Genomic DNA, 57,671 nt, shown 5'->3' on the forward strand with positions numbered 1-57,671 from the left:
GGAAAAAGTGTAAAAGAGCGCTAAGTATCAGCCTAACTGGCCTCGGCAGGATAAGTTTTATTGGCCATCAACTGTGGGAGCAGGTACAATGCCAGCTTTCCACCACCTGGATGCCTGAGTAAGTTTAAAAAATAAACTGCATAAATTTTTGGCAAAAGTAATTGGTAGTAATATGCTAACTCACGGGTATCAACAATTGAATACAGAACCCTCAATTAGTGCTAGTTACTACTTTCCTTTCGGGTTCGATGAACCATTGCGGTAACACTACAAGTAATGCTGTAAATAGCTGGTCGTATTTATTTTAATAATTTTTGCCACTCCGGATGGCGCCGGATATAAGCTGAAACCGCTGGGCACGAAGCAACAACTTTTAAGTTATGATCCTGGGCGTATTGCAAACCGGTTTTAATGAGTTCGTTCGCTACCCCTTGGTTACGCAAGTCTTCATCCACGTAGGTATGCGAAAAATCAATAACATCGTCCTGGGGCAGCGAATACGCCAGCTCGCCGCCGCTACCTTTGATATCTACCGTAAATTCCTGCTCGTCGGGGTTATGTTTTACCGAAATATTTTCCATGATGTTGCCTGATTGTAATAATGCCTTGTAAGTACCCGATTTCAAGTAAAAAGTTTTAGGTTTTTTTTAAAAATCCGGCTTTATTCCTCTGCCGGAAACCCAAATAAAGGTAAGTATTTCGGCGAATGTTGTTAGCGGATGATTACGGTTACGGGGTTAATTACTCCTGATTTTTTAACCTGCAAAGAACAATGATTTATTGATTAACCAGGAGTACTAAGAAAGGCAGCATGAGCAACAACGAAAGCCAGAACCACCGCATAATCTGGTTTTTGTGCTTGCGTGGTACCAGATTGCTTAACAACAGCATCGCCCCAATTACCACCGCCAGGTACAGTAAAATAAAATATACCACGCTCACCCAGCGGGGCACAATGGTAGGGTCTTTGGTATCCTGTGTAAACGGTTGATCAAACAAAAGGTACCGCAAACCCCCGTACAAGACCAACTCGAAGGCCGCAAAGTAAATAAGCTGCAAGAGGTTTTCCAGAAAAAATGAAAATAGCTTTTTCAAATAAATCGGGTTTGTCGCGAAGGTAAAGTATTTTAAGAATACAAATCACTGGCTTTTAGCACAAACTTTTATATTAAATCAAGTAAATATAATATATTGGTGAAGTAGTTCCGGTTATCGGTTATTTTTGGGCGGATAACCGGAACTTTCCTCTAAAATATAATGCCTAACTACCGGAACAGTTCCGTTTATCCGGTAGTTGGGTTTAATTTGAAATATATTATGGAATATCGGTAAATCTCACGTCTTAAATAAAAAGCTAAAGACGATGAAAAATTTCATTTATCTGTTCTTAATTCTCCTAAGTATATCTTCCTATAGTTGCTATGAACAGGAAGCAATAAAAGGAAAGGCCATTGAATTTGATAAAATTGATTTTACAAAAAATAATTACAAAGATAGCCTAGAGGACAACCTTTTAAACAATTTATATAAAAAATTCTCCGCTGATCACTCCTACTATTTTGTTTCAAAGCCTTATGCTGACCAACTCTATGATACTTTAGGGGTAACCACTATTTATAAAAAAAATGGGGAAAAGTTATGGGAAATAGGACGGTATTTTTCTAAATGGTCTACCTTTCTTAATAATAAAGGAGATGCCTTAACCTTTGTGAATGATTTTGCAGGAGATAGTCATTTTACAGAAGAAGAAACAGTAATACTATTTTATAAAAATGGTGCTTTGGTAAAAGACTATAAATTAAAAGATGTTTTTAAAGAGCCAACTGCTTATGGAACATGGGTGTATACTGTTGAAGGTGAGCCACAGGAAATAAATGGCGAAGAAATTGTTGATCCTGATTCAGTCCAAAGTATTATGGGGAAAAAGAATTTATTTACCCAAAATGAAATATTAAATATAATTACCTCAGAACGGCAAATAATTTCAATGAATTTAAATAATGGACAAATTAATAGAAGGATCAATGATGCCTATAATTATGTAAAGAATTATAAAATTAAATATGACTCACTTCAAATTATTGGCAGAAATGTAGCCTTTAATCAATTTGGCTTGCCTAAATTGACCAATGGCCAAGATTTCGAAATGGCTTTAGCTGAGTTTCTTGGTTTAACACTACTCTCAGGTGATGAAGTTATTACGGATCGACGAAAACTAGTTGGCTTTGAACTTCACTTATTAATCAATAAGGATGGTAAAGCTGAGATTATTTCTGTTGATGAAGAAAATGAAAAGATCAAATCCCAGATAAAGAAATTTGTTGAAAGAAATACTTTTTCTACTAATTATCATGATCCAGACATTGATAAAATGAAATTTTTCTCTATTATCCTAATGGAAAGAAATAAAACTAAACCCAACAACAGCTAAAAAGCATTAAAATGCATTTTAGCCCAACCGTTAGGCGTAATAAATATAAGTTTAGATTTTTATGAGGTTGATCTTTCTTAAGGGCTAAAGCATGCATTTCAAAAATATAAATTGGAAGGAATTTTTAATTGTACTACTAATATCTATTTTTTTGCCAGCTTCGATAATTGCTGGCCTTATATATAAAGCACAACACGCATCCATTAGAAATGGAAATGAGCTAGAAACCGCACTTATTGGTTTAATTGCTTCATTCTTTTTGACTCCTATAATTTTATTTATTTTTTATTTTTCCACTAAAGATTATAAGGATGAAAATGCTGATAATTCTGGGCCTAAAGGTTTTCTTTTTGCTGGTTTGTTTTGGGTTATTATAGATATAATAGTTTTAGGTACTTTTCAAGACATTTTATCTTCTCACAATTAATACTTCTATTATATAAAAGAATTAAGATAAATTAATTCGCCCAACCACACCTAAAAAACACTACGCGCTTTTTAGGTATTGTGTCAAAAGTCAAGTGTTTTTAAGAAATTTTAGGAAGCATACCACCCATCGGGTGTTGCTATCCTGTGCAGCAAGGGCTTAAGGTTCTTGCTGTTTTTTGTTTGGGCTGTGGAGTATAAAATTCATCTTTTTTATACAAGCTATACATGAGCAAAAGCAGTTTCCGCTGCACCGCTCCTAAAGCTACTATAGATTTGACCTTTTTTGGTTTGAGACGTTGGTAAAATACTTTTAAGGTTGGATTCACCCGTACTGCTGTCATAGAAGGCATGTGCAAGATGCTCCGGATGTGCTTGTTGCCTTTCTTGCTTATTTTGGTGCTGCCCCTAAAGTTGCCCGATTCTTTTAGCACCACATCATACCCGGCATAACAAGTTAGTTGTTTGGCCGAAGTAATTTCATTAAACCCACATGTCTCCCCTACCACTGTGGCAGCCGAAAGGAAAGATACGCCTGGAATGCTTTCCAGATAGTGCATCTTCTGAGCCAGTCTTTTATTTGAAGCTACCAGCTCCCGCCTTTCCTGCTCCACTTCCTCGAGTTGCTCCTCGAGTAGTTTTAACCGCCTGGCATAGCGTTTTATTTCTTTTTTATTGCTATAAGCCGCCGTTTCTACGGCATGCAGTCGGTTTTTCTCCACATTCTTTTCCTTGAGTAAAAAGGAGCGCTCCCGGCTTAAGGCTTTGAGCTGGCGCAAGGTCTTATTCGGAGGAGACCAGCTGGTAAGTTTGCGTTCATAACCCAGCATGGCCAGCATCCGGCTGTCTAAGGCATCAGTCTTAGAACGCTGATCCAGGCTCTGCGCATACCGTTTTACCCGACCCGACTGCATCACACTGATGGTATACCTTTTCTGATGCAGGTACATGGCCAACGCCTCATGGTAAACGCCAGTTGCTTCCATGACCACGACCAATTTCTCCTTTTGGATGCCTAGTTTGCATAACCACTCAGCTATTTTCTGGAATCCGGAAGAATCATTTGCTACATCAGCTATAGTGGTAAATTATTTTTCCAGATCTGGCTTTAAGGTACCTAAACAAAGGGAAAGAGAATCTTTAGCTACATCTAGGCCTAAGGCTTGTCTTAATACGTGTGCTTCCATAGGTTCATTGTTATTTAACCAGATCACTCTCTTCTTCGCCTTCGCTCGTTTTTAATTCGGTCTCTACAAATGGACCTAGGTACTGTTCAAGCTCTAAGAAAGTTAAATAGAAGGGTGGAAATTCTAAACAGCGACATCAGCAACTTGTGTCAAGCCAAGTACACCCTATCCCTTCTATCTGGTTTTTTATATCATTAATTTATCTATATTTAACCTACGTACAAAAGAAATCGCTAACATACGAGCTCAGTATGTTGGCGGTAAGAAGAATCAAGGAATTGTGAAATATAGCACAGACTCCCTTATAGCAGCTCCTAAAAAAGCTTTCTGAATAAAGAAGAGATTTTGAAGAGTGAGAAATGTATATATAAGTAGAACCTAAAACGAAATCTGTTAAACAGAAAAGCCTTCTAAGTATTTATCTTAAAAGGCTTTTCTGTTTATAAAAGTGCTCCCGAAGGGATTCGAACCCCTATCATTGGTACCGGAAACCAACATTCTATCCATTGAACTACGGAAGCAGGTGAATTGGTGGCACGAAATTAAAAAATATTCGCTAGGAACAAAAATGATTTTGCAATTAGCCGATTATTTACGAAAAAAACTTAACTGATTATACAGTGGCCATTAGCTTTACCACAATACCGTCGGAATCGGTAATTTGTACTGTGTTTTCAGCAACATGTTCAACCGCATAGCCGGCTTCCTGCAAGCGCGTAGTTAATTGGTTTAGCGTGGGTCTATCCGGTACCTGAATTTGAAAAGAAGCTAAGCCGGTTGCCTGCGGGTTTCGGGGCCGGGTTTCTCGGCTACGCCAGGTATTTAGGCCAATGTGATGATGATAGCCACCAGCTGCCACAAATAAAGCGCCCGGGTAAGATTCCTGCATCACGGTAAAACCCAGTAAATGGTGGTAAAAGCCGCGAGCTAGGTTTAACCGGCTAACTTGTAAATGAATGTGCCCAATCCGCGTGCCAGTTGGTAAGCCGGTCCAGGATTGATCGGGTACCGGCAACTCCCGCAATAAACTTTCCACATCTACCGGCTCCGTGGTCATTTGAACTTGTCCGTTTAAGATGGGCCAGGTAGTCCGGGGACGATCCGCGTAAATTTCAATACCATTCTGGTCCGGGTCAGCCAAGTAAATGGCCTCGCTCAACCGATGGTCGCCAAGACCTTGTAAGGGCCAATTGCTTTTCTGAAAGTGCTGCCACCAGCGGGCCAGCTCCAGCCGGCTGGGTAAGAGGTAAGCTACGTGAAACAAACCCGGCTGCTGCGCACTTTGTCGGGGTGCGGCTAAGTCTTGTTCCAGCACTAATAAAGCCGGCTCCTGACCAGTAGCGGAAAAACACACTGTATCAGCTTCTTGCCGGATTAGCTGCAACCCGATTACCTGTTCATAAAATAAGGTAAGTGCTGGTAGGCGATGGGTACGTAAAGTGACCTGGGCAATAGAAGTGCTATCCGGAAGTTCAAAAGAATCCATACGCGGCTACAGTTTACAAATAAATAAACCTTTAAAAGTACAAACCTTATAGTTACTCCCGAACGGGATAATTACCTAAAGCACTCAGGTATTTTACCAATGAGCGTTTGGCAATAGGTAAAATGGAATGTTCGAACGGAAAACGGGCCCGCGCCACCACGGCAAAAGTAGCCGGATTCGGAAAGTCGCGGTTCTCCCGGGCCAACTGTAATTTCAGGTTTTCGTGGGTAAGCGCCATGCCTCGCCGTACGGTATCCAGGTGCTGGGTGTGGATACCCCGGTATTGCTCGTAAGTATTTTTAAAAATGGTAATTTTGTAAAAGTAAATTTTGGTTTCCTGATTCCAGTATTCTTCCAAAAATAAATAGCCTTCGTTGAAATAAATGGGCGTAATACCCACCGGCGTTATTTCCAGGTGGCGTTCCACCGTGTTGTATATTTCTTTACCGGTATCTACGGCTTGGCTAAACAAAGGCGCGGCAAACTGAATAATTTCTTCCAGTTCTTTCATGGTAGCATCGTCTTCCACAATCTTCTGGTACACCAGTTCCAGCTTTTCAAAATCGGCCCGACTGATCCGCTCCGGGAATTGCTCGTAAACCAATTTTTTGTGTTCTTTAATTTGCAGTAAATTTTGGTAATGCATGATTAAATCAGAGAAGATAGGGTAGAGCCGTTGCGCGCCAAACTCGGTTTTTACCCCCTGCAAATAATCGAGTAATAAGTATTTCTTGTATTCAAAATCAATTAAGCCATCACTTAACCAGTTTACAGGCAGCTTTTTCATAATCTAGTATTCCAAAATTTAAAAATTATCTATTTCAGGTGAGCCGATCGGGCAGTACGAATGAAGGTACACTTGACCGGCCAGAAGGAGTTATTTAGGTAAGTAAAAAGTACGAAAAAAAAAGCACAATGTATAGGATATACGGTGCGGTAACTTCCATAAAAAAATCCTGCTCTTACATCGGAGCAGGATTTTTTATAACAAAGGGTATTTTTTTAAATTTTTAAAAAGAATCGATTTTAGATTTTACCATAACGGCGTGGTCCCGGTGGCCCTGCAAAATGGGTAACGTTTTAGTGGCAAAGTTCCGGATATCCGGGTCTTGAATTTCGCGGGTGGCTTGCTCGTACAAACTGATGGCTTCGTCGTGAGCAGTTATTTGCACTTCTATAAAATCTTTATCAAAGGCAACACCACTTTGGCCGGAAAGGCGCATCCGAATAGCCCGGTTATCTTCAGTAAGCGAGTCGGGTAATGTTATTTTCTTTTGATTGGCCAAAATTCGAAGTTCGTTGCTGGAGGTTGTGTGGTCCATTACCAAGTGCTGCGCGAACTCCCGGACTTCGGAAAGCGTACCTTTTCCAGAAGCTATCTGCCCGGTCTGAATTTCAAAAAGATCGCTATTGGCCGCTGCCACCATAAAATCCGTTTCGGTTAACCGACCGGCATTACCCGAATCTTCCTTCTCGCAGCTACTAACTGTGGTACTTATAATAAGTAGCAAGAGCAGCCACCATTTTACCTGAATATTTTTCATTGAAATTTGTAATTAAAAAATGTTTGTTTTTTGTTAAGAAAATTTTGCTGTACTACACGGGTAAATATGGTTTTACGCAGTGCAAGTAAAAACGGATTGCTTTACCGGATTGTTGAATGGCCAACTTGATTTTACGTATTTGCAGCAGGTAATTACGTATAAAATACAGAAATGCATTATCAGGCCGTAAATGGAATTTTAAAATAACAGGAGCTGCGTGCAAAAAAGTTAAACGGATGATATATAAACAAGTGGTTTACCGACAGCTAATACTGCGAGTTGCCAGCTATAAAAACATTAGTTGATAATTATGGAAAAATAGCTCAGGAGTTACTCCATCTGGGTTGATTTAGAAAAAGAAGAGTGAAGCAGAAAAGGCTAGGAGTTAAAAAGGGAATGGGTGAGCTTAGCTTTTACCAATTAGCGAAAGATACTTAATGGCGCGGATTCGCTTTACAGTCAAGCAAAAAAGGTGAGGTAGGCGGTCGCGTAGAAGCTTTGATCTACTAAAACTTCGGTAAAAGTTACCAGTATGCACCTTGTTCCTGAACGGTGCCGTTGTTGGTGTCTGCACGAACAACTTTAAGTATCTTTTTGCAAATGGCCTACAAAATAGAAAGTCTGGAATTCAACGTAATGCATCGGTGAGTTCCAGACTTTCCTTATTTTAAAAAAGCCAAAAGTTCTTGTTTACACCGCAAAAACCGGTTTGCGCGTTTTCCATTTGCCGCGGGTAAAATCCGGGATAGGAATGGAGGCGGAGTTCTGGGCAATGGATTGTTCCGACAAAGGACTGATAGCCGACCAGGCGGCAGCATCGTACACATCAATGGGGGGAGCGGTTTTGTTTTTAACGGCTTCTACAAAATCCCGCATCACAAAATAATCCATGCCGCCGTGGCCCGCGCCTTCGGCTACTTTCTCGAACTGCTGCCAGACTTTATGATCGTATTTTTTTAAATACGGATCGGCTGGTTCCCATTCATCATTGGTTTTACTTACTTTTTCAATGTAAATTTGGTTACCATCATCCATCCAGAGGCCATTAGTACCCTGCACCCGGAAACCTAAAGAATAAGGGCGCGGCGAGTTGGTATCGTGGGTGATTAAGATGGTTTCGCCGTTGGCGCACTTAATCATGGTTTGCACCACGTCGCCGAGCTTAAACTTTACTTGGGCGTTGGGGTGGTTTTCGCCGCCGTTATCTACAATGTACTTGTGCAAACCTAAGCCTTTGGAGGCCATGGAGGTTAAATACAAAAACTGATTGCCCCGGTTAATATTAATCATTTCGGCCACGGGTCCTAAACCATGGGTGGGGTAGATGTCGCCGTTCCGGTCGATGGAATGCTGGGTGCGCCATTTGGCTTCGCTAAAAGCTTTCGGCCCGAATTCTACGCCCACGCCGGGCGGTTGTTTGCCGTCGTTAAATTTTATGCCCCGCAAATCGTGTTGGTAGCCGCATTGTAAATGCGTGATTTCGCCGAAAAGATTTTGCCGCACCATGTTTAACACGGCCATTACGTCGCGGCGGTAACACACATTTTCGAGGATCATGCAATGCGACCCGGTTTTTTCAAAAGTATCTACCAAGGCCCAGGATTCTTCCAGTTTTACCGTGGCCGATACTTCTACGCCGGCGTATTTGCGGGCATTCATGGCGGCTAAGGCCATGGGCACGTGCCATTCCCAGGGAGTAGCGATAATAACGCCGTCTACATCGTCGCGCTTGACTAAATTTTCAAAATCGTGATCGTTTTTATTGTAAACTTTCGCTTCTTTGTGGCCGGCTTCGCGAAGCATTTTCTGGGTTGCCGCAATAGCGGCCGGATCGGTATCGCAAATAGCGGTAATGGTTACTTCCGGAAAAGCTAAAGCATTGTGCACGTGGTTGCGGCCCCGCAAACCTACCCCAATAAAGCCCAACCGAACTTTAGGAGCGGCTTTTTGCGCCAATAAGGTTCCGGGTAATAAACTGGTTGCGGCCGTGGCGGCCAAAAGATGGGAACTCTTCCGGATAAAATCCCGGCGGTTAACAAAGTAAGCCATAGGCTGTATGATTAATTAGTATTTTTAAATTTTTTTAAATTTTGGGAGCGTTGCGTGCTAAGAAGCGCCTTTATTCAGGCTAAACTGACCACCGGCGTATCGGCCGGCTCCACGCGGGTTCCTGCATCTACCGTAATAATATACCCTTTGCCGCCTTGTTTTTCAATGGTGGCTACTACCTGTTCCGGATTTTCCGGGGCGTAGGCAAACATACAACCGCCGCCACCCGAACCGTTTATTTTGGCGCCTAAAGCCCCGGCCTCCAAAGCGGCCGCAATCATGGCGTTTATTTTGGGCGTCGAAACTTTCTTGGCCTCGCGCAAATTAGTTTGGTGCTGGTTTAACAGTTGGCCCAGTTTAGAATGATCGGTAGTGGGCTGTTCCAGCAAATTTTTAGCTTCCAGTAAAATATCGCGGTCGGATAAATTACTTTTAAAAAGTATTAATTCGTCAGGAGTTAAAATATCGCGGTAATCGTTGGCGTGGTCCAGGGGGAACCGGTGTAAATGGAAATCCGGATCATGGGTCTTTATCTTACGGAGAGCTTCCAGCATGCCGTATTTTACTCTTTTTAAAATGGTGAGCGTATCTTTGGGTTCCTGCGAATCGCCCAACACAAAAGTGCCCAAGGTGGGCCGGAAGGTTGCAATGCGAATAACGGGTTGCGACTCCAGGTAAATAATATCACCCACGGCCGTAGAATAATGATCCATCATGCCGCCGGGTTCGCCAAATTCCAGGACTTCGGCCTGGTACGCTAATTCCCCGATAGTTGCCTGCGATTTAGATATGGGATTATCGGTTACCTGCAACAAAAAATTAATCCAGGCTACGAGCAAGGCCGAAGAACTGGATGTGCCCGAGTTGATGGGAATATTGCCCCGCACGGTAACTTCCAGGCCCCGGGAAAAGCGCAGGCCCTCGCGTTGCAAAATATTAACCGCACTCCGGAAATAGTCGCGGGGTTTTTCGTAGGTTAGCGCGGGGGCTAAGGTAAAGGTTTCGGTACTGTTTATATCGGGCAAATGCAAAATTACTTGTTTATCCTCCCGAATGGTGCCGGTAAGGCCAATCCGCCGGGAAATAGCCGCCGCAATAACCGGTAAACCCAGGTAATCCTGGTGCTCGCCGAATAAACAAATTCGCCCAGGGCTGGAAACACGAATGGAATTGTCCGGAGGGGGCATAGGTTAATTTTTCGTTTTTATAATTAGACCAATAAGCCTTCGAATTTTAAAAATCCGGGCTCTTATTTCTGTTATAGCTGATGAATATAAATACTTCCGGCTAGTTATTCAAGACGCCTGAAAGGAATAAACCGGAATTATGCCGATAAACAGACTTCAATTAAAGCACAACCGATTGCGCAAATTAGGCGCTTTTAAATAGATTTTATTTATTAGCTTAATGGCCGGTAAGGCTTTATTTTTAAAAATAGTTTATTTCCTGCTGCCATGGCTTCCAATGTGCCCACGATGAAAGAGATTGCCAAACGTTTGGGCGTTTCGGTTACTACTGTGTCGCGCGCTTTGCAGAATCATCCGCGCATTGGTTTACGAACCCGGGAGCAAGTGCACGCGTTGGTGCAGCAAATGGGGTACGTGCCGAATTCCACGGCTATTTATTTAAAAAAGAAATGCACGTTTAACATTGGCGTGGTGCTGCCGTTTTTAACGGAACAGTTTTTTTCGCTAGCAATTTCGGGGATTGAAGATACTACCACGCCTTTGGGTTACAGTGTTTTGGTGGTGCAATCGCGGAATAATTTTGAGCGGGAACGGGCCGCCATTACTTCGCTGATTAAACACGGCGTGGACGGCATAATTGTATCGGTGGCTTCGGAAACCCAAACCTACCTGCACCTGGACGAAGCTCAAAAACACGGTGTGCCGGTGGTGCTGTTTGACCGGGTGATTAAGCGGGCCCCGAACAGTTGCGTGTATTCCGACATTATGGTGGGCGCCTACGAAGCCATCGAATTTTTGATTGCAAATGGCTGGTCGCGGATTGCTTTGTTAAATGGCCCTAATACTTTGCAAGCCACCGAAGAACGCTTAAACGGCTACGTGAAAGCCTTGCAGGAACACCGCATTCCGGTTAATATTCATTATATAAAAAGTGTAAACCTGTTGCGGGAAGATACTATCCGGAAAACCAACGAACTTTTAAATTTACCCGAACCACCGCAAGCCATTCTGGCTTTTCACGATTACGTGGCGTTGGATGCCATGCAGGTGTGCAAAGAACGCGGCCTGCACATAAATAAAGATATTTGTTTTGTCAGCTTCTCGAATCTTTCTTTCTGCGCTTACCTCGATCATCCGCCCATTGCTTCTATTGAGCAGTTTCCGTACGAAATGGGCCAGAAAGCGGCCCAGATTTTAATGGCGGCTATTGCCGATCCGGATACCGCTACCCGGCAAGAAGTAGTTATTAAGTCCAAACTGATTCAACGTTTGGAATAATTTCATAGATGAGTTAAAATTTAAAAAAGTTAGATTGGATGGGCTGCTTAAGGCCAGTTGAGTTAATTTTAGTGTTTTAATAATGGTTCATCTTTGGAGCCTTTTCAAGTCTCCGTGCTCGGGCGCTATCGTGTTTGAACTGGCTGAGTTTGCCTCATGGCCAAACGGGGAGTTCACCCCTCCCCTGCGGGACCTCCCCTAAAAACAGGGGAGGAGATGCCGCTGTTGCTTCATTCTTTTCTTTCTCGCTCCGCGGCGGTATGTGCCTGCTGCACACCAAAATTTTAGTAGCCCATCCACAGCCAAACTGATGTTAGTTGTTCTTAGCTACCGTTACTACCATTTTTATACTGGTTAAACATGAATGTTTTAAGTAAATTTTTAAAATTTACTTAGAAAAACAGAGCCAAGAATATAAACATTAGTGCTTTCGGTACTAGGTGATAATGTAAATATATTTTCTAAAATCGCGCGTCTAAACTATTTGAGTCAAGAAAGCCGAAGCTAAATGTAGATGACATCAGTTTGGCTCAGGAGGGCCTTCTAAGCTTGTGGTGTCGAGGAACGAGGCATTGTGAGGCACGAACAAAACAAGCTTAGACCAGCCCGGAAGAGCCAAACGGGGCCCGCCGGCCAGGAGGCAAGCATAAAGGTGGCTAGCTAGATAGCACCAGTAAATGGAGACGGGAACCGGCTCCAAAAAACAACCTTAAGTGGTAGCAATGCTCTTGTTACTCACTATCTAGTTTTACTTCATCAGAATCTTTAAAGCATTATCGCGGTAAACTTTGCGAAGCGTATCATTGTCGAGGTTAAATCCATTCAGGGGCCAATGGTAGCTAAACTGATGAAATTCGTAGAAGTGTTCGTCCGAAGTTTCTAAAATCCGGAAGGTGGTTTCGTACATTTTGGGGCTGGTGCCCATATCGGTGCCATAAACCAGGCGGTCCTGGTATTTTTTAAAAAAAGTTTGCATGTACCGCGGTATAGGCGCTACTTCTCCGTAACGGGCGGCGATGTCGGCGTACAGGTTCGGGTATTTATCGAACAAATTGCCCAGAATGCTTAAATCATATTCGGTGTTGGCAAAGTGGCAGGCTACAAAAGTAGTTTTGGGGTTATCGCGGGCGGCATTTTCCAATGTTTTCACTAATTCGGCGTGGCCAATTAAACCGGGTTTGGTTTTATCAATTTTCCATTGGTAAGCGTTCATTAAACCGTCGTTGGTGGAGTCCATGGGTTCGTACATCCAGTAAGGTTCGGCCACGTGGATGCTGATAGGCATTTTTAACTCGGCGCATTTTTGCAATAAAGGTTTCATGCGCGGATCATCCATATGCAGACCATACCCGGGCGTGGGCAATGAGTAAAATTCACCTAAGCCTTTATCGCCTAACTCGCCTACCCCCCGGGCACCCGCTTTAAAACAACGCTCCAACTCTTTCACGGCTTTCTTACTCCAGCCCGTTTTGTCTTTGCCCGTAAAATCAAAGCCACACCAAACCTCGAACCGGTTCCCGTATTTCCGGTAGGCTTTCTGGATCGAATCAAACCGGGCGCCGGTGGAATACGATAAAATAACGGTTTTCTCCACGCCTACCTGGTCCATAGTTTTTACCCATTCGGCTATTTCGGTGTCGGATTTGGCGTACGGGTGCGAATGCAGATCGATTACAGGATACTTGGCTTTCGGAACCCGGGTAATCGGAATTTTATAGATGGACTGCGGCCGGTAATCTTTTAACAGTAATTTGTCCAGGTCCTGGGCCACAGAAGTGCGCCCGATTACAACCAGAAAAGCCAGGAGCAGGGTGGTATTTTTAATCATAAAACAAGTTTTGACAAGCTGATGAGGTGAACGGATAGGCTTTCGGTACAAAATTTTTTGGTGCGGAGATAAGCGGTTACGACCGGTTTTTTAAAAATTTAAGGTTAACCGTAGCTAAATTTAAAAATGACGGAAGCAATGCGTTTTGATTACCGGATCCGTATAGAAAGAAGACCCGGCTTTTACTTGAACGGGCTGCCTTAAACTTTAAAAAATATACCGCGCCGGTACAAAAACAGCAACATCCGCCATTCGAGGTAAAATATTACCAACGAGGTTATGATACCGATTAAGGAAGCAGGCACTTGCGCCATCTGCAGCAATCCGCCGGTAATAGCCCCGATGTACTCGTTAAACCAGCGATGACCGACAATCTCGAAAAACAAGTAAATAAACAGCGAGTTCATGCCTACTACCAGAAAGAAAAACAAATACTTGCGGTGATTTTTAATATCAATCCACCAGTATAAAAAAGCCAGGGCGAGTAAACACCAGCCGCCGGAAACCAACACAAACGAACTGGTGGCAATGCGTTTAATAATGGGCGTGATGGTAAAATCCAGCAGGTAACCGGTTACAAAGGCGGCAGCTCCGGCCACAAAAAGCCATTTTACTTTTTCGAGGCCGGGTTTATTAGAAAGTAACAGCCGGCCGGCCATGGCTCCCCATAAGGTATGGGCCGTGGTAGGAAGGCAGTTAATAGCTACCCAACCGCCGGAGTTAATCACGTTCATTAATAACAAATCGACGTAGTTGCCAAAATTATGCTGGTCGGTGAAAGGTTGGTCGAAGCCGGGAATAGCGGTAAAGCGGTATAAAACTTCGGTTAAAAGTAATAATCCGAGGCTAAAAACAAATTGCGATTGCAGGCTCCATCTAAAAACCAGGAAAGTAACCAAGGTGGTAAAAGACAACTGGGTCAGCACATCCCAAAGCTCAAACGAAAGGCCTTTTGGCCTAACCGCGTAATCCAACACGCCCCAGAAAAACAACCAGCCCGAGCGCTTTAATACTTTTAAAAAAGACTGGCTCCAGGGCATGTTTTTTTGTTGCTGCCGGATCAGGGAATAGGCCAGGGCGGTACCGGCAATAAACATAAAGCCGGGTTGGATTAAATCCCAGAAACGCAAGCCGTGCCACGGATGGTGAAAAAACTGCTGCATGAAAGCATGAAAAACACCCGACCCTTCTTCCTGGTACAATTGTTCGTACAAGCCCGAAGCTTCCAGCATGAGCAAAACCATGATGAGCCCGCGCATAAAATCGAGCGAAAGCAGGCGGGGAGAACTGGTTTGCGTTAATGGGGTTTGCTCAATATCCGCTGAGGTATCCGGGGTCATTACTTTCATATTTTAAATTTTAAGTTATTTTTTTAAAATCAGCCTTAAACTTTTCCGGCTATTCTGCACCGGCTGCTGGTGTGCATTTCTCAAAATTATTCATCTAGCCATTGGCGGTGATTTTAAATTTTTGGTAGCCAGTACCTCCATTAATGGCCCGGTGAGGCGGCGGCTTACGCCTTGGTAATCGGTAATTTTCACCTGCACTACATCAGGAGAAAGGGCTAACATTCTTTCGGTTTGGGAGAGGTAAGCTGCGCCGTAGGTAAATTCGTGCTTGTAGCGTTTCCCGTTTTTCAGCTGCACCTCCGCGAAGGCGTCGTTGGGTTGGGCCGGGTAATACGTGCCGGAAGCCTGCCCCGCAAATACGGTTAAGCTGCCGTGGTTATTACTCGTTAGATACAAGGGCGGGCCATTTTGCTGTTTTATTTGCACCAGGGCTTTTGCATCGCCTTCGGCTATAAATCCACTTTCCCGGGCGGGTATTACTGTAAATTGGCCTTTCCCATTCCCGCATAACAACCACCCTAAGCCGGCATCGTAGCGCCCGGTAACTACCTCGGGGGCATAGGAATTGCCTACGGCGAGCACATCCAGGAACCCATCCTGGTTAAAATCATTAGTTACCATGCCGTTGAGGGGCGCTATCTGCACTGCCGCCGGCAAAGTCCGGATAGTAAACCGGCCATTACCCCGATTTTCCAGGTAGCTGCTTTCCATGCGTTCGGCGCACAAAACCTGGGCATCGGCTAGTTCCTGGGGTAAAAAAGATTTATCGAAGGTAGCTTCGGCGTAAGACCGGTAAGTCGGGAAGCGGCCCCGCATGGAGTTTATCTGGTCTATCAAATCGTCGCGGCCCGGCAAAATGTAGCGCTGGCCCTGGTTATAATAGCTCATTACGGGATCCAGAAGGCCATCCCGGTTGTAATCCTTGGCGTACAGGCACAAAGGCTCCTGGGCCGTGGCCCGGTAACGGGTATTCAGTCCTACGTTTCCCGCCAAGTAATCGGTATCCCCGTCCTGGTCAAAATCGCCGGGTACTAAGCTGTTCCACCATCCGGTCGTATGGGCCAAGCCGGTTTGCGGAGTAGCTTCTACTAACTTGCCGCGCTGGTTATGGTAAAAGCGAATGGGCATAAACTCCCCGGCCACCAGCAAATCTACCCAGCCATCGTTATCGTAATCGGTCCACAAAGCACTGGTTACCATTCCCGCCCGGACTAGTTCCGGACTGATCTGCTGGGTAACTTCCCGGAAAGAGCATTGGCCGGCCTTACTTTCGTTGCGTAATAAATAGCTCCGCGGCGTAGTAGGGTAGGCCCCCGGCGTGAGCCGCCCGCCCACGAATAAATCTAAATCCCCGTCCCGGTCGTAATCGGCGGCCACTACACTGGCGCCGCTCTCCCGCAACGGGGGCAAAGCCGAAGCCGCACGGGTAAACTGACCTTGGCCATTGTTCCGGTACAAGTAATCCGGGTATCCGGCCGCGCCGGTTGCCGGCTCCGAGCCGCCACTCGCCACGTACAAGTCCTGGTCCTGGTCGCCGTCGGCATCGAAGAAAAGAACACCCAGACCATCGGCCAAACTATCCGGTACCGGGGTGGGTTGCCGTTGGAACCGGCCATTGCTTTGCTGAAAAAACAAGGCGCCCGCCTGATTGCTGGCTCCGCTCACGTACACGTCGGCCAGGCCGTCGCTGTTTACATCGCCCACAGCTATCCCGGGGCCCTGGCGGGAATGGCCGTGCGGTAACAAAGGTTGTCGCTTAAAATCCACAAAGTTGCTTTCGCGGTGCTGGTAATGTAATCCTAGTTTATCGGGTAAGGGTTGGAATAAAGTTTTGGGGGCAGCAGGAATAACAGCGGGCGCCGTTGTGGCCGAAGCGTAATGGACTGGCAGCACCTGGTTAGCCGGCACACGCGGGATTAACTGATACTGGCCATCGGGCCACCAAACCTCTACCTGGTCTACCGTTTTTAAATTTCCCAGGCCGAAGTGAATCACAGGGTCCACGGAAGATTCGTAGCCCCGGGAAAGAAAATGTTCGTAAAATTGGCGCCGGGCTTTAGTGGTTATTTTTATTTTGGTGCCAATGCCGTTGCGATTCTGGGCAGGCCCGACCAGCTTGATTTTTAAAAAATTCTTCTTCTGACGCTCATTGCTTTTGTTTTCATAAACCTGTGCTTCGGCATTAATGGTATTTACCACCAATTCCAAATCCCCGTCGTTATCTAAATCAACGTACACCGCTCCGTTAGAAAAACCTTCGGCCTTCAAACCCCAGGCTTCGGACTGGTTCTGAAAAGTTAAGTTGCCTTTGTTTTCGTATAAATAATTGCGGAGCGGAACCCCCGGCAACGATTGAATAGCGGCTATTTTGTTTTTGATTTTACTTTGCTCGGAGCCGATGGGACCGTTGTATATATTCTGGTAATGCACGTAATCCAGATCGCCCATGTTTTTTAAAAAACCGTTGGTTACGAATAAATCCCGGTCGCCGTCGTTGTCGTAATCGGCGAGTAAGGCGCTCCAACTCCAATCGGTACTGCTGATACCCGCTAGATAACCTATTTCGCTGAACTTGCCGTTGCCTTGGTTTAACTGTAAGGTATTGCGGCTGTATTGCGCATTATAGCCTTTATTCAGAGAAAGTTGAAAACGGTCGTAACCCGAGGCCGGCATGATTAATTTCTGCCGGTGATTATCTTCGGGCCGCATGTCCAGCTCCACGATATCCATCAGCCCATCGTTGTTAATATCGGCAATGTCGTTGCCCATGCCCGCGTAGCTGGTGTGTTTCAGGCATTCCGCGGCCCGGTCGGTGAAGGTGCCATCCTGGTTGTTGATGTACAGAACATCGTTGCTGATAAAATCATTGGAGATATACACGTCGGGCCAGCCATCGTTATTAATATCGCTTACGGCTAAACCCAGGCTGTAACCTTCGGCCAGAATACCGGCTTCCCGCGAAACATCCGTGAAAGTATTATCGCCGTTGTTCCGGTACAAAACATCCGTGCTGGGACTTTCGCCTTTTAATTGGCGGGTCCGGATCAGGTTTACATTGTCGCGCAGCGAAGCCGGGTTAACGATTAAAAAAGCATCGAGGTCGCCGTCGCGGTCGTAATCAAAAAAAGAAGCGTGCATCACCTGGCGTGTATCCGCCAGCCCGTAGGCCTGGGCGCTTTCGGTAAAAGTATTATTACGATTGTTGATGTACAGTAAATTGCCGCGTTCCGGGCCAACTTCATTCCCGGAAACACACACGTAAATGTCCGGCCAGCCATCCTGGTTAATATCAACTACCGTGGCACCTGTTTGCCAGCGGGTGCTGGTGAGGCCCGCCGCAGTGGTAATATCTTCAAACTTTAAATTTCCCTTGTTCAAATACAAACGGCCCGACACCATGTTGCCACTAAAAAACAAGTCGGTTAAGCCATCGTTGTTAAAGTCGCCGGCGGCTACTCCGGCACCGGTGTAAATATTGGTATAGGTAAATACATTGTGCTGCTCGTTTTCCTGAATCGTATTTTTAAAAAAAATGCCTGTTTTGGCCGGCGAGAGTCGTTCAAAAAGAATGGTTTTGGGTCGGCAACCAAGCAATAGGCAACAAAAGCCCCAAAGAAATATGCTAGTGAGCTTGGGCATGCAGTAAAGACAAACGCTGTTTTTGGTGAAAATTAAAGACTTGTTGGTATTTGTGTGAAAAAATTCATTCAGAGTATTGGCTATAGCTAAAAATTATTTTTTATGTAGGGTAAAAAACAGTACCCGGAAAAACTTTTTTTAAAATTATGCTTTGTAGTTGATAGTCTATCTGGTTAAAAAGCAGAGAGGAACTGGTACGTGTACCAATTGGCCTCTCTGTATTGGTTGGTGGTTTTTTTAATTTTTGCTCCGGAACACGTATGCTGGTTTAAATCCGGAACACGTATGCTGGTTTAAATAATTTTTAAATTTAGAGGGTCCACGGGTGGTAAACTTTTCACTTTCAGTATCCCGGATTTTGTTTTAAAATACCGCCGGTGCGATCGATTTCGGTTTGGGGTAAAGGATACACGTTGTATTTATCCTGCCATTTACTGCCGAACACCTGGGCGCCAATGCCCCAGCGTACAATATCAAACCAGCGGTGCGGCTCAAAAGCCAGTTCTACTCTTTTTTCTTTCCGGAGCGCTTCGGTAAGATCAACGCCAGCAACTAAATCGGGTAAGCCGGCCCGGCGGCGGATATCGTTAATTTGTTGGGCCGCATCGGCGGTTCGGCCCTGGGCAATTAAGGCTTCGGCGTAAAGCAGTTTTAACTCGGCGAAACGGTAGAGCCGCTCGTTGTTAAAATTGGCCTGCTGGTTTGGGGAATTATCGGCTTGCACCATGTTGCGGGCGCCCCCGTATTTTTTCATGGTATAACCCGTGGAGGACCATTCCGGATTGTAAGGTACCGGCGTATAATCGGTGGTGTAATAGGTATCGCCGGCTTGATATACGTACACTTTTAAGCGGGCATCGTTGGGTTCGTAAGCGGCCACCAAATCCGGGCTGGGTGCCCACCAACCCGATTTTCCCCCGGGTGCTCCGTTCCCAGCATCCCAGTACAGGCTACGGGTAGTTCCCTGCGAAGCTTTAAAGGCCTCGGAGTGCGTATCGTCGAAAACCCAAACGTTATCATCGGAAAAAGGGCCGCCGTACTGCACTTCAAAAATGGATTCCGGATTGTTTTCGTTGTTAAAAGCAAACACATCGTCCAGGTCTTTCTGCGAATTGCCCGTGCTGATTAAACTAAACGGGCCGTTGGTAATAACATCCTCAAAAGCCGCAATGGCCGCGGGCCAATCTTTTTTCCAGACGTTTACTTTGCCCACGTAAGCCTGGGCGGCGTATTTGGTTACCCGGCCTTTATTAGCATCGTCCCAAGTTAAGGGCAACTTGTTATAAGCGTCGGTAAAATCCGCCAGTATTTGCGTGTATAATTGCTCCGGAGTAGCGTTGGGCAAGGCTAAATCATTTAAATCGCGTTTTACCTGGGTAGCCAAAGGGGGCGTTCCCCACAATTTTAAAGCTTCGAAATGAAAAAAAGCCCGGAGAAACTTGGCTTCGCCTTCGAACCGGCTTTTTTGTTCGGCGGTTAACTGATTCTCGTTGTTCAGGTTTTCCAACACCAGATTAGCCCGCAGAATACCTTCGTAAATCTGGGTATATATGGCCGCATAAGGTTTGTCGCTGGCCCGAATAATTAAATTATCGGCATCGCGCGAAATACCGTCCGCGTTATTAGGGTCAGCGATTACATCATCCGAAGATACCACCGAGATTTTCCAGAATTCGCCCGCCTCGCCGAGGGTTTCGGTACTGGTGCCCCAGAAATCCTGAATGGAAGAATACGAGGCAAAAATGGCTCCGTCGAAGTCCGCGGCCGTTTTGTAAAAGTCGCCGGAGGTAAGCTTATCCAGGGGCACTAAATCCAGGTTATTACAGGAATTAAGCGTTAGAAAAGCGGCTAATAGAGAAAAAGATATTTTTTTCATGAGTGATAGCTTTAGATAAAAACCGGAGTAAACCGCTTTGCTTAGAAAGTAACCTGCACGCCCAACTGGTAAATGCGGGGTTGCGGCGAGTTGCCGGGGTCCTGACCGTTGGCCAAAACAATGTCTCCTTTCTGGAAACTAAAGCCCCGGGTTACTTCCGGGTCGAAGCCCAGGTATTTGGTAAAGGTGTACAGGTTCTGAGCCGCGACGTAAATACGGGCTTTCGAAACAAATTCTTTGGTCCAACCTTGCAGTTTAGTGGTGGGTAAAGCGTAGCCGATTTGTAAATTTTTAATCCGCATAAAGCTGGCGTTCTCGATCCAGCGGTCGGAGTAGCGGCCATTACCGTTCGGGTCGTTGGCCACGGCGCGGGGCATGGTGTTGCTCGAACCCGCTTCGGTCCAGCGGTCCAGTACGCGGGTGGTGGAATTGTTGGCACCGGTCATGCTTTCCATGCCCACCCGCGCTTCGTTATACACTTCTATGCCGCCAACGCCTTGGAGTAATAAAGTTAAGTCGAATCCTTTGTAACTGGCCGAGCCGTTGATGCCGTAAAAATAGCGGGGATTCGGATTTCCAATTTTGGTACGGTCCAGGGCATCCACTCGGCCATCTTTATTTACATCCACAAACCGGATATCACCGGGAGCGCGGTCCGAGGAAAAAGCATCGGGCAAGGCGGCATCTACTTCGGCCTGGGTTTGGTAAATACCATCGGTTTTGTAACCGTATAAATAACCCAGCGGCTCGCCTACGGTAGTACGGTGGGTAGAGGCCCCGCTTACCCCGGTAATAATTTCGGTAATGTTACCTAAATCCAGCACTTCGTTGTGCACGGTAGTAATGTTGCCGCCCAAGCTGTAACTCACCTCGCCAATGCGGTTACGGTAGTTTACCGCCAGTTCTATGCCCCGGTTTAAAATTTCGCCTACGTTGGCATCGGCCGCCAGAAAATAACCGGAGGTAAACGGAATAGGCAGGCCAATGAGCACATCTTTGGTGATTTTGCGGTAGTAATCGGCGGTGATTTCGATGCGGCTGCGCAGTAAGCTAATGTCGGTACCAATATCTAACTGGTTACTGGTTTCCCAGCGCAGGTTTTCGTTGGTAAAGTTTACGGGAGCCAGGCCACGCATGGGCACTTGCCCCGTACCAATCGGGTAAAAAATAGTGGTTTTCAGGGTTGATAAAAAGGCAAAGTTAGCTCCGGTAAACTGGTTACCCGACTGGCCCCAGCTGCCCCGAATTTTTAAATCGTCGAACACGTTGCCTTTCGGAAAGAAACTTTCTTCGCTGATGCGCCAGCCCGCCGAAAAAGACGGGAAAGTTTGGGAGCGGTTGCCTTTGGCAAACCGGGAAGTATTATCGTTGCGCACGTTAGCCGTAAATAAGTATTTACCTTTATAAGAATAGTTTACCCGGCCCAAAAACCCGCGTAAAGCCCATTGGTCGGCTTCGTTGGCCGCGGCCACGGTAGAACCTGTAGAGGCAAACTGAATTTTAGAATTAAACAAGCTATTACCCTGTAAACGTACTTTATCGAACCGGAAGTTGGTTTCTTCTTCGCCTACCAGCACAGTTAAACTATGGTCGCCGAAAACTTTATTATAGGTAAGGGTATGGCTTAAATTGGTGGTTAACTCAATGGGGCGTTCCTGCACCAGCAGCGAGCTGCGAGGTGTAATGCCATCAAAAGCAATGGCTTCCTGAAAAAAGTCGCCGCTGCCCACGTTATAATCCACGCCGCCGGTTATCCGGTATTTTAAACCCGCTATAATTTCCCATTCGCCGTAAATGCTGGCTAATACCTTGCGGGTAATAATGCGGGTAGAGTTGGCGCGGGTATCGGCCCGTAAGAGGATATTCGAGGCGTCGCCGCCTTCGCCCAAGGTCGTGGTGTTTTCGGGGTTATAGCCTAAAGGGCCGTTGGGGTCGTAAATTTTAAAATACGGCGCATTATCGGCCGCGCCGATGCCGGCAAAAGAACCGCTTTCGGATTGCGTTAAGCGGTTAACCGAACTCAGTAACAGCGACTCGCCGAATTTTAATTTTTTACCCACACTCACGTCGGAGTTGGCTTTAATGGAATACCGGGTAAAACCCTGGGCCGGCTCAATACCATCCTGGTCGTAGTAACCCGCTCCCACAAAGTAATTGGCGGTGGGCGAGCCTCCCGAAACCGCGATGTTATGGTTAATAATGGTGGAAGTCCGGAATACCGCGTCCTGCCAATCCACAAAAGGCTGGCCCCGGAACTGGCTGAAATCGCGCCCTAGTTCTTGCTGCAAATCGATGTACTGTTCTACGTTGAGTACGTCCAGTCTTTTTTGGGTGGAGCCTTTGCCTACGTAGCCGTCGTAAGTAAAGCTGGCTTTGCCGTCTTTGCCCCGTTTAGTGGTTACAATGATAACCCCGTTCGCCGCCCGCGCTCCGTAAATAGCCGCTGCCGAAGCATCTTTTAACACGTCAATGGATTCAATATCGCTCGGGTTTATTCCGGCCAGTGGATTTGATTCGGTGTTGGAACCGGTATTTACCGTCATGTTTTCGGTTTGCACGATGGGTACGCCGTCGATTACCCACAAAGGCTGGTTTACGCCCGGCGAACCAATGCCGCGGATGCGGACGTTAATGGGCGCACCCGGATCGCCGCTGCGGTTGGCAATGCTTACCCCCGAAGCCCGGCCCGCCAAAATCTGGTCCGGACTGGAAACCGGCTTAGACGTAATGCCAATATCATCGCCCCGGATACCACCTACGGCCCCGGTTAAATCCCCTTTTTTCTGCGTACCAAAGCCCACTACTACCACTTCTTCCAAGGCTTTAATATCGGGTTTTAGCGCAATGGTTAAATTGGTTTGATTTGTTACCGGAATTTCCTGCGACGCATAACCCACGTAAGAAATTACTAAACGGGCGTTATTACCGGTAATGGGTAAAGTAAAGTTGCCGTTTACGTCGGTGGAGGTACCCGTGGAGGTACCTTTCAGCAAAACCGAAACGCCGGGCAAACCATCGCCTTTGTCCGAGTCGGTTACTTTACCGGAAACAGACCGCTCCTGGGCAAATAAAAGCGGAGAAGTTAGGGTAAAAAGAAAGCATAATACAATTTTCAGGGTAGAACTTCTCATAGTTAAAGGTTAATCGATTAGGCAATCTAATGGCAATACTTTAAGCTAATTTCCGGAACAGGTTCTTATCCGGCGGGTACTTCTAATCTTAAGTTACGAAGCAACGGGTAAAATCCCGTTAAAAAATAAATCGTGAAAAAGGTACTGAATGCTGTTGGTAACTATTCTTCTTCGCCAATCTAAAATTAAGCTTTATTGGGTGGAAGAAGCAGGCTATTTTAAGTTTAAGCTTTAAAAAGAAGCTGGTTCTTTACTTGTCTCTTCAATTAAAAGAAAATTGACCTATAAATCAAGGTTGAATTTAGCGTAATTCAGAATTTCGGGGTAAAAAGCTTTGCTACTGCTTGCGCAAACGTTTGCGCAAATTCACAATATTTTGGGTCCTGATTATAAAATTAATTCTCCGCTGATTTTTTAAATTTTTGATCCGGAATAGATTGAAAATAAAGGTCAAAAATTTTGATTTAATCAGGAGGAAAAGCCTACATTGGTTTAGTAAAAGGTTACAATCCTTTTGCGCTGCTGGCCCCGGGAGTTGGAAATACGAATACTGCCGCTTTTTTCTTACCTCTAATTAGATTAACATGAAACAGGTTAACCGCAGAAATTTTTTAAAATCGACGGTAGCAGCGGGTTTGGGATCGTCTATTTTAACGCCTGACCTTTTAGGCGGGAAACAGCCTTTGGAAAATAACACTCCGGCACTAGCGCCCCCGGCTCAGACCGCTGCCCCCAAAAAAGTTATTGTGGCCGGGGCGGGTATTGCCGGGCTTTGCTGCGCCTACGAGCTCATGAAGCGCGGCCACGAAGTTACGGTTCTGGAAGCCTCGCCCCGGCACGGGGGGCACGTGTTAACCGTGCGCGACGGACTATCGGATGGCTTATACGCCGACTTTGGCGCCGAAAACATTACTCAGCCGGGTTACGAATTATTCTGGAACTATGCCAAGCAATTTAATATTCCGGTGCTGCCTTATCCCAAGCGCGAAAAAATACTCCGGCGGATCAACGGCCAGTTTTACTCCGAAGAAATGCTGGCGGATCCGGTGGTACTTAAAAAATTTAATTTAAATGCCCGGGAAATAAAATTTCTAACGCAAAACGAATGGCCGGAACTGCCTTTATTGTACACCAAACCTTACCTGTCCAAATTTAAAGATGAATACCAGCCTTTTGGCGTCGGCTATGATCATCTGGACAATACCCCGATCAGCGAAATTTACCGGAAAGAAGGTGCTTCTAAAGCCGGACTGGAATTTATGGGCGGCCAGGAAACCTCGGCTTTGTTCGAATTATGGCGGCAAGCCATTTTGCAACTCCGGGGATTACCGTTGTTTCCAAAAAAAGTCTTTCGGCTGCAAAACGGGAATCAAAGCTTACCCAATGCTTTTGCCAAGCAACTAGGGGAACGGGTGAAGCTAAACTGTCCCATTTTAAAAATTAACCACCACGCGCAAGGAGTTACGGTTCGGTATCAGGAATTTAACCAGGAAAAAGAAATAAAAGCCGACTATTTAGCGAACTGCATTCCTTTGCCGGCTTTTAGTAAAATTCCGGTGGAGCCTGCTTTATTGCCCGAGAAACAATACGTAGTAGATCATATTGCCTACGATTCTTACGCGCGGTTCGTCTTTCAGGCCAGTTCTAAATTCTGGCAGAAAGATAATCTGAGCATCAACATGGAATTAAATCATCCGAATATTGATGCCATTTGGCAAGTAGCCGAAGAAGTAGACACCCACCGGGTGGCCCTGATGGGGATGGGTCCCGGCGGCACCACGCCGCAACAAGCTTTAGCGGCCTTCCGGGAAGTTTATCCGGGCAAACAAGATACCATTGAACAGGTGTTGGTAAAGGATTGGCCCCGAGAACAATTTGCTTTTACTTGCGAACGGCTGAATTTTCCGATGGGCTCGCTTAAAAAACTTTGGCCGCACGTATTAACCCCCAACGGCCGCATTCATTTTGCGGGAGCTTACGCCGACAATCTAAATTGGGGCATGGAGGCAGCCACCCGATCCGCTAACCGCGTTGCCCAAGAAATAGATCAAGCTTAAATGTTTTCACCGAATTTGACGATACCATAGGAGTACCTTTACTTTTCCTGAGGCCCAAGTTTTTTAACATGAAACTCCAACTTTTTTAAAAAACCAGCGCCAAGATAGCTAATTAGGACGTGAAGCAATCGAATAAAGTGGCCTTTAAAAATGGGAAAGGAAGCCCTTAATCTTCTTTAAACAGCTTCATGCTCCTGGTAGCATTTGCCAATTTATTCGCCGCGGCTGGCGTATGGCCGTTATAAAAGCGTTGTTTTATAGAAAAATTTAAAAATAATGCTGCCTTTAAAAAAATCCACACCTTTTTTTAAATTTTCTGTATCCTGCGGGCAGGTCTAAGCAGTGGTGACTACCGCCTAAGGATGCAGCTTAACGAAATGCGATTAGTTTTGTAATTTTAAAAATTTTCAAAATACTATTTTAAAAATGCTTGATTTTTATAGTAGCTTAAACAGGATTATACCGGCAAAAAGAAAAACGCACAGTTCCCAAAATAACTTTTCAGGAACTACCACCTATATGATTATTACCAGATTTTTTTCTTTAATTTAAAATATAAATGAAAGGCTGGCCTTTAACTAACACCTTTACTGTTTAAGTACTGTAAGGCTTCGTTTTCCGATATTAGCACAAAAGTATCTAATACTTTATCGGACGTACCCGTGTTGTAGCCTTTAATGTAATAACACTGGTTGGCTTTGTATACCGCAAAATTATGGGCACCGTAAGGGGCACTCAGGTTACGGGCAAACGGAAATGCCCGAGATAAATCGAATCTTTTGCCGCAATTAGTTTGAATGATGTTGTTGAATTGGTGTTCCATGGCACGAAAATAATTTAAACGGGTTAATTGAAAGTTAAATTAAGATTAAGTTGTGTTAAGATACTATTATTTTTTTGGATAAAAAAAATATTCAAACATTAATATAGTTTTTAAATCGATTATTCCATTATTTTTAAAATATTTCAATGGATCTAGCTTTAGTAATAAGTTTAGTTCGGGATACTTTTTTTTTAGCTTAAATTGGAGGCTCATTAAAATAACTGAAACAGAAACGGTGACCAAAAAAAAATCTTCGGTTAAACGATCTACCACCAGGCAACTCCCATCTGGTAGAAAATCTTTCTTCTTTATTTTGGGGATAGGAGTACTTTGTGTCTGTGGCGTTTACCTGGTGCATCAGTATCCGCCGAGTTTTCTGGTTAAATGGCGCGGCAAAAAAACAATAGACCAAATAAGCAAAGAAGAAAAAGGTTACTACTATGGTTTACCCGGGGAACCGGTAAGTTGGCCAACGGGAGAGGTGGTGCGGGGTATTGACGTATCTAGGTACCAAGCTCATGTAAAATGGCCCGCAGTAAAAAAACAAAAGATTGCTTTTGTTTTCGTGAAAGCTACCGAAGGTTTTTTGGGCCGCGACCGCTTATTTCAAAAGCATTGGCGCAGAACCGGACAAGCAGGATTAATGCGGGGAGCCTACCACTTTTACCGCCCTAATCAACCGGCCTGGTTGCAAGCCATTAACTTTTTAACGCAGGTAGAGATTGGTACCGGTGATTTACCCCCCGTTTTAGATGTAGAACAGGCCGGCCATGCTACCGAAGAAGAATTACGCGACCGCGTGCGTACCTGGCTCCGATGGGTAGAATGGCAATACGGCGTAAAACCGATTATTTATACTAATTATAGTTTCTATAAATATTATTTTGAAGGCTTTTTTGAAGAATATCCTTTCTGGATTGCGCATTATCAGGTGAATAAATTAAAACTCACGGATTACAGCCGCAAACAAGTAAAGTTCTGGCAACACACCGACCGCGGCGCCGTGCCCGGCATTGAAGGCCGGGTTGATTGCAATGTGTTCTACGGCAGTAAAGCAGCTTTAAAGCAACTATGCGTGAATTAAAATACTTTCTTTAATTCTCTGTTTTTTAAATATTTAATGTTTAAACCTATAAAAAATTAAAAAACGCTTGGTTAATAAAACCTTTCGGTTCGTTTTAACGATGTTGCTATTGCATGTTAGTAATATTCATTAGTAAATAGTAATTGATATAAAAAGAGTATAGCGTTCATTACCGTTGATCGTTAGAGCCTTTTCAAGCCTCCATGCACTGGCGCTGTCTAGTTGGCACGTGCTGAGATTGCTCCTGAGCCAAACTGATGTCAGTTGCTAGTAGCTACCTAGATTACCTTCTTCAGAGTAATAATAACCTAATACGAAACCAACTTTCATTAGAATTTACTCAAAAGAAAACAAGACTAGGAAGTTTAATTTTGCCGCTTCTAGTATTGGGGCATATAGTAAATGTAATTTCTAAATTTTCCCGTAAAATCTATCTATTGGAGTCAGAAAAGCCGAAGCTAAGAATAAACATCATCAGTTTGGCTGTGAAGGGCCTTCTAAGGTTCCGGTACTGCGCAGCAGTATTCTGCAGCGGAGTGAGGAAAGGAAGCTTAGACTAGCCCGAAAGAGCCAAACGGGCCCCGCCGGGCAGGAGGCAAACTTGAAGTTAACATGCTAGGTAGCACCTGAGCCTGGAGACTGGAACAAGCTCCACAGAACTATACTGGCTTTAACTACTCTGATCGCTTGTGTTAGCTGGCGCAACCAATCCCTTGGTAGAAGCCTGTTCTAATTCTGTCCAGCTTTTACGCAAGATTTCGGCAAAGCAAAATACATCTTCAAAGGAATTATACAAAGGCACCGGCGCCACCCGGATAACGTTGGGCTCGCGCCAATCCAAAATAACGCCGGCCGCGGTTAGTTTTTCGAATAAAGCGCGTCCGTTTTGGTGTACCAGCAAAGATAGCTGGCAACCTCGAGCGGTGGGTTCGGCAGGCGTAATAATTTGCAATTGGGTGGCGGATAATCCCATTTCCTGAATTAAAAATTCTAAATAGCCGGTTAATTGTTCGCTTTTGGCTCGTAAGGCGGGCATGCCGGCTTCGTCAAAAATATCCAGCGCCGCTTTATGCGCGGCCATGGTTAAAATAGCGCCGTTACTAAGCTGCCAACCCGCCGCGCCCGCCATGGGTTTAAAGCCTTTTTTCATCTGAAAACGTTCTTCTGGGTTATGGCCCCACCAGCCGGCAAAACGGGGAAGGTCGGGATTATGGGCGTGTTTTTCGTGCACAAAAGCGGCTCCCACGCCACCCGGTCCGGAATTTAAATATTTATACGTACACCAAACGGCAAAATCAACTTCCCACTCGTGCAAGCTAAGCAAAACATTACCCGCAGCGTGCGCTAAGTCAAAACCCACCAAGGCACCGGCAGCATGTCCGGCTTTCGTGATGGCGGCTAAGTCAAATACCTGGCCGGTATAATAATTCAGGCCACCCATTAAAATCAGCGCTACCGAATGGGCATTTTCTGCAATGGCGGCTTCGATATCTGCGGTGCGCAAATTACATTCGCCGGGTCGGGGTTTTAGCTCCAAAATAGCCTCTTCCGGATGAAAGCCGTGAAATTTTACCTGCGTTTCCAGGGCGTATTGGTCCGAAGGAAAAGCGCCAGCTTCGGTAATAATACGGTAGCGCTCCGGAGTTGGCTGGTAAAAAGAAACCAGCAACAGATGTAAATTAGTGGTTAGATTATTCATCACGATTACTTCTGCGGGCTGAGCGCCCACTATCCGCGCCTCTTTTTCCGAAAATAACTCGTGGTACCGAAACCAAGGATTTTTCCCCTGAAAATGACCTTCGACCCCTAAATTTTGCCAATCCAGTAATTCTTGTTCCAGGGCTGCCCGTACCGATTTCGGCTGTAACCCCAACGAATTGCCGCATAAATAAATGGCGTCTTTCCCGTTTACCTGCGGAATGTAAAACCGTTCCCGAAACGTTTGTAATGAATCGTTATGATCTTGGGAGCGGGCAAATTGCAAAGAATTTTCGTAAGTCATAAGCTGGCCAGTGATAAAGCTGGTTCCCGTAGAAACGGAAATAAACCCTCAATAGATTTACTGTTTTTGGCGAATGATTGGTTGGCACGTTGTAATTGGGTGCTGCATACCAGAATTACTAAAATTAAGTTTATTGTAGAATTAGTTTGGTTAAAGGTAATTGTCCAGAAGAATAAACGCAGGAAAGCCTATACAAACAAGTTTTTCTATTTTTAAACAATTACCAGCAGTTGTAGTTAAAGCTTTAATTATAGCAAACCATAAACAGCAATATAGTACTTCACCAACGGAAGAAGTTTAGAAAGTTAATTTTAAAAAAATTGGTTTTACATTGCTTGTAATTCTGTTAAATTGTACTGTTTAATTTATTATGGCTATTTAAAAGCATTTATAGGTTTTTTAATTGTAATTTTTAAATAATTTAAAACCCATTGCCTCATTGATAAGTTAAGCGCTATTAATAACCTTTTCTGCCAGAGTGGTAGTATACGCGATTTTATACTATCCGCAGATACTTTCGTTATCTAACAAAATGTTGTTAAACCACCTTATCTATAACACGAATGAATCAATTCATGTTTGCTACCGGCATAGAAAATAGCTATCCGAATATTATTTTACCAGATGGGAAGGTAAAGCGAGTAGATGAAATGGAGAAAGCTTTTCATTACGATTTTTGGGAAGAAGATTTCCGGTTGGTAAAAGAAACCGGCATTGATTACCTGCGTTACGGCCCGCCTTTGTTCTCGACGCACGTGGGCCCGGGCCAGTACCATTGGGATTTTACCGACACTACCTTCCGGAAAATGGAGGAAATGAAAATTACCCCATTAGTAGATTTATGCCACTTTGGGGTACCCGATTGGTTAGGTAATTTCCAGAATACCGACTTTCCGCATTATTTTGCCGAATATGCCCGGGCTTTTGCCGAACGATTTCCGCATTTACAATTTTATACGCCCATTAACGAAATCTTTATTGCCGCCACTTTTTCGGGCCAGTATGGCTGGTGGAACGAATGTTTAAGCAGCGACAAAGCCTTTGTAACGGCCCTGAAGAATTTGTGTAAAGCCAACGTAATGGCGATGCACCAAATTTTAAAAGTGCGGCCCGATGCGGTATTTATTCAAAGTGAATCGTCGGAATATTTTCACGCCGAAGACCCGAGTTGCACCAAACTGGCTAGTTTTTTAAATCAGAAACGGTTTTTATCGTTGGATTTAACTTACGGCTATCCCATTCGGGCCATGATGTACGAATATCTGCTGGACAATGGCATGACCCGCGAAGAATACCATTGGTTTTTGCAGAATCAGGTAAAAGCCCACTGCATTATGGGCAACGATTATTATTTCACTAACGAGCACATGGTGCACGCCAACGGCAGCACCAGCGCTTCCGGCGAAATTTTTGGGTATTACGTGATTACCACGCAGTATTACAACCGCTACCGCTTACCGGTAATGCACACCGAAACCAACATGATTGAGCCGAACTCGGTAAACTGGCTCCGGAAAGAATGGGCCAATGCCAAACGTTTGCGCCGCGACGGTATTCCGTTAATGGGCTTTACCTGGTACAGCCTTATTGATCAGGTGGACTGGGATTCGGCGCTACGGGCCGATGTCGGGCGCGTAAATGCCTTAGGCTTATACGACATGAACCGCCAAATCCGGCCGGTGGGAGAAGCCTACAAAGAACTTATAAAGCAATGGAAAGGCGTAATGGAAGAAGAAAAATTCGGGCTGCACTTTAATTACTACTAGTATTTAGTCCAGAGTCGATAGACGATGGTCCACGGTTATAAGACACTGTATTTCGGTGGTTTTGGTTTTACGTTCTAGGCTTTCTGTTTAAATGGAGGTATTCAGGTTTAAAGTTTCAGATGGAAACAAGCGGCTGGTAGTGGATACTTATAACTTAAAACTTACAACTAACTTAAAACTTACAACCAAACTACTTACCGGAAGTTTGCTACCTTTACAATCCTCGGAATTTTAAAATTCCGATCGAAAGCGTATGACAACAGCCAATAATCAAGTAACTGTCATGGGAGCCGGCCTAGTCGGCTCCCTTTTGTCATTGTATCTGGCTAAGAATAACTATCAGGTGGCGGTATATGAGCGGCGCAACGACCTGCGGCAAAACTACGTGGAATACGGCCGTTCTATTAACCTGGCGCTCAGCGACCGCGGTTGGAAAGCTTTGGAAGGCGTAGGTATTGCGGAAGAGATTCGGAAAGTGGCTATTCCCATGTATGGCCGCATGATGCACGATGTACAGGGGCAGTTATCGTACCAGCCCTACGGTAAAGAAAACCAGGCTATTTACTCGGTATCGCGGGGCGGCTTAAACGTGGCGCTCATGAACCTGGTAGATCAGAACCCGAACATCGACCTGCATTTCAACCAGCAATGCCTGCACGTAGATTTGGTAGCCAACGAACTAGAAATGCTAAACACGGTTACCCAGGAAAAGCTGAAGATTCCGGCGAACCGGTTGTTCGGAACCGATGGGGCTTATTCTATGGTGCGTTATGCTTTGCAGAAAACGGAACGATACGAATTCTCGCAAACCTACCTGGAATACGGTTACAAAGAATTGCGCATTGCCCCGGGCGAAAACAACCAGTGGATGCTGGAGAAAAATGCTTTACACATCTGGCCCCGCGGCTCCTACATGATGATTGCCTTGCCCAACCTGGATGGCTCTTTTACTTGTACTTTATTTTTTCCTTACGAAGGCGACGTATCGTTTAACAGCCTGCAAACGGAAGCAGACATACTCGATTTTTTTAAAAAAATATTCCCCGATGCCTTGCCACTCATGCCGGATTTAGTGAGTGATTTTTTTGAAAATCCTACGGGTTCGCTGGTTACCATAAAATGCTTTCCATGGTCGCTGGAAGATAAAGTAGTATTGCTGGGCGATGCGGCGCACGCCATTGTGCCTTTTTACGGCCAGGGCATGAACGCTGGCTTCGAAGATTGCACCGAATTAAACCAATTATTAGAGCAACATTCCGGCGACTGGCAAACTATTTTTAAAAAATTTCAGGAACTCCGCAAACCCAACACCGATGCCATGGCCGAACTAGCCGTGCAGAACTTTATTGAAATGCGCGATTTAGTAGCCGATCCGCGGTTTTTGTTGCGCAAGAAAATAGAATCTAAGATAAATGCCCAGTTTCCGGAAAAATGGCTGCCGCTTTACACCATGGTTACCTATACGCATTTACCTTATTCCCAAGCCTTGGAAACCGGCAAGCACCAGGATAAAATCATGAAAAAACTCATGAAACATATTACCCACGAAAGCGACTACGATAAACCAGAAGTGCAGCAATTGGTGCAGAAATTAATGCGGTAAAAGCCGAGGAGAAAAGAATATTAACTACCTGTAAATCTATTACTCTGGCTCCTTTAAAAACACGGAAGTAATTCCTTGCCCGGTAATTATTTAAAAAATTCTATTGCATTTAACTATTTCTCTACCGATCCAGCCAGTTTTTAAAAGCATTTACTTTCTCGCGGCTTACCACTACATCTGGTTCGGGGGCGTTCCGGAGAAAGGTTTTTAAACGGCTGTTGGAGTAACTTACAATATCCTGAATGGCGGGTAAACTGATCATGTAACTGCGGTTAATCCGGAAAAACTGCTGCGGATCAAGCAAGTTTTCGAGTTGCTCCAGTGAAAAATCAATGACAAATCGCTTGTTTTCTTTCGTTTGCAAAAAAGTGGCCTTCTCTTTACTAAAAAAGAAATCAACCTGGTCAACCGGAATAGCTTTAATGTGTTCGCCTACCTTTACCACAAATCGGTTTTTGTAAGGAGTTTGCCCCAGCATGTGCATGGCTTTTTGTAAAAGTTCCAGATTAGGAGTAACCGAAACCGGCACCGGAGCAGCTAAATGGCGAAATTTCTGGAGAGCAGCCGCTAACTCATCGGCATCAATGGGTTTCAATAAATAATCAATGCTATTTACCTTAAACGCTTTTATGGCATACTCGTCGTAAGCGGTGGTAAAAATAACCGGACAAGGAACCTGGGTTTGATCAAAAATCTCGAAACTTAAACCATCGGCTAATTGAATATCCAGAAAAGCTACATCGGGTTTTAGACCAGAATTAAACTGCTGCACGGCTTTTCGTACCGATTCTATTTGACCGATAACTTGGATGTTTGGGTCAATTTGTACCAGTAAGCGGGCCAATCGGTTGGCCGCCAGTTTTTCGTCTTCAATGATCAGGGCGCGCATCAGGAGGTGAAATAGAGTAAAGGTAGTTTTACCCGAAAATACGCCGAGGTTTGTTCGATTAATACCGGCCTAGCCGTTAAGTAACGGTAGCGGGCTTCAATGTTTTTCAGGCCCATTCCTATTGAATCAGGGTGAAAATTTTTAATCTGAAAATTGTTTTCTACGGCCAGGTACTCGTCCGGCGTAACCGCTATTTTAAGGTGCAGCGGCTGGTCTTCCAGAATCATATTGTGTTTAATGGCGTTTTCCAGGAGCATTTGCACCGATAAGGGCGCAATCTGGTACTGGTAAAGTTCGGCAAGATCAGTGGTAATCTGCAAACTTTCACCGTACCGGATTTGCTGCAGAAAAATGTAAGACTGCACAAAGTTTAGTTCGTCGGCCAGCGGTACTACTTCTTTATTTTGGCTGTCCAGCACGTACCGGTACACTTCCGACAGTTGCTTAATAAACTTTACCGCCAGGTCTGGGTCGGTGGTTACCAGCGAGGTGAGCGCATTCAGACTGTTAAATAAAAAATGCGGATTTACCTGGGTTTTTAAGCTTTCGTACTGCGAGGCAATATTTTCTTTTTGCAGGCGCTCGGCATCAATCGCGGTTTGCCGCCAGCCTAATAAAAAGGAACGGCTATGCATAAACAACGAAATAAAAAACGTAATAATTACCGGCCCAAATACCATGCTTATCCATTGGTTGGTGCCCAATGCGTTGAAGCTTAGGCCGCGTAAAGGCAAGAGCACCAGGTTAATGCCCATAATAATTGTAAACGAAACCACTAAGGTAGCTACGGCGCTAATCCATAAGCGGCGGATGGGGTGTTGTAACCAGGGATAATAGCGCTCCAGTCCGCGCGACAAAAAGTGATTGGCCGTCCAGAGCAGGGCAAAAGCCACCGCCGAGAAAAATAAATTAAAAATTCCGCTTTTTACCTGCCACTTTTCCGGATGCTGGATATACGGGATAATCGCTAAGGATTGCACGAGCAAAAATATGAGAATTACCCATTTTAAAAATTTTGCAAAATGGCGCGGACGCGAGGAAGCTAATTTTACGGGTGGTTCCGGAACAGAAATGTTTTTGTGGAGGTAAGCCATAATCAGGAAGCTAAGATAAAGCGAAACTTAAACCCATTAAGGCTGCGGAGTACCCTGCATGCGACTACGGGCCTGGTTTAAATGCTCCGTAACCGTAATGGCCTTACCTACTTTGCCCAAGCCAAAAGGAGGCATGTTCACGTAAATGCTCTCGTGTTTGCCCCGCGTAATCTGGTAAGTTTCGTGCCATACGCCCACCGCTCTGGAGGCGCGTACCAGTTTATTAAATTTAACCCAGTTCGGAAAATGTTCGGCATCGGGGTTACGAGCGTAGGCTTCCAGCTTTTCAAAAGATTCCCAGTATTGCACCATCATGGTGGTGCGCCCAAACCATTGCTCACTCCCCAGAAAACCACTCGCCGGATTTTTTACTAACTCTTGAATCATGCGGGGCATGGACATAGCTACGGGCCACCATTGGCCAAAACTCCAGAATTTATTAATGCGCATGCCAATTAAAAATACCACAAAATCCTGGTTTAACTGGGTAGTCATGCGGCCGGGTATTATACTCATATTTTTAAATTTTAGCGGTTGAAAGAAAACATGATTAAAGCTGGCTCCTATTTTCCCATTTACTTTTAATTAATGCGGGAAGTAGTCTCCTTGTTTTAAAGCAAATAGAAGCTAAACCCAAAAGTTTTTTAAATTTTTTGTGGCCAAGCGTAGAAATATGCAACTGAAATGTAGATAAGCGTAATTGAAAGATAGATAGTTAGGGCCTTTTTTTGTTGTAGATAAAGCAATATTATTGTTAAAGGCGCAAAGCCTGCTATCTTAGAGATGTTTGCGCAACTTTAGCATAAGTCACTATTTATACGTAATAGCAATGAACAAGCTGATTCAAGAATTAAGTTCATAAATATGAAAGGTGAATGGATAAGGAAGTCTAAAGGAAATACGTCGGTTATTTTTGTACATGGAATTCTTTCTAGTGGAAAAACTTGTTGGACCCATAAAAATGGTTCTTTTTGGCCTGATTTATTAAAAGAAGAAAAGGAGTTTGAAGACTGGGGCATTTATAATTTCATGTATGAAACGGGCTTTTTCTCTGGTACTTATAACTTAAGCGATATTGTGGATGCATTGAAAGAGCAGCTGAAACTTGACAAACTACTCGATAGTAAGCAAATTGCGTTTGTTTGCCACAGTATGGGAGGAATCGTTGTTAGAAAGTTTATCGTGGAAAGGGTGTATGATTTTATTGAACAGGAGATAAAAATTGGCCTTTTCTTGGTGGCATCACCTTCGTTAGGTTCTTCTTATGCCAACTTATTTAGTGCTATAATTAAATTTGTAAGAAACTCGCAGGCAGATATACTACGATTTAATAAAGATAACTTATGGTTAAACAGCTTAGATAAAGAGTTTCAGAACCTGAGAAGTTCAAATAAACTTGAAATTAGAGGCAAAGAATTAATTGAAGATAAGTTTATTGTTCTAAAAAATTTTTGGACTAATCAGGTAGTTGAACCTTTTTCAGGAGCAAGATACTTTGGTGAATCTTACAAAGTGCCTTATTCCGATCACTTTTCGATTGCTAAGCCTGAGAATAAGGATGCTGTTCAACATCGTTTACTTTGTGAGTTCCTAAATGAATTTTTTAAAAATAAGGTTGACAAACAAGAAAAAAGTTTAGCTCACCAAATAATTACCTTTTTGGAGAAAAGAGGACTTTTGCATTTGGCTCTAGAAGGCAATCATCCGGAGCATCCACAAAGGTGCTATGAATACGCAAATACGTTGCGAGAAGGTATTATAACTATTCTTATGAAGATACCTCGAAATAGTCAAATTTATACATATGGAGATAGACTTCATGACGAGTTTATAAAATTCAGACGGGAACTGGAAAGACTTGGCATTGAAGCAAAAGAGCGTGAAACTGACTTAACCAATGAACAACTGGAAGGTTTTACTAAATCAATTTATGAATTAAGAAAGAATTGTTCGGGATACATCCAAGAACTGGGAAATAAATATAGTATAGATGTTTCAGATATTGTTTCGCAAATAGATTCTTCACTTCCAAATTTTGACAAACTTATATAAAGCCTTCTTTTATCATCATCTTTGTAGCTTTATCCACTGATGTTCCGGCATAAGTAATGTGAAATACTGCCACGACGCCAAGTCTTAGCCCTTAAGTACAAGTTAGTTCTAACTATATAGATAATATAAATTTATGAGAGTGAAAAAACTTTTTTATTTCTCTTTCTTTTAAAAAACATTTACAAAATATAACCAACTCTCGGGCGCATTCTTAAAAAATATGATAATATAATATAAATGAACCATATGAAAACAATGCTATTTCATATACCGGATAATGTAGAATTAGATGTAAAACAAACCGCCCGGTTTTTAGCGGCTAAACTTTACGAAGCGGGAAAATTAAGTTTAGGGCAAGCAGCGGAGGTAGCCGGGCTTTCTAAAGTTGCTTTTGCCGAAATACTGAGCGATTACAACGTAGCCTTGTTTAATTATCCGGCTAGTGAAATTGGGAAAGATGCCTCCATTATCTAAAATCGTTATTGCCGATACTACTTGCTTTATTCTTTTAGACAAAATTGATGAAATTACATTAGACTTCTTTCAAAAGTAATTAGATATTAAGTAAATAGCAGAACTTTGCGGTATGGTGACAAAATACGAACAAATCCGCTTTTTAAGCGAAGCTCTTTTCCGGCGCTTAACAGGGGTGCATAAAGCCACCTTTGAGCACATGAAAGCAGTTTTAAGCGAACAAATAGCCAAAAACAAGAAAGTTCTCGGTCGTCCTAGTCGCTTGTCGGAGGCCGATCAAGTATTGATGATGTTAGAATATAATCGGGAATACCGGACCTATTTTCACATCGCTCAGAGCTACCAAGTGAGTGAAGCCACGGCCTTCCGCTTGATTACACGAGCGGAAAATCTTTTACTCCAATCCGGGGAATTTAGCTTACCTGGCAAAAAAGCCCTTCTCCAAAGTTCCATCAGTTACCAAGTAGTACTGGTAGATGCTACGGAGACAAGAATCGAACGTCCCCAAAAAAACAAAGACGCTACTACTCGGCTAAAAAGAAACAACATCATCTGAAAACACAAATGATAGTGGATAAGAAGAGCGGAAAAATCATTTGTACGCATTTTGCCAAAGGAGCAGTGCATGATTTCCAACTTTTTAAATGCAGCCAGCTTAAACTCCCAACTCCTATCCTGCTATTAGCGGATTCGGGTTATCAAGGAATCAAAAAGTTGATCCCGCAAGCCCATACCCCGAAGAAGGCCTCCAAACATTATCCTTTAACGCGGCAAGACCAGCAACAAAACCGAGCGTTGTCTTCCCAGCGAATCAAGATTGAAAACGTGTTTGGTTTTCTTAAACGATTCAAAATTTTTGCTACCAAGTATAGAAATCGTCGAAAGCGCTTTGGCTTACGCTTTAACCTCTTTGCTGCCATTGCTAATTACGACACTATCTAAGTACTTTTGAAAGAAGTCTATTATTAAAACAGCTATTTAAGGAGGTAATAACCACTAAGGAGATTGCGCAAGAGTTCGGGAAAGAATTACCAGAATGGATCTTTATTGAATCTGTGAAGGATAGAAAGTATCAGGCTGTATTGGCGCTAGAAGTAGACGAAGGCGAAGCCAGTGCTATTGCATTGTGTGCGGAAAAGTTGGACGCTTTATTGATTTTGGATGATTTACAGGCTCGAAAATTAGCTGAAAAATTAAAATTAAATTATACAGGCACATTAGGAATAATAGCTAGAGCAAAAAAAGAAGGAGTTATTGCTTCAGTTAAACCAATTATTGAAAAAATACGAATGACCAACTTCAGATTTAGCGAAGAAGTATTTGCCGCAATCATAAAAGCAGCTGGAGAATGAGGAAGCTTGTAGGTGGCCTGGAGCAATTACAACTTAAGTGAAAAGCCAGAGAAAGTTATACTAAAATACACCCAGGTAAATTCTTGGATCATACCAAAATACCAATACCGGTGCTAAGCGTGAGACCCAGGAAAAAACCCGTATAAACCTGCAGAGGGGTATGCGCATCTAACGCCAACCGGGCTGATAAAACGGCCCCACTCATTAAAATAGTGCCGGAAACCAGGTGTAAGGAGCGCTGTTCCGGTTGCCAGGTATGCAGCAATAGCATAAAACCCAGTGCCCCACCCATGCCAATGCTGTGCGCGCTTATTTTCCAGAAGCGGGAAATAATAAAGGTTAAAAAAACGGCCATCGTAATTACGGCCATAATGGCGTAGAGTAAATCGTCAAAAACCTGTTCGCGGTAAAACATGTAGGTAGCCATGGCAAAGCAAACAGTGGTAAAAAACAAAGGCCAGCTGCGTTCACTGCGTTCTTCGGCCAGCATGGATTTAACGTAACCCGTTCGTACTAATGCCAAAGTGCCCAGCGTAGGAATCAGGAAAGTAGAAATAAAAACCAGCAGCATTACCAACCAACGGCTTACCAACGGAAAAGTAAGCATGGAATCGGGCATTACGTACAAAAGCAGATAATACAAGTAACTAGGAACGAGCAACGGATGAAAAATAACGGATAAGATCTGCGCCAACGTTCGGTTCACTTTAAGAGTTATGAGTTGAAAGTTAAGAGTTATAAGTTGCTAACTATTTTTAAGAAAATAATTAAATCAACTTTAATGAGCTTAAAAGTAAATAATTAAAATAAAACAACCATTACTGTTTCCACTCTTAACTTATAACTTTCAACTCATAACTCTTTCCGCAGTCGGGCTACGGGTATGTTTAGTTGTTCGCGGTATTTGGCTACGGTGCGGCGGGCAATGTTGTAGCCTTTGTCGTTCAGCATTTTTTCCAGTTTGTCATCCGATAAAGGTTTTTTCTTATTTTCTTTATCAATAATTTCTTTCAGAATGTGTTTTACTTCCCGGCTGCTGGCGTCTTCGCCGGAGTCGGTGGCAATGCCTTCGGAGAAGAAATACTTCAACGGATAAACCCCAAACTCGGTTTGTACGCTTTTGCTGTTCGCTACCCGCGAAATCGTGGAAATGTCCATCCCGATATCTTCGGCAATGTCTTTTAAGATCATGGGCCGCAGTTTGCTTTCGTCACCTTCCAGGAAAAATTCGCGCTGGCGTTTTACAATGGCTTCCATGGTGCGCAGTAAAGTTTGCTGCCGTTGTTTAATCGCATCAATAAACCACTTGGCCGCATCCAGCTTTTGCTTTACAAAAGTTACCGTTTCTTTAAATTTTTTATCTTTCTTGGCGCTTTTATCGTAGGCGTCGAACATATCGGCGTATTCGCGGCTTATGCGTAAATCGGGCGCGTTGCGGGAGTTAAGGGTTAAATTAAACTGGCCATTTTCTAAGGTTAAGATAAAATCCGGAATAATGTATTGGGGTTTGCCGGCTCCCGCATCCGACCCGCCCGGTTTAGGGTTTAACTTTAAAATAATATTAATCGCTTGTTTTAGCTCGAAATCATCAATATCGAGCCGCGATTTAATTTTTTCGTAATGCTTTTTGGTAAATTCGTCGTAACACTCGTCAATAATGCGCTCCGCAATTTCGGTAAATTCATCTTGTTCGTGGCGTTCGAGTTGCAGTAGTAAGCATTCCTGTAAATCACGGGCCGCAATACCAGCGGGGTCGAAGGTTTGAATTTTACGCAGAACGGCTTCTATCTCGGCTTCGGAAGCTTCAATGTTCTGCGAAAAAGCGAGATCGTTGGCAATTGAACTAAGTTCGCGCCGGATGTAGCCGTCGTTGTCGATGCTGCCAATGAGCTGCATGCCAATAGCTTCCTGTTCTTCGTTCAAATTTAAAAAACCGAGCTGGTCGAGCAGCGCATCAATTAACGAGGAAGAGCCGGCTAAGGGCATGTCGCGGTCTTCTTCTTCCCCGGGGCCATCACCCTGCATTTTATAACCCGCAATCTCGTCGGAATGCAAGTAGTCATCCAAGTCCAGATCGCCGCCATCATCTACCACGGTATCTTCCGGACCATCGTAGCTGTCATCCGAACTGCCTTCGTCAAAATCTTCGTCGAGGCTGTCGTCGGCGTCAAAATCATCGTCGCTGTCCTCGCTTTCATCATCATCCGTGCGTTCTTTATCTTCGTCAGAACCTTCTTCTAAAGCAGGGTTCATCTCCATCTCTTCTTTTATCCGCATTTCCAGTTCGGCCGTGGGTATTTGCAACAGTTTTATGAACTGTATCTGCTGCGGCGATAGCTTCTGGGATAAAAGTTGTTTTAAATCGAGTCTTTGCATAACGGGGCCATCTTACCGGCGGATTAGTTGGCTCTTCAAAAATATGATATTTTTACTGGTGTTCTAAAAAAAAGGTTAAAATATCGTTACTTTGTGCCGAATCGGGTATCAGGTAGCAAGTAGCAAGTAGCAGGATATTAAGTAGCAAGATGCTAATAAAATAAGAAGAAATAACATTTCTTACTTAATATCCTGCTACTTGCTACTAAAATAAGTAAGTCTTGCTACCTGATACTTGTTACCTGATACTACCGTAAAAATGAAACGAATTAAAGTTGCCGAATTGCTGCAAGGAACTGCTCTGGGGCAGGAGGTATTATTAAAAGGCTGGGTGCGCACCAAGCGCGGAAATAAATTTGTGAATTTCATCGCCGTAAACGATGGTTCTACCATCAACACCATTCAGGTGGTAGCGGATGTGCAGCAGTTTAACGAAGAAAGTTTAAAAGATATTACAACCGGTGCTTGCGTGGCGGTTACGGGTACGCTCGTGGAGTCGCAGGGGAAAGGACAGTCCGTGGAAATACAGGCGAAAATCATCGAAGTAATTGGTTTGGCCGACCCCGAAACGTATCCTTTACAGAAAAAAGGCCATTCGCTGGAGTTTTTGCGCGAAATAGCGCATTTGCGCCCGCGTACCAATACTTTTGGCGCGGTGTTTCGCATCCGGCACGCCATGTCGTACGCGGTGCATAAATATTTTAACGATAAAGGTTTTTACTACGTGCAAACGCCCATTATAACGGGTTCCGATGCCGAAGGAGCCGGTCAAATGTTTCGGGTAACCACCCTGGATGTAGCTAATCCGCCTAAAACCGAAACGGGAGCCGTTGATTTTTCGCAGGACTTTTTTGGTAAAACCACCAATCTTACCGTATCGGGGCAATTAGAAGGCGAAGTGGCCGCGATGGCTCTGGGCGAAATTTATACGTTTGGCCCCACGTTCCGGGCCGAAAACTCGAACACTACCCGTCACTTAGCCGAGTTCTGGATGATTGAGCCCGAGATGGCTTTCTACGACCTGGCCGATAACATGGAACTGGCCGAAGATTTTTTAAAATTTTTGGTGCTTTACGCCCTCAATAACTGTAAAGATGATTTGCAGTTTTTAAATGACATGTACGACAAGGAGCTGCTGAACCGGTTAAACTTTGTAGTAAACAATAATTTTGAACGCCTGGAATACACGCAAGCCGTCGAAATTTTAAAAACCGCCAAGCAAAAGTTTGAATACCCGGTGGAGTGGGGCACCGATTTGCAAAGCGAACACGAACGGTATTTAGTAGAGAAACACTTTAAAAAACCGGTTATTCTCATTAACTACCCGAAACACATTAAAGCTTTTTACATGAAACAAAACGAAGATGGTAAAACCGTACGGGCCATGGACGTGCTGTTTCCGGGGATCGGTGAAATAATTGGCGGTTCGCAACGGGAAGAAAATTACGAAAAACTAGCGGCCCGCATCCAGGAAATGGGCATTCACGCAGAAGAATTGTGGTGGTACCTGGAACTGCGTAAATTTGGCACGGCTCCGCACGCGGGTTTTGGCTTAGGCTTCGAGCGGCTTATTTTGTTCGTTACCGGTATGGGCAACATCCGCGACGTGATTCCTTTCCCCCGCTTTCCTAAAAGTGCTGAATTTTAAAATAGTATCAAGTAACAGGACGCTAGATACTAAACTTTTAATATTTTATTATATGAGGCCCACTGTTTTAACAGTGGGCTTTTTGTTTGCGCAACTTCAGAACTTCTTAATACCAGGCGGAAAGTTCTTCTATTCTTTTAATCCTATCTGTTACAAATTACTCTACTATTGTAATTGCCTTCTTGCTGTAAAATTGAGCATTTAAATCATTCTCCCATTCACTGATTTTGGGCTCCTGCCGAAAGTAAATTGATTTGGGCCGGTGCGTTAAATCTTTTACGGAGCAAACAGAACACGTACTGGTTTTTAAATAATTGTGCCGGTTTGTTAATTCTTGGTTATAAGCTGCTGCTTCGCCACTCAGCCAGTCGGCATAAGCCGTTCGTACGTTGGATTGTTTGTTATGAAAAATTAACAGAAAACACGCGCCTAACAATAATACCTGGGCATAAGTGGGTAATTGATGCTGAAAACCCGGCCGATGAATTTGATAATATTTTACAATTAAGGATACGTTCAAAAACCAGCCTAGTAAAAAAATAAAATAAATATAATTTTGAGTCCAGATAGGCGCGTGCATGCCTCGGTTCCAGTAAATAATAAAGTAGAACTGAAAAATAAGCAGGTACAAAAGAGTCGTGGTAATAATCGGATGGGGTAGCTGATGAATGCTAATATTTTTAAATAATTTATAGCTTACGGGGATAAACAATAGCGTTAAAAGTAAAATAGGCGATAGCGTTAAGTAATTACAGGTATTGTTTAGAGTAACCGCTAAGGCGTAAGAAAACGCATAAAGCAGGTTACTATGATTGGTATGCGTTTGCAAGCGAGCTACATTGCCGGGGCTTAGAATAACCAGCAAACTGCACCCAAGAGCCAGCACCAGAAAATACAAGAGCATCCGGTTTATGCGCTTGTACCGCCAAGAATCTATTAAGAACAAGCCCAGCAAACCTTCCACAATAATAACCATGCTTAGCTCATTGCAACCAATACCAGCAATAATCAGGAATGAAAGTACTACGATATAGCCGCCTTGTCGCAAAGTGGTTCGCTTCTGCTTAAAACTAATTAAACCACCGCTTAGTAAAAGCAGGCAAATGATAGCTGTTTGATAATTTAAGGCGCTCGACATCCAATAATACCCAGAAGCAATAGCGGGCATAAAACCCAAATAAAGCACTTGCAAAAGCAGCGTATAAAATATCTTTAGTTTAGTAGGTATATGCAAAAGAATTCTGGTGATCAGAAGATACAGAGAAGTTAGGTTAAGGAAAATAAGTAAAATGGGTAAAAGTTTATATCCAATTAATGAATCATACACCAAAGGATTAAAACTACCTAAAAACATAGACGTGTACCGGCCACTCCAATTTTGCCGGATATCAGCTTGGGCCTGCCAGGCACCTTTGGCAACTACCATGTTGGTTAACCAGAAATCGTCGGCGGAAGGATGGCAAAAAGCCGCTAAAATTAAAAAAGGCAACACAGCCAGACTTAATAGAAGCAGCCCGATATTAACCCAGCCGAAACGGTGAACATAGCCTGTTAGAAACAAAAAGAACTTCTCGTAAAAAGCTGTCTTCATTGGGGTAAAGCTAATTAATTTTCAGGTAAAATAGCTTTTCCGGCACTAGTTGCAGAAATAAACAAAAAGCAATGGTATTCCATTAGAATTAATTAGTTTTAGAATAACAAGTAGATCTTTTTAAACTGGTTTTTTATGTACGAAACCCTGCATTACTTTGCTTCCGGCAGCATTGCCACCATTGCATTAAACCGTCCGGAGGTATTTAACGCGGTAAACGAAAAACTAACTTACGAACTGCAAGCGGCTTTAGAACAAGTTGCCATCGATCAGGAAATACGAGCTGTTATATTTACGGGTTTGGGTAAAGCATTTTGCTCTGGTCAGGATTTAAAAGAAAGTACGGTTTTAAAAAATGCGTCATTAGCCGAGGCCTTACATCAACGGTATAACCCACTTATCCGGACCATGCGCGATTTACCGAAGCCGATCATTTGCAAACTAAACGGGGTGGCCGCCGGAGCGGGTTGCTCCTTGGTGCTGGCCTGCGATGTGATTATTGCTTCGGAAGCAGCCAGCTTGAGCCAGTTGTTTATTAACATTGGTTTGGTGCCCGACTCTGGCTCCAGCTTTTTTCTGCCTCGCCTGGTAGGGTCGCTCAAAGCTTTTGAATTATGTGCGTTAGGTACCAAAATAAGTGCCCACGATGCGCTGGAGCTAGGCTTAGTAAACCAGGTAGTTACCGCAGAAGCCCTCGATAAAACGGTGCAGCAAATGGCCGAGCGTTACGCGGCGGCTCCCACCAAAGCCATTGGTTTAATAAAAAAAATGCTCCAGAAATCCGGGAGCGCCACCTTACAGGAGATGCTTGATTATGAAGCACATTGCCAAGAGCTTGCCGGTAACACGGCCGATTTCCGGGAAGGCGTAGCAGCCTTTCTGGAAAAAAGAGAACCTCGCTTTACGGGTAATTAATATTTTGTTAGTTGGTTTTGCTTTTAAAACGTAATAGTAATAGCTGCGTATAGTAGGTAAGATTTAAAAGTAAAAATCACAAAACTATGAAAAAACTAATTTGGAACGGTCTGCTGGCATTAACTTTAGTGGCAGGCTATGGCTGCGATTCAAATCCGAAAGCAAGCACTGAAACTTCCGCTAGTGATAATGCCTCCGGTTCCGGCGAAACCAGTACCGCTTCTACCGATACTGCCGGTACTGCTGCCGTAGACACTACTATGAACGAAACGCCCACCAGCACTCCGGCTAATGATTTTATGTTAACAGCCGCTAGCGGCGGAATGCTGGAAGTTACCTTGGGTAAAATGGCGCAGGAAAAAGGCAGCAATGCCGATGTAAAAGCATTTGGTCAGAAAATGATAGAAGATCACGGGAAGGCAAACGCCGAACTAAAAACCTTGGCCGCTTCTAAAAATGTAACTTTACCAGTAAAACTGCTAGCCGAGCACCAAAAACACGTCGACGAAATGACGAAAATGTCGGGGGCTGATTTTGATAAGCATTACATTAGCATGATGGTGACGGATCACCAGAAAGATGTGGCCGAATTTGAAAAAGCCAGTAAGATGGAGGACCCGGACGTGAAAGCTTTTGCTACTAAAACATTACCGGTTTTAAAATCGCACCTGGAGCTGGCCGAAAAAACAAACGGCAAAGTAGCTGCTAAATAGAAAAATTTTAAATTTTTGAAAAGCCGGAGCTCACGCTTCGGCTTTTTTATTGCCCAGCTTTTTAAAATACAAAACTTGAAGATAAAGATAATTATAGGAATAAAAGGAAGTTCGACCTCTATATACGGTCATCCGGGAAGGATCTCATCAGTTACCTCCAGGTTAGATCCTTGTGGGATAACGGAAATGGACCGCCAGAAACCAAAAATTGCTGGTTCTGTTCTTTATTCTTTGTGCATTAAAGTGCTTACTTCGAATTCACCTTAAATATACAGTTCGAGCTGGACTGGAAAATCAATTAAGCAACCTTCGATGAAAGTGTTTAAATAAAAGTAGCCGCTATTGCTACAACTACTTAAAAATTAGTAAAAAATTATATTAGCGTTGCCATTATCCAGATACGATAAGGCTTCTTCTTCCGAAATAACCTGGTAACTAGTATCCAGAATATCTTCGTCGCTATCGTATTGCGTAATTTCCAGCAGGTACTCGTTATCGACTACCGTTTTATAGAGCGAGTAAGTGGTGGGAATAAAAGCCGGATTAGAAGTAATACTGGTATTATTTACGATACCCAGGGCAACCTGGTCCAAATGATCGATCACGTAATGCCGACCGCAGGTAGTAGTAATCAAGTTTAAATAAGTTGTCTCTTTCATCTAGGCGATTCTCCTCGCAAATAAAATCTGACGTAAGTTGTTTTGTCGAATTCAGAGTTTTTGCTGCTTAATAAATTTTTAACTAGTACGAATGAAATATATTAAAGATTAATATTTGAAACTTTTTTAAATTTAATTAATAAACAATAAGAAAAAAGGATTTTACCTGCCCTTTTTAAAGAAAAATTTAAAAATTACGGGCTGCCGTATAGCCTTCTGATTCTTAGCTTTTTAAAAGCTTTATACCCGGTATCGATCCTGTTTTCACCAGCCAGCCGTAAAATTTTTGCTGCAGACTAATGCTTACCGGCAAATAGCTTGGTAATTTGTTAGTTGCGGGCGAATAGTGGGGTATGGCAAATAAAGCGAGGTAGCAGGAGTAAAACGGCCCTAAAATTTCAAAAATGTTGCGCGTATAGCATAAAAGATCGCTAATACGCGCAACAGATTCTTTAAGGCAAATACTGACTGGTGCGTAATTCTTCGCGCAGAAAACGCGCCGTATAGCCTTTTTTACATTTTGCCACCTCTTCGGGAGTACCCTGGGCCACAATACTGCCGCCTTCGTCGCCGCCTTCCGGGCCAATATCAATAATATAATCGGCCACTTTAATCATATCCAAGTTATGTTCAATAAGCAGCACCGTATTGCCTTTGTCCACGAGCTTATGAATAACATCCGATAAATGTTTGATGTCTTCGAAATGCAAGCCGGTGGTAGGTTCATCCAGAATGTAAAAGGTTTTACCAGTATCTTTTTTAGCCAGTTCGGTTGCCAATTTTACCCGTTGCGCTTCGCCGCCCGATAAGGTAGTTGCTTGTTGGCCCAACGTAATGTAACCCAAACCTACTTCGTTTAAAATCTGCACTTTGCGTAAAATCCGGGGTTGGTTATCGAAATACTCCACGGCTTTTTCTACGGTCATGTCGAGCACGTCGGTTATGGATTTGCCTTTAAAGCGCACTTCCAGAGTTTCGCGATTGTAGCGTTTGCCTTTGCAGGTTTCGCAGGGCACGTACACATCCGGCAAAAAATTCATTTCGATGGTGCGCATACCGGCGCCTTCGCAGGTTTCGCAACGACCGCCTTTTACGTTAAAGGAAAAACGGCCCGCCGAGTAGCCGCGAATTTTAGCCTCGGGTAATTGCGCAAACAAAGCCCTAATATCCGTGAACATGCCGGTATAGGTAGCCGGGTTAGAACGCGGCGTGCGCCCAATTGGCGATTGGTCTACTTCAATTACTTTATCAATATGCTCCAAACCCAAGATGCTTTTGTAAGGCAAAGGATCGCGCTTGGCGTTGAAAAAAAACTGATTTAAAATCGGGAATAACGTATCGTGGATCAACGTGGATTTACCACTGCCCGATACACCCGTCACCGCAATTAATTTACCCAACGGAAACTTTACCGATAGATTTTTTAAATTATGACCCGTAGCCCCACGTAATTCCAGGAACTTACCGTTTCCCGGTCGCTTTTCCCGACGTACTTCAATGTGCTTCTGGCCGCTCAAGTACTGCGAGGTCAAACTGCCGGAATTAAAAATTTCGGCGGGAGAGCCTTCGGCCACAATATGACCCCCGTGAATACCGGCGCCCGGGCCAATATCCAGCACGTGGTCGGCGTGCAGAATCATGTCTTTATCGTGCTCCACCACAATTACCGAATTGCCAATATCGCGCAGATTTTTAAGGGCGTTAATCAGTTTTTCGTTGTCGCGCTGGTGGAGGCCAATGCTGGGTTCATCCATAATGTACAACACGCCCACGAGCTGCGTACCAATTTGGGTAGCCAACCGGATACGTTGCGATTCGCCGCCGGATAAGGTACGCACGGAGCGGTGCAAGCTTAAATATTCCAGACCCACATCCAATAAAAACTTAATCCTTTTCCGGATTTCTTTGAGTAGTTCGCGGCCAATTAAATTCTGGCGTTCGGTCAGGCGGTCTTCCAGATTATTAAACCAATCGGCCAGCTTACCAATGTTAAACTGCGCTAATTGCCCAATGTGCAAACCGTCCATTTTAAAATGCAACGATTCTTTTTTAAGCCGGTAACCCTGGCATTCGGGGCAAGTGCTGGTTTGGGTGAACTCATTAATCCAGGTGCGGATAGCATCGGAATCGGAATCCATTTGCTTGCGCAAAAAGTTGATAATGCCTTCAAACTGCGTGATAAAGTTCTGGCCTTTGGCTTTTACAATAATATCTTCGTCGATGCCGTGCAGCAATTGGTTGAGTACCGGGGCCGGAATATCCTGGATGGCCGTGGAAATGCTCAGCTTGTTTTGTTTCAGGATGGTTTGAATCTGATTAAAAATCCAGATATCGCGAAACTCCCCGAGCGGGGCAATACCGCCGCGGCTGATGCTTAAGGTTTTGTCCGGAATAATCGACTCTTCGGTAATTTCCTGAACAGCGCCCAGGCCGTTGCAAGTGGGGCACGCACCGTACGGCGAGTTAAACGAAAACGTGTTCGGAGCCGGATCGTCGTAGGCAATACCAGTAGCGGGGTCCATGAGGTGCCGCGAGAAAAAGTGCGATTCGTTGGTATCCGGGTCCAGAATGGTAACGGTACCTTTGCCGTGCGTCAGTGCATTTTGCACCGAACTCGAAATGCGGTACCGATCCTCGGCGTTTACGATAATTTTATCAATTACAATTTCGATGTCGTGAATTTTGTAGCGGTCTACCTGCATTTTGGGTACCAGCTCCATTAAGTCGCCGTCTACCCGCACGCGTACAAAACCCATTTTCCGGATTTGCTCGAACAATTCGCGATAATGCCCTTTCCGGCCTTTTACCACCGGGGCCAGAATAATCAGCTTTTTCTTATCGAAGTTTTCGAGAATGTGGTTCACAATCTGATCATCGGACTGCCGGATCATGCGCTCGCCGGTTACGTAGCTAAACGCTTCGGCGGTGCGGGCGTAGAGCAAACGCAGGAAATCGTAGATCTCGGTAATGGTGCCCACCGTGGAGCGCGGGTTGCGGCTCGTGGTTTTTTGCTCAATGGAAATTACCGGGCTTAAGCCTTCAATCTTATCCACGTTGGGTCGTTCCAGGCCACCCAGAAAGGAGCGCGCGTACGCCGAAAAAGTTTCCATGTAGCGGCGCTGGCCTTCGGCGTAAATCGTATCGAAAGCCAGCGACGATTTGCCACTGCCGCTAATGCCGGTAAAAACGACCAGCTTGTTACGCGGAATTTTTAAACTTATATTTTTTAAATTATGCTCCCGGGCACCGTACACTTCAATTAATGGTGCTTCGGTAGTAGTTGTTAGTTCGGGAGCGGCCGCTGTAGCGGTAGCAGTATCAGTAAGGATTGCTTCTTTCTTTGAGGCCATTGTAGGGCTTAATTAATCCGCAAAGATACGCAAAAGAGCGCGTATTAGCAGGTTAAGGTTAATCCTATCTTAACTGTTTTTAAGCGGTTTTAGTTTAATTAAAATTAATATCCGGGTGGATAAACACCGAGGCTTGCGCAGATGAAATTTTTAAATTTTAGCATGGATTGGTAACAAGATTAACCCTCATTTCGGGCTTGCGTATGAAAAGCCAGCGTTTCAAAATTGCTTCATCCCGTACATTATGCGTCCGTTTTACTGTTTTCTTATTACCCTGCTGCTAACCGCTTGTGCTCCTTACTCAAATAAAAAGCAAACTACTTTACCACCCGCAAATGCCGCCCATCCTTTAACGGTACTGGCTTTTGGGTCTTGTAATTCGCAGGAACGCGACCAGCCTTTATGGCTGCCCATTTTAAAAAACAAACCGCAGTTGTGGGTGTGGCTGGGCGATAACATTTACGGCGATACCGATGACATGCAGGTAATGGCGGCCAAGTACCAGAAACAATTAGCCGAACCCAATTACCGGAAACTGATGGCTACCACGCCCATGATAGGCACCTGGGACGATCACGATTTTGGCCACGATAACGCCGGGAAAGAATACCCGCAGAAAGCGGAAAGCCAGCGCTTGTTCTGGGATTTTATGCAGGAACCACAAGATAGTCCGCTCCGGCAGCAAGATGGCGTGTATAATGCGCATACCTACGGACCGCCGGGCCGCCAGGTAAAAATTATTTTGCTCGATTCGCGTACGCACCGCGATTCTTTGTTAAGGCAGAATGGCCGTTACGTACCTAATTTTAACGGCGACTTACTCGGCGAAACGCAATGGCAGTGGCTCGAGCAGGAATTAAAAAACAGTAGCGCGCAGTTTAATATTATTGGAAACGGCATTCAGGTTATTCAGGAAGAAAGCGGCGGCGAAAAGTGGGCCAACTTCCCGACAGCCCGGAAGCGTATATTTGACTTAATTGCCCGTACGCAGGCTCGCGGCGTAATTTTACTCAGCGGCGACCGCCACGTAGCCGAACTGGCCAAAATTACCTGGCCCGGCATAAGTTATCCGGTTTATGACTTAACCAGCAGCGGCCTAACCCACAGCTTAGGCGGTGGCTTAAAAGAAGGCATGCCCAATCGGTATCGGGTAGGTAAAGTGCACGATAAATTAAATTTCGGCTTGCTACGCTTTGATTGGGGCCCAGAAAAAAAGACGGTTTCGCTGGAAATTAAAGGTCGTCACAACAAATCGCACCAGCTGGTAAAAGTAGAATACCTAACTGCTGCCTCGGGCATTAATCCTAAGCCAAGCTCAGGAACCGAATAATGCCTCAAATTTTTAAATTTTTAATAAGAAGCCGGCTCAAACCTTAGTCACGGGCGGAGTTTACCGGTGCCTGCGGAATTTGCAGCGAATAAACCGCTGTAGTATCGGCCACGGTTAACTTGTAACCCCGCAACCAGGGATTTTGCAGCCGCAAGGTTTTGTAGTTAATGCCTTGTTCCAGGGCAAACTGCGGCAAATCTTCAATAGTGCTGGTAACGGGTATCGCGTGCGTAGGTAAGTTGGCGTAGGCATCGGCTTGCAGCAAATCAAAACCGTAACGCTTGGGGTTCTCCAGAATTTCTTTTAAAGCCAATATCCGGAACAGGTACCGGGAAGTTTCTTCGTTCAAATACAAATCGTAATAAGAGGTTACTTTTTGTGCTTTTAGCGCGGCTTGCAAACCACCCATACCGCGGTTATACGAAGCCGCGGCGTTGGTCCAGGAACCGAAACGTTGCTTTGCTTTTTTAAAATAATTACAAGCGGCAATGGTCGATTTTTCGAAATGATACCGTTCGTCTACCTCGTCGTTAATGGTTAGTTTTAACTCCCGGGCCGTAGCCGGCATAAACTGCCAAACGCCCACCGCCCCTTTCGGCGAAATAACATTACCTAATAAACTTTCGGCCAGGGCTACGTACTTAAAATCGGCGGGTAAACCATTGGCTTCGAGCACCCGTTCCATCTCGGGCAACGTGCGCTGCAAACGTTTTAGAGCCAGTAAAACATTGGAATGAAAATACGCATTCGATTGTAATTCCCGGTCCAGGCGCTCGGCTACATCGGGTACCTCTAAGGGCACCGGCTCACCGGCAAAACTTAAAGACTTAGGCAAGGGAAAAGGCCGATGCCCTAAATTGGCTATTTGGCTGGGGTTTACCTGCTGGCTACATAAATTGACTACACCCAATAAACAAGCTATAAAAAACAAATATTTAAGGGAAGGAGTGAGGTATGCCATGCCGTATGTTTTTTACCGGTTCTGAGTTTTAACAACCCAGTTTTTGAAAGGTTGGTTCTGATGGTCATTCAAATTTAAAAATCTAATTACTCTTTAAACGAAAGGTGACTTTTGCACGGGTGCAGTGTTTTTATTCGTGCCCCATTATATCGGTATTATCTATTTCAACACAGTTGCAGGTGGTAAACATTTGTATAATTTGATGTAAGTTATTGGCAAACAGATGAAACAGGTCCTTGTTTCTGATATTTCCTGTAGAAATAAGCAATAATTTCTTCAAAATATTCTTAATGTAGTGGGAATCCAGAAAATCAGAATCCTTGGTAACTACAATTCTGCTTTCCCGAATAGATATTTCCCTAATTTGGTTATCGCTCGTTCTTTCTTTATCCGGCAAATCATCCGTATGGATGGTATCGAAGCCCTTGCTGTTTAATATCCAAGCAATCCCATAAGGAAGCTGTGCATCTACAATAAACTTCATGCAACGACCTTGTGAATCGCCTTTATTTTAGTTAACCGGGAAGCATAAGTTAAACAAGCTTTAATATCTTCTTCTTCAATCGCCGGGTAATCTTCTATGATTTCCTGAAAGGTCATTCCGGATGAAAGCAAGTCTAATATCATTTCAACAGGATACCGCATATTTCTAATGGTTGGCTTACCGTAGCAAATTTCTGGGTTTAAGGTAATTCTATTGATTAATGCTTCCATTCTAGTTGTTCTGATTCTTAAATTTATCTTTTTGTACAGTGAAAAACACCTTAAATAAAGTTTCTTTTAAACGGCGACTAAATTATATGTTTCCATATAACAACGCATCCTTATCAACTCACTGCCTAGAAATTTGGCGATAACAAATACTTGCTGTAGAACTCGTCGATTACTTTTACGGCGTCGGTGGCGTTATCTACCAGGTGCACTAAATTTAAATCCTCGGGACTAATGTTGCTTTCGGAATTTAGCATGACGTCTTCTATCCAGTCGAATAAGCCTTGCCAGTATTTCTTGCCCACCAGAATAATCGGGAATTTGCCAATTTTTTTGGTTTGAATTAAAGTAATCGCCTCGAATAATTCATCGAGGGTACCGAAGCCGCCAGGCATTACCACGAAGCCTTGCGCGTATTTCACGAACATCACTTTGCGGACGAAAAAGTAATCAAAATCGAGGAGCTTATCGTGGTCGATGTAAATATTATGAAACTGTTCGAAGGGTAGTTCAATGTTTAAACCCACCGATTTGCCACCCTCGGCGTGGGCGCCTTTGTTACCGGCTTCCATAATGCCCGGACCACCGCCCGTAATAACCCCGTAACCGTGGCGTACCAGTTTGGCGGCAATTTCTTCGGCCATTATGTAATACGGGTTATCGGGTTTGGTGCGCGCCGACCCGAAAATAGAAACGCAAGGCCCGATCCGTGACAACTTCTCGAAGCCTTCTACGAATTCGGCCATTACTTTAAAAATCTGCCAGGAGTCGGCAATCCGGATTTCGTTCCAGTCTTTATCTACAAACGCCCGCCGGATTTTGCTGTCGTCGTCGGAAATGGTGCGGTTTTCTTTCAGAGCCTGCTTTTTAGCTTCTTTTATCGATTTGGCTTTATGATCGTTAATTTCGGGTTGACTAATGGTTTGTCCACTACCTTCGTTGGCGGTTTCTACGTGGAGTTTGGTTTTACTGGTTTTGCTGAGTTTAGCCATAAGTATTAAAAATCGGACAGCACCAAGCAGCACGGTCCTGGGGTTTGCGTATTTTTTTTAAAAATTTGGCTTGTGGGCTACGGAATTGCTTCTTTTTAGCGCCTAAAGCCAGTGTATAAGAACTCTAATTTTAACGAAAAGTTGCACAGCGGGGTATTAATAAACGGACAGGTGAAGTTTAGAGGAATATTTTAAAAAAGTCGTATGGAAAAGAGCTGTTTAGAAGTTTTGACCAACAAACAGAGATTGCAAAGTGCGTTAATAGAGCGAACACAATAATTTAATAGTCTTTAGCAACAATTAAATTACTGTTTAAAAGTTATACCCTTTCTTAGCTATAAATTATCGCTTAATTCTAAATAACTTCTATTATGGTGGAAGAGTTTAAAAGGTTTTGCAAGGATGTTATATAGATCTGACTCCTAAATTTCTAGATCTTGGATATTTAAATATAGGAAGAGAAGCAATACTGTAAATTTCCAAAGGGCTGTTTGGGTTTATCAATCGAACGAATGCTCCTGGCCTATTAGGATCATTTGAGTTATCCATGTTAACCCCATATCCAGTTTTACCTATCAAATTACCTAGAAAATGAACATTGTCATCTTTTAAGTAGATTTGAAAGTATACCATTCTTTCTCCATTAGTAACTAATTCAAAACCAGTGCTTCATTATTATATTCATAATCGCTACTGTACAAACTCCAAGTATTATTATGTAGCGCAGCTATTACATCACCTTTATTACTTCTGATTATTGAATCTACATAAAGTTTATTATCCTTAATGGTAATTTTTATAAGCGGACCGTTAATATCAGAAAAAGGAATTCCGTTAGCAATTGAAAAAATTGTTCCACTATCACCAACCATTAACAATGGAATTGTGGCTTTGCCTTTTAAATCTACTATATCGCCAATTTTTGAATTGATTTTCTCTAACAAATTCTCTTTTTCTACTTGCTTGTAGCTATAATATGCAGTTATTATTGTTCCTATAATTCCAAAAATTATTGCAAGCTGACCAATATAGCCTAATTTTTCCCAATTTGTTGTTGCAATAATTGTTAGAATGGCTGATAGTGTAACTGATGAAATTCCAAGTGTTTTCATTAAAATTATCTAAATATGACTATTTAGTCAGGAAGTGTATTGTCTCGCAATTAACTTATAGATTGTATTGCAACCAGTTAATTTAATATAAAATTAGCATTGTTGGTGTTTGTTTAAATATGAATCCGTGCTACTTCGAGCGGATGGCAATTACCGGGTCGAGGTTTGAAGCCAGCACCGCCGGAATAATACCCGATAATACGCCAATCACCACCGATACGCCTAATCCCAGCGAAATATTAGCTAAACTCAGCAGCAACTTTAAAGCATCCTGCGGAATAAGCGTGATCAGGAAAACAATAAAAATACCCACACCCCCGCCGATTAAACTTAAAAAAACCGATTCAAACAAAAACTGGAATAAGATAAAGTAGTTCTTGGCGCCCAAGGATTTTTGAATGCCGATAATGTTGGTACGTTCTTTTACCGAAACAAACATAATGTTGGCAATGCCAAAGCCACCCACCAAAATAGAAAAACCGCCAATTACCCAGCCTGCTACGCCAATCACACGGAATAGGCCCGAAATAGCTTCCGCTACCATTTCGGGTCGGTTTAGAGCAAAGCTATCATCATCGCGCGGTTTCTGGCCCCGGATGTTGCGCATCACCCCTTTGGCTTCGTATTCCAGTTCCAGCAAACCCGGATCAGTGTCATAGCCTTTTAAAGCAATGGTCGGTTCTACGCCGTTCCGGCCAATCGAAAATAATTTACTGAAAGCCCCGTACGGTATAATGGCATTTTTATCGTTGGTAGGCGCGCCCAGCATGTTTTCGCCTTGCTTTTCCATTACCCCGATTACCGTAAATTTTAAACCTTTAATCCGGACGGGTTTGCCAATAGCCGATTGGTTCCGAAATAAATTTTCGGCAATGGTAGAGCCAATAATAATTACGTTGCGGGCCGCATCTACCTCCTGGGTAGTAAAATAACGTCCTTCGGCGGTGGGTATGTCCGAAACCAGATTATAGGCGTACGATACGCCCATTAAATTAATATCCGCAATATTATTGTTGCGGTACTTGAGCGTATTGTTACCCGTATCCCAAAATATTGCCACACCTTGCGCGTTCTCTAAACGGCGTTCCAGTAACCGGAATTCGCGAATATTGGGAGCAGGCCGCTGAAAATATTTCCACCAGGGATATTCGCCCCCAAACGACCAGGGCCATTTTTGCACGTAAATAACGTTATTACCCAAAAAGTTCATGCTATTCCGGATGCTGCGTTCCAGGGAATCTACAATCGTAAAAACCGAAATAATGGCAAAGATGCCAATGGTTACGCCCAAAAGCGAAAGGATAGTACGCAGCAAATTAGCGCGTAAGGCTTGCCCGGCAAACCGAAAACTTTCCAGAATGAGACGCAGGTAAATCATTCTTACAGCAGGGTTTATGAAGTAATTTATTTAAAAATAATAATAATTGCGCTAAACTAACTAACTTTGCGCCTCTTTTTAAAATTTAATACCGTAATATTAAATACAGTAACAGTAATTATGAAGCTCTCCGAATTTAAATTTGACTTGCCCGCCAATTTATTAGCCATGCACCCCGCCAAAGAACGTGACGAAGCGCGCATGATGGTGGTGCACCGCGACAATGGCAAGATAGAACATAAAATTTTTAAAGAAATTTTAAATTATTTTGATGATGGCGACACCATGGTCATCAACGATACCAAAGTGTTTCCGGCCCGCATGTACGGCAACAAAGAAAAAACCGGCGCCAAGATAGAAGTATTTTTGCTCCGCGAACTGAACAAAGACATTCACTTGTGGGATGTTCTCGTGGATCCGGCCCGTAAAATCCGGGTAGGTAATAAGTTGTATTTCGGCGAAAGCGATTTAGTAGCCGAAGTAATTGATAACACCACTTCCCGGGGCCGTACCATTAAGTTTTTGTTTGATGGTACCGACGAAGAATTTTACAAAACCATTAACGAATTGGGCGAAACCCCGCTACCCAAATACATTAAGCGCGAAGCCCAGCCCGAAGATCGTGAACGTTACCAAACGGTTTACGCCAAACACGTTGGTGCCGTAGCAGCTCCCACCGCCGGTTTACACTTTACCAAAGAAGTTTTAAAACGTCTGGAGTTTAAAGGCATAAACGTAACGCCGGTTACGCTGCACGTAGGTTTAGGAACTTTCCGGCCGGTAGATGTGGAAGATTTAACCAAGCATAAAATGGATTCCGAAAGCTTTATCGTGCCCGAAGAAACGACCATTCTGGTAAATCAGGCTTTAGATAATAAAAAACGGGTTTGCGCTATTGGTACCACTACTTTGCGGGCTTTAGAATCATCGGTATCGGCGAACGGGCGTTTGAAACCCAACCAAGGCTGGACCGATAAATTTATTTTTCCGCCCCACGATTTCCGGATTGCCAATGCTTTGCTGACTAATTTTCACATGCCGGAATCTACGTTATTAATGATGGCCGCCGCTTTTGGAGGTTACGACTTAATAATGGAAGCTTACAATGCCGCCGTAAAAGAGAAATATAATTTCTTTAGTTACGGCGATGCCATGCTGATAATTTAGAATGTTAGAATTTAGATACTAGATGTTAGATACTAGATGTTAGATACTAGTATTTAGACTTTAAGAATAGGTGTTATGAAAACCCGTTGGTTGTTTATCCGGCGGGTTTTTTGTTTTTGTATATTTGGGCTTATGTCTGTTAACACCCAGGAATACGCCAT

46 protein-coding genes and 1 tRNA gene (1 of these 47 cut by a window edge) are annotated in these 57,671 nt (G+C 43.9%); 17 read left to right on the forward strand and 30 right to left on the reverse strand.

The features are described from left to right. Positions 1-299: 299 nt before the first annotated feature. Together AHMF7616_RS02995 and AHMF7616_RS03000 are read right to left on the reverse strand one after the other, a co-directional pair. Positions 300-581 carry a GNAT family N-acetyltransferase gene (locus AHMF7616_RS02995; RefSeq protein WP_147275597.1) on the reverse strand — a complete coding sequence of 94 codons (282 nt, stop codon included), beginning with the start codon at positions 579-581 and terminating at the stop codon, positions 300-302. A gap of 196 nt (positions 582-777) precedes the next feature. Further along, positions 778-1,095 (reverse strand): hypothetical protein, encoded by a 318-nt coding sequence (locus AHMF7616_RS03000; protein ID WP_115371535.1) that lies wholly within the window; start codon positions 1,093-1,095, stop codon positions 778-780. Between the two features lie 268 nt (positions 1,096-1,363). Here AHMF7616_RS03000 and AHMF7616_RS03005 point away from each other — a divergent pair, with 268 nt between their 5' ends. Beyond that, positions 1,364-2,431, forward strand: a complete 1,068-nt coding sequence (locus AHMF7616_RS03005) for a hypothetical protein (protein WP_115371536.1) — start codon at positions 1,364-1,366, stop codon at positions 2,429-2,431. 91 nt (positions 2,432-2,522) lie between these two features. Next, positions 2,523-2,858 (forward strand): hypothetical protein, encoded by a 336-nt coding sequence (locus tag AHMF7616_RS03010; RefSeq protein ID WP_115371537.1) that lies wholly within the window; start codon positions 2,523-2,525, stop codon positions 2,856-2,858. Positions 2,859-2,997: 139 nt separating this feature from the next. Here the strand turns inward: AHMF7616_RS03010 and AHMF7616_RS03015 are convergent, their stop codons facing one another. From AHMF7616_RS03015 to AHMF7616_RS03045, 7 genes are all read right to left on the reverse strand, one after another. Beyond that, positions 2,998-3,936 (reverse strand): IS110 family transposase, encoded by a 939-nt coding sequence (locus tag AHMF7616_RS03015; RefSeq protein WP_115371538.1) that lies wholly within the window; start codon positions 3,934-3,936, stop codon positions 2,998-3,000. A 557-nt stretch (positions 3,937-4,493) separates the two neighbouring features. Next, positions 4,494-4,565: transfer RNA gene (locus AHMF7616_RS03020), tRNA-Arg, on the reverse strand. A gap of 92 nt (positions 4,566-4,657) precedes the next feature. Continuing rightward, the gene (locus AHMF7616_RS03025; RefSeq protein ID WP_115371539.1) at positions 4,658-5,530 is read right to left on the reverse strand and encodes a VOC family protein; all 873 of its coding nucleotides are present in this window, start codon (positions 5,528-5,530) and stop codon (positions 4,658-4,660) included. Between the two features lie 52 nt (positions 5,531-5,582). Further along, positions 5,583-6,317: a hypothetical protein gene (locus AHMF7616_RS03030; protein WP_115371540.1), complete on the reverse strand. Its 735-nt coding sequence runs from the start codon at positions 6,315-6,317 to the stop codon at positions 5,583-5,585. Between the two features lie 223 nt (positions 6,318-6,540). After that, a complete protein-coding gene (locus tag AHMF7616_RS03035) occupies positions 6,541-7,074 on the reverse strand; it encodes a DUF4142 domain-containing protein (RefSeq protein ID WP_115371541.1) in 534 nt (177 codons plus the stop codon). Positions 7,075-7,764: 690 nt separating this feature from the next. Further along, complete coding sequence (locus tag AHMF7616_RS03040; protein WP_115371542.1) at positions 7,765-9,123, reverse strand: Gfo/Idh/MocA family protein; 1,359 nt, start codon at positions 9,121-9,123, stop codon at positions 7,765-7,767. 74 nt (positions 9,124-9,197) lie between these two features. Next, a complete protein-coding gene (locus AHMF7616_RS03045) occupies positions 9,198-10,310 on the reverse strand; it encodes a mevalonate kinase family protein (RefSeq protein WP_115371543.1) in 1,113 nt (370 codons plus the stop codon). A 288-nt stretch (positions 10,311-10,598) separates the two neighbouring features. Here AHMF7616_RS03045 and AHMF7616_RS03050 point away from each other — a divergent pair, with 288 nt between their 5' ends. Then, positions 10,599-11,588 (forward strand): LacI family DNA-binding transcriptional regulator, encoded by a 990-nt coding sequence (locus tag AHMF7616_RS03050; protein WP_233507303.1) that lies wholly within the window; start codon positions 10,599-10,601, stop codon positions 11,586-11,588. 748 nt (positions 11,589-12,336) lie between these two features. Here AHMF7616_RS03050 and AHMF7616_RS03055 read toward each other — a convergent pair. From AHMF7616_RS03055 to AHMF7616_RS03075, 5 genes are all read right to left on the reverse strand, one after another. Further along, positions 12,337-13,416, reverse strand: a complete 1,080-nt coding sequence (locus AHMF7616_RS03055; protein ID WP_115371545.1) for an amidohydrolase family protein — start codon at positions 13,414-13,416, stop codon at positions 12,337-12,339. 200 nt (positions 13,417-13,616) lie between these two features. Continuing rightward, positions 13,617-14,765 carry an acyltransferase family protein gene (locus AHMF7616_RS03060; protein ID WP_199474070.1) on the reverse strand — a complete coding sequence of 383 codons (1,149 nt, stop codon included), beginning with the start codon at positions 14,763-14,765 and terminating at the stop codon, positions 13,617-13,619. A gap of 90 nt (positions 14,766-14,855) precedes the next feature. Next, positions 14,856-18,404, reverse strand: a complete 3,549-nt coding sequence (locus tag AHMF7616_RS03065) for a VCBS repeat-containing protein (protein WP_115371546.1) — start codon at positions 18,402-18,404, stop codon at positions 14,856-14,858. A 343-nt stretch (positions 18,405-18,747) separates the two neighbouring features. Next, on the reverse strand, positions 18,748-20,280 hold the full coding sequence (locus AHMF7616_RS03070) for a RagB/SusD family nutrient uptake outer membrane protein (protein ID WP_115371547.1): 1,533 nt from the start codon (positions 20,278-20,280) through the stop codon (positions 18,748-18,750). Between the two features lie 41 nt (positions 20,281-20,321). After that, positions 20,322-23,411, reverse strand: coding sequence for a SusC/RagA family TonB-linked outer membrane protein (locus tag AHMF7616_RS03075; protein ID WP_115371548.1), 3,090 nt, complete (start codon positions 23,409-23,411; stop codon positions 20,322-20,324). 584 nt (positions 23,412-23,995) lie between these two features. Between AHMF7616_RS03075 and AHMF7616_RS03080 the strand changes: the two genes are divergently transcribed. Beyond that, a complete protein-coding gene (locus AHMF7616_RS03080; RefSeq protein WP_115371549.1) occupies positions 23,996-25,468 on the forward strand; it encodes a flavin monoamine oxidase family protein in 1,473 nt (490 codons plus the stop codon). Positions 25,469-26,042: 574 nt separating this feature from the next. Here AHMF7616_RS03080 and AHMF7616_RS03085 read toward each other — a convergent pair. Beyond that, positions 26,043-26,291 (reverse strand): hypothetical protein, encoded by a 249-nt coding sequence (locus tag AHMF7616_RS03085; protein ID WP_115371550.1) that lies wholly within the window; start codon positions 26,289-26,291, stop codon positions 26,043-26,045. A 235-nt stretch (positions 26,292-26,526) separates the two neighbouring features. On the opposite strand from AHMF7616_RS03085, the gene AHMF7616_RS03090 reads away from it, so the two are divergent. Continuing rightward, complete coding sequence (locus AHMF7616_RS03090) at positions 26,527-27,375, forward strand: glycoside hydrolase family 25 protein (RefSeq protein ID WP_158546084.1); 849 nt, start codon at positions 26,527-26,529, stop codon at positions 27,373-27,375. A gap of 670 nt (positions 27,376-28,045) precedes the next feature. Here the strand turns inward: AHMF7616_RS03090 and kynU are convergent. Continuing rightward, positions 28,046-29,377 carry a kynureninase gene (kynU, locus tag AHMF7616_RS03095; RefSeq protein WP_115371552.1) on the reverse strand — a complete coding sequence of 444 codons (1,332 nt, stop codon included), beginning with the start codon at positions 29,375-29,377 and terminating at the stop codon, positions 28,046-28,048. 563 nt (positions 29,378-29,940) lie between these two features. Here kynU and AHMF7616_RS03100 point away from each other — a divergent pair. Continuing rightward, positions 29,941-31,143 (forward strand): family 1 glycosylhydrolase, encoded by a 1,203-nt coding sequence (locus AHMF7616_RS03100; RefSeq protein WP_115371553.1) that lies wholly within the window; start codon positions 29,941-29,943, stop codon positions 31,141-31,143. A 253-nt stretch (positions 31,144-31,396) separates the two neighbouring features. After that, on the forward strand, positions 31,397-32,746 hold the full coding sequence (locus AHMF7616_RS03105; protein ID WP_115371554.1) for an FAD-dependent oxidoreductase: 1,350 nt from the start codon (positions 31,397-31,399) through the stop codon (positions 32,744-32,746). A gap of 121 nt (positions 32,747-32,867) precedes the next feature. Here AHMF7616_RS03105 and AHMF7616_RS03110 read toward each other — a convergent pair whose 3' ends face one another. The 3 genes from AHMF7616_RS03110 to AHMF7616_RS03120 are packed head-to-tail and all read right to left on the reverse strand — an operon-like array spanning position 32,868 to position 35,245. Further along, a complete protein-coding gene (locus tag AHMF7616_RS03110) occupies positions 32,868-33,635 on the reverse strand; it encodes a LytR/AlgR family response regulator transcription factor (RefSeq protein WP_115371555.1) in 768 nt (255 codons plus the stop codon). Further along, positions 33,635-34,729 (reverse strand): sensor histidine kinase, encoded by a 1,095-nt coding sequence (locus tag AHMF7616_RS03115; RefSeq protein WP_115371556.1) that lies wholly within the window; start codon positions 34,727-34,729, stop codon positions 33,635-33,637. The genes AHMF7616_RS03110 and AHMF7616_RS03115 overlap by 1 nt, the downstream gene beginning before the upstream one ends. Positions 34,730-34,765: 36 nt before the next feature. Next, positions 34,766-35,245: a DUF4188 domain-containing protein gene (locus AHMF7616_RS03120; RefSeq protein ID WP_115371557.1), complete on the reverse strand. Its 480-nt coding sequence runs from the start codon at positions 35,243-35,245 to the stop codon at positions 34,766-34,768. Between the two features lie 348 nt (positions 35,246-35,593). Between AHMF7616_RS03120 and AHMF7616_RS03125 the strand changes: the two genes are divergently transcribed. The 4 genes from AHMF7616_RS03125 (at position 35,594) to AHMF7616_RS03140 (ending at position 38,607) form a co-directional block, all read left to right on the forward strand. Continuing rightward, positions 35,594-36,781: an esterase/lipase family protein gene (locus AHMF7616_RS03125; RefSeq protein WP_115371558.1), complete on the forward strand. Its 1,188-nt coding sequence runs from the start codon at positions 35,594-35,596 to the stop codon at positions 36,779-36,781. 246 nt (positions 36,782-37,027) lie between these two features. Continuing rightward, complete coding sequence (locus AHMF7616_RS03130) at positions 37,028-37,255, forward strand: UPF0175 family protein (RefSeq protein WP_115371559.1); 228 nt, start codon at positions 37,028-37,030, stop codon at positions 37,253-37,255. 112 nt (positions 37,256-37,367) lie between these two features. Further along, positions 37,368-38,197, forward strand: a protein-coding gene (locus AHMF7616_RS03135) for an IS5 family transposase (RefSeq protein WP_115371190.1) whose coding sequence is annotated in 2 segments (ribosomal slippage) — positions 37,368-37,761 and positions 37,761-38,197 — 831 coding nt in all. Because the reading frame shifts where the segments join, the coding sequence is not laid out codon by codon here. A gap of 113 nt (positions 38,198-38,310) precedes the next feature. After that, positions 38,311-38,607, forward strand: coding sequence for a PIN domain-containing protein (locus AHMF7616_RS03140; protein ID WP_158546085.1), 297 nt, complete (start codon positions 38,311-38,313; stop codon positions 38,605-38,607). Between the two features lie 88 nt (positions 38,608-38,695). Here the strand turns inward: AHMF7616_RS03140 and AHMF7616_RS03145 are convergent, their stop codons facing one another. Further along, entirely contained in the window at positions 38,696-39,313 is a 618-nt protein-coding gene (locus tag AHMF7616_RS03145; RefSeq protein WP_115371561.1) for a hypothetical protein, read from the reverse strand. Between the two features lie 146 nt (positions 39,314-39,459). Beyond that, positions 39,460-40,983, reverse strand: coding sequence for an RNA polymerase factor sigma-54 (rpoN, locus tag AHMF7616_RS03150; RefSeq protein ID WP_115371562.1), 1,524 nt, complete (start codon positions 40,981-40,983; stop codon positions 39,460-39,462). Positions 40,984-41,242: 259 nt separating this feature from the next. Here rpoN and asnS point away from each other — a divergent pair, with 259 nt between their 5' ends. Then, the gene (asnS, locus tag AHMF7616_RS03155) at positions 41,243-42,631 is read left to right on the forward strand and encodes an asparagine--tRNA ligase (protein WP_115371563.1); all 1,389 of its coding nucleotides are present in this window, start codon (positions 41,243-41,245) and stop codon (positions 42,629-42,631) included. A 157-nt stretch (positions 42,632-42,788) separates the two neighbouring features. Here the strand turns inward: asnS and AHMF7616_RS03160 are convergent, their stop codons facing one another. Then, positions 42,789-44,222, reverse strand: coding sequence for a DUF6056 family protein (locus tag AHMF7616_RS03160; protein ID WP_115371564.1), 1,434 nt, complete (start codon positions 44,220-44,222; stop codon positions 42,789-42,791). A gap of 135 nt (positions 44,223-44,357) precedes the next feature. Between AHMF7616_RS03160 and AHMF7616_RS03165 the strand changes: the two genes are divergently transcribed. Both AHMF7616_RS03165 and AHMF7616_RS03170 read left to right on the forward strand, forming a co-directional pair. Continuing rightward, on the forward strand, positions 44,358-45,137 hold the full coding sequence (locus AHMF7616_RS03165) for an enoyl-CoA hydratase-related protein (protein WP_115371565.1): 780 nt from the start codon (positions 44,358-44,360) through the stop codon (positions 45,135-45,137). An 86-nt stretch (positions 45,138-45,223) separates the two neighbouring features. Then, on the forward strand, positions 45,224-45,850 hold the full coding sequence (locus tag AHMF7616_RS03170) for a DUF4142 domain-containing protein (protein WP_115371566.1): 627 nt from the start codon (positions 45,224-45,226) through the stop codon (positions 45,848-45,850). 362 nt (positions 45,851-46,212) lie between these two features. Here the strand turns inward: AHMF7616_RS03170 and AHMF7616_RS03175 are convergent, their stop codons facing one another. Further along, entirely contained in the window at positions 46,213-46,509 is a 297-nt protein-coding gene (locus AHMF7616_RS03175) for a hypothetical protein (RefSeq protein ID WP_115371567.1), read from the reverse strand. A 452-nt stretch (positions 46,510-46,961) separates the two neighbouring features. After that, positions 46,962-49,859, reverse strand: a complete 2,898-nt coding sequence (gene uvrA, locus AHMF7616_RS03180; RefSeq protein WP_115371568.1) for an excinuclease ABC subunit UvrA — start codon at positions 49,857-49,859, stop codon at positions 46,962-46,964. A 244-nt stretch (positions 49,860-50,103) separates the two neighbouring features. Here uvrA and AHMF7616_RS03185 point away from each other — a divergent pair, with 244 nt between their 5' ends. Beyond that, positions 50,104-51,189, forward strand: coding sequence for an alkaline phosphatase D family protein (locus tag AHMF7616_RS03185; protein WP_115371569.1), 1,086 nt, complete (start codon positions 50,104-50,106; stop codon positions 51,187-51,189). Between the two features lie 43 nt (positions 51,190-51,232). Here AHMF7616_RS03185 and AHMF7616_RS03190 read toward each other — a convergent pair whose 3' ends face one another. The 6 genes from AHMF7616_RS03190 to AHMF7616_RS03215 all read right to left on the reverse strand — a co-directional run bounded on the left by AHMF7616_RS03190 (position 51,233) and on the right by AHMF7616_RS03215 (position 56,343). Then, the gene (locus tag AHMF7616_RS03190; RefSeq protein ID WP_115371570.1) at positions 51,233-52,150 is read right to left on the reverse strand and encodes a lytic transglycosylase domain-containing protein; all 918 of its coding nucleotides are present in this window, start codon (positions 52,148-52,150) and stop codon (positions 51,233-51,235) included. 130 nt (positions 52,151-52,280) lie between these two features. Further along, positions 52,281-52,634 (reverse strand): DUF5615 family PIN-like protein, encoded by a 354-nt coding sequence (locus AHMF7616_RS03195; protein WP_115371571.1) that lies wholly within the window; start codon positions 52,632-52,634, stop codon positions 52,281-52,283. Then, complete coding sequence (locus AHMF7616_RS03200; protein ID WP_115371572.1) at positions 52,631-52,864, reverse strand: DUF433 domain-containing protein; 234 nt, start codon at positions 52,862-52,864, stop codon at positions 52,631-52,633. The genes AHMF7616_RS03195 and AHMF7616_RS03200 overlap by 4 nt, the downstream gene beginning before the upstream one ends. A 125-nt stretch (positions 52,865-52,989) precedes the next feature. Continuing rightward, on the reverse strand, positions 52,990-53,853 hold the full coding sequence (locus AHMF7616_RS03205) for an LOG family protein (RefSeq protein WP_115371573.1): 864 nt from the start codon (positions 53,851-53,853) through the stop codon (positions 52,990-52,992). A 650-nt stretch (positions 53,854-54,503) separates the two neighbouring features. After that, positions 54,504-54,965 carry a hypothetical protein gene (locus AHMF7616_RS03210; protein WP_115371574.1) on the reverse strand — a complete coding sequence of 154 codons (462 nt, stop codon included), beginning with the start codon at positions 54,963-54,965 and terminating at the stop codon, positions 54,504-54,506. A 130-nt stretch (positions 54,966-55,095) separates the two neighbouring features. Beyond that, entirely contained in the window at positions 55,096-56,343 is a 1,248-nt protein-coding gene (locus AHMF7616_RS03215; RefSeq protein ID WP_115371575.1) for an ABC transporter permease, read from the reverse strand. Positions 56,344-56,463: 120 nt separating this feature from the next. On the opposite strand from AHMF7616_RS03215, the gene queA reads away from it, so the two are divergent. After that, positions 56,464-57,510: a tRNA preQ1(34) S-adenosylmethionine ribosyltransferase-isomerase QueA gene (gene queA / locus AHMF7616_RS03220; RefSeq protein ID WP_115375436.1), complete on the forward strand. Its 1,047-nt coding sequence runs from the start codon at positions 56,464-56,466 to the stop codon at positions 57,508-57,510. Positions 57,511-57,642: 132 nt separating this feature from the next. Continuing rightward, positions 57,643-57,671 carry the start of a 2-C-methyl-D-erythritol 4-phosphate cytidylyltransferase gene (locus AHMF7616_RS03225; RefSeq protein ID WP_115375437.1) on the forward strand. Its footprint extends 655 nt past the window's final position, so 29 of the gene's 684 nt are visible here — the first part of the coding sequence; it begins with the start codon at positions 57,643-57,645; its stop codon lies beyond the right edge, outside the window.

Origin of the sequence: Adhaeribacter pallidiroseus, assembly GCF_003340495.1 — a bacterium.
Classification (GTDB): domain Bacteria; phylum Bacteroidota; class Bacteroidia; order Cytophagales; family Hymenobacteraceae; genus Adhaeribacter; species Adhaeribacter pallidiroseus.

Excerpts from the sequence above, each read along its gene's own strand:
- rpoN (WP_115371562.1), bottom strand. The coding sequence starts at position 40,983 with ATGCAAAGACTCGATTTAAAACAACTTTTATCCCAGAAGCTATCGCCG.
- AHMF7616_RS03025 (WP_115371539.1), bottom strand. The coding sequence starts at position 5,530 with ATGGATTCTTTTGAACTTCCGGATAGCACTTCTATTGCCCAGGTCACT.
- AHMF7616_RS03185 (WP_115371569.1), top strand. The coding sequence starts at position 50,104 with ATGCGTCCGTTTTACTGTTTTCTTATTACCCTGCTGCTAACCGCTTGT.
- AHMF7616_RS03165 (WP_115371565.1), top strand. The coding sequence starts at position 44,358 with ATGTACGAAACCCTGCATTACTTTGCTTCCGGCAGCATTGCCACCATT.
- uvrA (WP_115371568.1), bottom strand. The coding sequence starts at position 49,859 with ATGGCCTCAAAGAAAGAAGCAATCCTTACTGATACTGCTACCGCTACA.
- AHMF7616_RS03005 (WP_115371536.1), top strand. The coding sequence starts at position 1,364 with ATGAAAAATTTCATTTATCTGTTCTTAATTCTCCTAAGTATATCTTCC.
- asnS (WP_115371563.1), top strand. The coding sequence starts at position 41,243 with ATGAAACGAATTAAAGTTGCCGAATTGCTGCAAGGAACTGCTCTGGGG.
- AHMF7616_RS03160 (WP_115371564.1), bottom strand. The coding sequence starts at position 44,222 with ATGAAGACAGCTTTTTACGAGAAGTTCTTTTTGTTTCTAACAGGCTAT.
- AHMF7616_RS03010 (WP_115371537.1), top strand. The coding sequence starts at position 2,523 with ATGCATTTCAAAAATATAAATTGGAAGGAATTTTTAATTGTACTACTA.
- AHMF7616_RS03175 (WP_115371567.1), bottom strand. The coding sequence starts at position 46,509 with ATGAAAGAGACAACTTATTTAAACTTGATTACTACTACCTGCGGTCGG.
- AHMF7616_RS03170 (WP_115371566.1), top strand. The coding sequence starts at position 45,224 with ATGAAAAAACTAATTTGGAACGGTCTGCTGGCATTAACTTTAGTGGCA.
- AHMF7616_RS02995 (WP_147275597.1), bottom strand. The coding sequence starts at position 581 with ATGGAAAATATTTCGGTAAAACATAACCCCGACGAGCAGGAATTTACG.
- AHMF7616_RS03075 (WP_115371548.1), bottom strand. The coding sequence starts at position 23,411 with ATGAGAAGTTCTACCCTGAAAATTGTATTATGCTTTCTTTTTACCCTA.
- AHMF7616_RS03115 (WP_115371556.1), bottom strand. The coding sequence starts at position 34,729 with ATGGCTTACCTCCACAAAAACATTTCTGTTCCGGAACCACCCGTAAAA.
- AHMF7616_RS03045 (WP_115371543.1), bottom strand. The coding sequence starts at position 10,310 with ATGCCCCCTCCGGACAATTCCATTCGTGTTTCCAGCCCTGGGCGAATT.
- AHMF7616_RS03100 (WP_115371553.1), top strand. The coding sequence starts at position 29,941 with ATGAATCAATTCATGTTTGCTACCGGCATAGAAAATAGCTATCCGAAT.
- AHMF7616_RS03065 (WP_115371546.1), bottom strand. The coding sequence starts at position 18,404 with ATGCCCAAGCTCACTAGCATATTTCTTTGGGGCTTTTGTTGCCTATTG.
- queA (WP_115375436.1), top strand. The coding sequence starts at position 56,464 with ATGAAGCTCTCCGAATTTAAATTTGACTTGCCCGCCAATTTATTAGCC.
- AHMF7616_RS03085 (WP_115371550.1), bottom strand. The coding sequence starts at position 26,291 with ATGGAACACCAATTCAACAACATCATTCAAACTAATTGCGGCAAAAGA.
- AHMF7616_RS03215 (WP_115371575.1), bottom strand. The coding sequence starts at position 56,343 with ATGATTTACCTGCGTCTCATTCTGGAAAGTTTTCGGTTTGCCGGGCAA.
- AHMF7616_RS03050 (WP_233507303.1), top strand. The coding sequence starts at position 10,599 with ATGAAAGAGATTGCCAAACGTTTGGGCGTTTCGGTTACTACTGTGTCG.
- AHMF7616_RS03110 (WP_115371555.1), bottom strand. The coding sequence starts at position 33,635 with ATGCGCGCCCTGATCATTGAAGACGAAAAACTGGCGGCCAACCGATTG.
- AHMF7616_RS03105 (WP_115371554.1), top strand. The coding sequence starts at position 31,397 with ATGACAACAGCCAATAATCAAGTAACTGTCATGGGAGCCGGCCTAGTC.
- AHMF7616_RS03130 (WP_115371559.1), top strand. The coding sequence starts at position 37,028 with ATGAAAACAATGCTATTTCATATACCGGATAATGTAGAATTAGATGTA.
- AHMF7616_RS03030 (WP_115371540.1), bottom strand. The coding sequence starts at position 6,317 with ATGAAAAAGCTGCCTGTAAACTGGTTAAGTGATGGCTTAATTGATTTT.
- AHMF7616_RS03060 (WP_199474070.1), bottom strand. The coding sequence starts at position 14,765 with ATGAAAGTAATGACCCCGGATACCTCAGCGGATATTGAGCAAACCCCA.
- AHMF7616_RS03190 (WP_115371570.1), bottom strand. The coding sequence starts at position 52,150 with ATGGCATACCTCACTCCTTCCCTTAAATATTTGTTTTTTATAGCTTGT.
- AHMF7616_RS03200 (WP_115371572.1), bottom strand. The coding sequence starts at position 52,864 with ATGGAAGCATTAATCAATAGAATTACCTTAAACCCAGAAATTTGCTAC.
- AHMF7616_RS03195 (WP_115371571.1), bottom strand. The coding sequence starts at position 52,634 with ATGAAGTTTATTGTAGATGCACAGCTTCCTTATGGGATTGCTTGGATA.
- AHMF7616_RS03205 (WP_115371573.1), bottom strand. The coding sequence starts at position 53,853 with ATGGCTAAACTCAGCAAAACCAGTAAAACCAAACTCCACGTAGAAACC.
- AHMF7616_RS03210 (WP_115371574.1), bottom strand. The coding sequence starts at position 54,965 with ATGAAAACACTTGGAATTTCATCAGTTACACTATCAGCCATTCTAACA.
- kynU (WP_115371552.1), bottom strand. The coding sequence starts at position 29,377 with ATGACTTACGAAAATTCTTTGCAATTTGCCCGCTCCCAAGATCATAAC.
- AHMF7616_RS03035 (WP_115371541.1), bottom strand. The coding sequence starts at position 7,074 with ATGAAAAATATTCAGGTAAAATGGTGGCTGCTCTTGCTACTTATTATA.
- AHMF7616_RS03040 (WP_115371542.1), bottom strand. The coding sequence starts at position 9,123 with ATGGCTTACTTTGTTAACCGCCGGGATTTTATCCGGAAGAGTTCCCAT.
- AHMF7616_RS03070 (WP_115371547.1), bottom strand. The coding sequence starts at position 20,280 with ATGAAAAAAATATCTTTTTCTCTATTAGCCGCTTTTCTAACGCTTAAT.
- AHMF7616_RS03125 (WP_115371558.1), top strand. The coding sequence starts at position 35,594 with ATGAAAGGTGAATGGATAAGGAAGTCTAAAGGAAATACGTCGGTTATT.
- AHMF7616_RS03080 (WP_115371549.1), top strand. The coding sequence starts at position 23,996 with ATGAAACAGGTTAACCGCAGAAATTTTTTAAAATCGACGGTAGCAGCG.
- AHMF7616_RS03055 (WP_115371545.1), bottom strand. The coding sequence starts at position 13,416 with ATGATTAAAAATACCACCCTGCTCCTGGCTTTTCTGGTTGTAATCGGG.
- AHMF7616_RS03120 (WP_115371557.1), bottom strand. The coding sequence starts at position 35,245 with ATGAGTATAATACCCGGCCGCATGACTACCCAGTTAAACCAGGATTTT.